The sequence below is a fragment of the Escherichia sp. WS3063 genome (assembly GCF_046486595.1).
Classification (GTDB): domain Bacteria; phylum Pseudomonadota; class Gammaproteobacteria; order Enterobacterales; family Enterobacteriaceae; genus Escherichia; species Escherichia coli.
Genome location: NZ_JBJQKY010000004.1, coordinates 1 through 56,736, shown reverse-complemented (window position 1 = coordinate 56,736; position 56,736 = coordinate 1). Strand labels below are relative to the sequence as shown.

General features: G+C 50.3%; 58 protein-coding genes, 1 pseudogene and 1 riboswitch (1 of these 60 only partly in view). Of the genes and pseudogenes, 35 read left to right on the top strand and 24 right to left on the bottom strand.

Annotation, left to right across the window (positions count from 1 at the left end):
• Positions 1-1,240, top strand: the end of a protein-coding gene (gene glnE, locus ACJHYW_RS05055; RefSeq protein ID WP_061092728.1) for a bifunctional [glutamate--ammonia ligase]-adenylyl-L-tyrosine phosphorylase/[glutamate--ammonia-ligase] adenylyltransferase. The gene continues 1,601 nt to the left of window position 1, outside the view; the window shows 1,240 of its 2,841 coding nt (coding positions 1,602-2,841); its start codon lies beyond the left edge, outside the window; its stop codon occupies positions 1,238-1,240.
• A 47-nt stretch (positions 1,241-1,287) separates the two neighbouring features.
• Positions 1,288-2,721, top strand: a complete 1,434-nt coding sequence (gene hldE, locus ACJHYW_RS05050; RefSeq protein ID WP_000869178.1) for a bifunctional D-glycero-beta-D-manno-heptose-7-phosphate kinase/D-glycero-beta-D-manno-heptose 1-phosphate adenylyltransferase HldE — start codon at positions 1,288-1,290, stop codon at positions 2,719-2,721.
• Positions 2,722-2,840: 119 nt separating this feature from the next.
• Here the strand turns inward: hldE and ibsE are convergent, their stop codons facing one another.
• The 3 genes from ibsE to ACJHYW_RS05035 form a co-directional block, all read right to left on the bottom strand.
• A complete protein-coding gene (gene ibsE / locus ACJHYW_RS05045; protein ID WP_001387082.1) occupies positions 2,841-2,900 on the bottom strand; it encodes a type I toxin-antitoxin system Ibs family toxin in 60 nt (19 codons plus the stop codon).
• A gap of 239 nt (positions 2,901-3,139) precedes the next feature.
• On the bottom strand, positions 3,140-4,801 hold the full coding sequence (locus tag ACJHYW_RS05040; protein ID WP_001361222.1) for a flotillin family protein: 1,662 nt from the start codon (positions 4,799-4,801) through the stop codon (positions 3,140-3,142).
• Between the two features lie 26 nt (positions 4,802-4,827).
• Positions 4,828-5,457 carry an OB-fold-containig protein gene (locus ACJHYW_RS05035; protein WP_000599926.1) on the bottom strand — a complete coding sequence of 210 codons (630 nt, stop codon included), beginning with the start codon at positions 5,455-5,457 and terminating at the stop codon, positions 4,828-4,830.
• 268 nt (positions 5,458-5,725) lie between these two features.
• Here ACJHYW_RS05035 and glgS point away from each other — a divergent pair, with 268 nt between their 5' ends.
• On the top strand, positions 5,726-5,926 hold the full coding sequence (glgS, locus tag ACJHYW_RS05030; protein WP_000350095.1) for a cell surface composition regulator GlgS: 201 nt from the start codon (positions 5,726-5,728) through the stop codon (positions 5,924-5,926).
• A gap of 42 nt (positions 5,927-5,968) precedes the next feature.
• Here the strand turns inward: glgS and ACJHYW_RS05025 are convergent, their stop codons facing one another.
• The 5 genes from ACJHYW_RS05025 to ubiK form a co-directional block, all read right to left on the bottom strand.
• Positions 5,969-7,033, bottom strand: a complete 1,065-nt coding sequence (locus ACJHYW_RS05025) for a fimbrial protein (RefSeq protein WP_021523275.1) — start codon at positions 7,031-7,033, stop codon at positions 5,969-5,971.
• A 1-nt stretch (position 7,034) separates the two neighbouring features.
• Positions 7,035-7,784 (bottom strand): molecular chaperone, encoded by a 750-nt coding sequence (locus ACJHYW_RS05020; protein ID WP_001269824.1) that lies wholly within the window; start codon positions 7,782-7,784, stop codon positions 7,035-7,037.
• A gap of 15 nt (positions 7,785-7,799) precedes the next feature.
• Positions 7,800-10,304, bottom strand: coding sequence for a fimbria/pilus outer membrane usher protein (locus ACJHYW_RS05015; protein ID WP_000277103.1), 2,505 nt, complete (start codon positions 10,302-10,304; stop codon positions 7,800-7,802).
• A gap of 59 nt (positions 10,305-10,363) precedes the next feature.
• Positions 10,364-10,915 (bottom strand): fimbrial-like protein, encoded by a 552-nt coding sequence (locus tag ACJHYW_RS05010; RefSeq protein WP_001272145.1) that lies wholly within the window; start codon positions 10,913-10,915, stop codon positions 10,364-10,366.
• Positions 10,916-11,198: 283 nt separating this feature from the next.
• A complete protein-coding gene (gene ubiK / locus ACJHYW_RS05005) occupies positions 11,199-11,489 on the bottom strand; it encodes a ubiquinone biosynthesis accessory factor UbiK (RefSeq protein WP_001295626.1) in 291 nt (96 codons plus the stop codon).
• 121 nt (positions 11,490-11,610) lie between these two features.
• Positions 11,611-11,759: riboswitch (FMN riboswitch) on the top strand.
• A gap of 103 nt (positions 11,760-11,862) precedes the next feature.
• Here ubiK and ribB point away from each other — a divergent pair.
• Positions 11,863-12,516, top strand: coding sequence for a 3,4-dihydroxy-2-butanone-4-phosphate synthase (gene ribB / locus ACJHYW_RS05000; protein ID WP_001076997.1), 654 nt, complete (start codon positions 11,863-11,865; stop codon positions 12,514-12,516).
• A gap of 261 nt (positions 12,517-12,777) precedes the next feature.
• On the top strand, positions 12,778-12,948 hold the full coding sequence (yqiD, locus tag ACJHYW_RS04995; RefSeq protein WP_000469266.1) for a protein YqiD: 171 nt from the start codon (positions 12,778-12,780) through the stop codon (positions 12,946-12,948).
• Between the two features lie 57 nt (positions 12,949-13,005).
• Here yqiD and zupT read toward each other — a convergent pair whose 3' ends face one another.
• A complete protein-coding gene (gene zupT / locus ACJHYW_RS04990; protein ID WP_001295627.1) occupies positions 13,006-13,779 on the bottom strand; it encodes a zinc transporter ZupT in 774 nt (257 codons plus the stop codon).
• A gap of 142 nt (positions 13,780-13,921) precedes the next feature.
• Here zupT and ygiD point away from each other — a divergent pair, with 142 nt between their 5' ends.
• Entirely contained in the window at positions 13,922-14,710 is a 789-nt protein-coding gene (gene ygiD / locus ACJHYW_RS04985) for a 4,5-DOPA dioxygenase extradiol (protein ID WP_001320780.1), read from the top strand.
• 37 nt (positions 14,711-14,747) lie between these two features.
• On the opposite strand, the gene ACJHYW_RS04980 is transcribed toward ygiD, so the two are convergent.
• The 3 genes from ACJHYW_RS04980 to tolC form a co-directional block, all read right to left on the bottom strand.
• Positions 14,748-15,908 carry a glutathionylspermidine synthase family protein gene (locus ACJHYW_RS04980; RefSeq protein ID WP_000442860.1) on the bottom strand — a complete coding sequence of 387 codons (1,161 nt, stop codon included), beginning with the start codon at positions 15,906-15,908 and terminating at the stop codon, positions 14,748-14,750.
• 5 nt (positions 15,909-15,913) lie between these two features.
• The gene (locus ACJHYW_RS04975; protein ID WP_000831543.1) at positions 15,914-16,585 is read right to left on the bottom strand and encodes a DUF1190 family protein; all 672 of its coding nucleotides are present in this window, start codon (positions 16,583-16,585) and stop codon (positions 15,914-15,916) included.
• A gap of 147 nt (positions 16,586-16,732) precedes the next feature.
• Positions 16,733-18,214 (bottom strand): outer membrane channel protein TolC, encoded by a 1,482-nt coding sequence (gene tolC / locus ACJHYW_RS04970; RefSeq protein ID WP_000735278.1) that lies wholly within the window; start codon positions 18,212-18,214, stop codon positions 16,733-16,735.
• Between the two features lie 204 nt (positions 18,215-18,418).
• Between tolC and nudF the strand changes: the two genes are divergently transcribed.
• The 5 genes from nudF to parE are packed head-to-tail and all read left to right on the top strand — an operon-like array spanning position 18,419 to position 22,825.
• Positions 18,419-19,048: an ADP-ribose diphosphatase gene (gene nudF, locus ACJHYW_RS04965; protein WP_000917117.1), complete on the top strand. Its 630-nt coding sequence runs from the start codon at positions 18,419-18,421 to the stop codon at positions 19,046-19,048.
• Positions 19,049-19,471, top strand: coding sequence for a DUF1249 family protein (locus tag ACJHYW_RS04960; RefSeq protein WP_000833393.1), 423 nt, complete (start codon positions 19,049-19,051; stop codon positions 19,469-19,471). It abuts the gene before it with no gap.
• A 24-nt stretch (positions 19,472-19,495) separates the two neighbouring features.
• Positions 19,496-20,323, top strand: coding sequence for a 3',5'-cyclic-AMP phosphodiesterase (gene cpdA, locus ACJHYW_RS04955; RefSeq protein ID WP_000444747.1), 828 nt, complete (start codon positions 19,496-19,498; stop codon positions 20,321-20,323).
• Positions 20,323-20,904, top strand: a complete 582-nt coding sequence (gene yqiA / locus ACJHYW_RS04950; RefSeq protein WP_000105733.1) for an esterase YqiA — start codon at positions 20,323-20,325, stop codon at positions 20,902-20,904. Before cpdA ends, yqiA begins: the two co-directional genes overlap by 1 nt.
• Before the next feature lie 28 nt (positions 20,905-20,932).
• The gene (parE, locus tag ACJHYW_RS04945; RefSeq protein ID WP_000195292.1) at positions 20,933-22,825 is read left to right on the top strand and encodes a DNA topoisomerase IV subunit B; all 1,893 of its coding nucleotides are present in this window, start codon (positions 20,933-20,935) and stop codon (positions 22,823-22,825) included.
• A 47-nt stretch (positions 22,826-22,872) separates the two neighbouring features.
• Here parE and ACJHYW_RS04940 read toward each other — a convergent pair whose 3' ends face one another.
• Positions 22,873-23,187 carry a putative quinol monooxygenase gene (locus ACJHYW_RS04940; RefSeq protein ID WP_000958598.1) on the bottom strand — a complete coding sequence of 105 codons (315 nt, stop codon included), beginning with the start codon at positions 23,185-23,187 and terminating at the stop codon, positions 22,873-22,875.
• Positions 23,188-23,217: 30 nt separating this feature from the next.
• Positions 23,218-23,799, bottom strand: coding sequence for an NADPH:quinone oxidoreductase MdaB (gene mdaB / locus ACJHYW_RS04935; RefSeq protein ID WP_000065430.1), 582 nt, complete (start codon positions 23,797-23,799; stop codon positions 23,218-23,220).
• Between the two features lie 318 nt (positions 23,800-24,117).
• Between mdaB and ACJHYW_RS04930 the strand changes: the two genes are divergently transcribed.
• Positions 24,118-24,450: a DUF2645 family protein gene (locus ACJHYW_RS04930; RefSeq protein ID WP_023149630.1), complete on the top strand. Its 333-nt coding sequence runs from the start codon at positions 24,118-24,120 to the stop codon at positions 24,448-24,450.
• 45 nt (positions 24,451-24,495) lie between these two features.
• On the opposite strand, the gene qseC is transcribed toward ACJHYW_RS04930, so the two are convergent.
• Together qseC and qseB are read right to left on the bottom strand one after the other, a co-directional pair.
• Complete coding sequence (gene qseC, locus ACJHYW_RS04925; protein WP_000673402.1) at positions 24,496-25,845, bottom strand: quorum sensing histidine kinase QseC; 1,350 nt, start codon at positions 25,843-25,845, stop codon at positions 24,496-24,498.
• Positions 25,842-26,501, bottom strand: a complete 660-nt coding sequence (gene qseB / locus ACJHYW_RS04920; protein WP_001221493.1) for a quorum sensing response regulator transcription factor QseB — start codon at positions 26,499-26,501, stop codon at positions 25,842-25,844. The genes qseC and qseB overlap by 4 nt, the downstream gene beginning before the upstream one ends.
• Before the next feature lie 151 nt (positions 26,502-26,652).
• Here qseB and ygiW point away from each other — a divergent pair, with 151 nt between their 5' ends.
• From ygiW to ACJHYW_RS04875, 9 genes are all read left to right on the top strand, one after another.
• Complete coding sequence (gene ygiW / locus ACJHYW_RS04915) at positions 26,653-27,045, top strand: OB fold stress tolerance protein YgiW (RefSeq protein ID WP_000712658.1); 393 nt, start codon at positions 26,653-26,655, stop codon at positions 27,043-27,045.
• A 52-nt stretch (positions 27,046-27,097) separates the two neighbouring features.
• Positions 27,098-27,580 carry a GyrI-like domain-containing protein gene (locus tag ACJHYW_RS04910; protein ID WP_000183505.1) on the top strand — a complete coding sequence of 161 codons (483 nt, stop codon included), beginning with the start codon at positions 27,098-27,100 and terminating at the stop codon, positions 27,578-27,580.
• Positions 27,581-27,784: 204 nt separating this feature from the next.
• On the top strand, positions 27,785-28,081 hold the full coding sequence (mqsR, locus tag ACJHYW_RS04905) for a type II toxin-antitoxin system toxin MqsR (RefSeq protein ID WP_000415584.1): 297 nt from the start codon (positions 27,785-27,787) through the stop codon (positions 28,079-28,081).
• Between the two features lies 1 nt (position 28,082).
• Positions 28,083-28,478: a type II toxin-antitoxin system antitoxin MqsA gene (gene mqsA / locus ACJHYW_RS04900; RefSeq protein WP_000650107.1), complete on the top strand. Its 396-nt coding sequence runs from the start codon at positions 28,083-28,085 to the stop codon at positions 28,476-28,478.
• Positions 28,479-28,610: 132 nt separating this feature from the next.
• Complete coding sequence (locus ACJHYW_RS04895; RefSeq protein ID WP_001295629.1) at positions 28,611-30,218, top strand: ABC transporter substrate-binding protein; 1,608 nt, start codon at positions 28,611-28,613, stop codon at positions 30,216-30,218.
• A gap of 137 nt (positions 30,219-30,355) precedes the next feature.
• A complete protein-coding gene (parC, locus tag ACJHYW_RS04890) occupies positions 30,356-32,614 on the top strand; it encodes a DNA topoisomerase IV subunit A (RefSeq protein WP_001281841.1) in 2,259 nt (752 codons plus the stop codon).
• A 233-nt stretch (positions 32,615-32,847) separates the two neighbouring features.
• Positions 32,848-33,585: a 1-acylglycerol-3-phosphate O-acyltransferase gene (gene plsC / locus ACJHYW_RS04885; protein ID WP_000965722.1), complete on the top strand. Its 738-nt coding sequence runs from the start codon at positions 32,848-32,850 to the stop codon at positions 33,583-33,585.
• 74 nt (positions 33,586-33,659) lie between these two features.
• Positions 33,660-35,072 carry a cell division protein FtsP gene (ftsP, locus tag ACJHYW_RS04880; RefSeq protein ID WP_000059388.1) on the top strand — a complete coding sequence of 471 codons (1,413 nt, stop codon included), beginning with the start codon at positions 33,660-33,662 and terminating at the stop codon, positions 35,070-35,072.
• Between the two features lie 110 nt (positions 35,073-35,182).
• A complete protein-coding gene (locus ACJHYW_RS04875) occupies positions 35,183-37,402 on the top strand; it encodes a YgiQ family radical SAM protein (protein ID WP_410233344.1) in 2,220 nt (739 codons plus the stop codon).
• A 42-nt stretch (positions 37,403-37,444) separates the two neighbouring features.
• On the opposite strand, the gene yqhH is transcribed toward ACJHYW_RS04875, so the two are convergent.
• The 4 genes from yqhH to yqhD all read right to left on the bottom strand — a co-directional run bounded on the left by yqhH (position 37,445) and on the right by yqhD (position 40,974).
• Positions 37,445-37,702 (bottom strand): lipoprotein YqhH, encoded by a 258-nt coding sequence (yqhH, locus tag ACJHYW_RS04870; RefSeq protein ID WP_000848528.1) that lies wholly within the window; start codon positions 37,700-37,702, stop codon positions 37,445-37,447.
• A 50-nt stretch (positions 37,703-37,752) separates the two neighbouring features.
• On the bottom strand, positions 37,753-38,679 hold the full coding sequence (locus ACJHYW_RS04865; protein ID WP_000691628.1) for a YbjP/YqhG family protein: 927 nt from the start codon (positions 38,677-38,679) through the stop codon (positions 37,753-37,755).
• Positions 38,680-38,878: 199 nt separating this feature from the next.
• On the bottom strand, positions 38,879-39,706 hold the full coding sequence (gene dkgA / locus ACJHYW_RS04860) for a 2,5-didehydrogluconate reductase DkgA (RefSeq protein WP_000013149.1): 828 nt from the start codon (positions 39,704-39,706) through the stop codon (positions 38,879-38,881).
• A gap of 104 nt (positions 39,707-39,810) precedes the next feature.
• Positions 39,811-40,974, bottom strand: a complete 1,164-nt coding sequence (gene yqhD / locus ACJHYW_RS04855; RefSeq protein WP_001058802.1) for an alcohol dehydrogenase — start codon at positions 40,972-40,974, stop codon at positions 39,811-39,813.
• Between the two features lie 193 nt (positions 40,975-41,167).
• On the opposite strand from yqhD, the gene yqhC reads away from it, so the two are divergent.
• Positions 41,168-42,067 carry a DNA-binding transcriptional regulator YqhC gene (yqhC, locus tag ACJHYW_RS04850; protein ID WP_001298382.1) on the top strand — a complete coding sequence of 300 codons (900 nt, stop codon included), beginning with the start codon at positions 41,168-41,170 and terminating at the stop codon, positions 42,065-42,067.
• Between the two features lie 39 nt (positions 42,068-42,106).
• On the opposite strand, the gene yghB is transcribed toward yqhC, so the two are convergent.
• A complete protein-coding gene (yghB, locus tag ACJHYW_RS04845) occupies positions 42,107-42,766 on the bottom strand; it encodes a DedA family general envelope maintenance protein YghB (protein ID WP_000268419.1) in 660 nt (219 codons plus the stop codon).
• 139 nt (positions 42,767-42,905) lie between these two features.
• On the bottom strand, positions 42,906-44,093 hold the full coding sequence (gene metC, locus ACJHYW_RS04840) for a cystathionine beta-lyase (protein ID WP_061092725.1): 1,188 nt from the start codon (positions 44,091-44,093) through the stop codon (positions 42,906-42,908).
• A gap of 251 nt (positions 44,094-44,344) precedes the next feature.
• Between metC and exbB the strand changes: the two genes are divergently transcribed.
• The gene (gene exbB, locus ACJHYW_RS04835; RefSeq protein ID WP_000527844.1) at positions 44,345-45,079 is read left to right on the top strand and encodes a tol-pal system-associated acyl-CoA thioesterase; all 735 of its coding nucleotides are present in this window, start codon (positions 44,345-44,347) and stop codon (positions 45,077-45,079) included.
• 6 nt (positions 45,080-45,085) lie between these two features.
• Positions 45,086-45,511: a TonB system transport protein ExbD gene (exbD, locus tag ACJHYW_RS04830; protein ID WP_001240712.1), complete on the top strand. Its 426-nt coding sequence runs from the start codon at positions 45,086-45,088 to the stop codon at positions 45,509-45,511.
• A 271-nt stretch (positions 45,512-45,782) separates the two neighbouring features.
• On the opposite strand, the gene yghA is transcribed toward exbD, so the two are convergent.
• Positions 45,783-46,667, bottom strand: a complete 885-nt coding sequence (gene yghA / locus ACJHYW_RS04825) for an NADP(+)-dependent aldehyde reductase (protein WP_000018760.1) — start codon at positions 46,665-46,667, stop codon at positions 45,783-45,785.
• 190 nt (positions 46,668-46,857) lie between these two features.
• On the opposite strand from yghA, the gene ACJHYW_RS04820 reads away from it, so the two are divergent.
• Complete coding sequence (locus tag ACJHYW_RS04820; protein WP_000439331.1) at positions 46,858-47,352, top strand: TIGR00645 family protein; 495 nt, start codon at positions 46,858-46,860, stop codon at positions 47,350-47,352.
• A gap of 39 nt (positions 47,353-47,391) precedes the next feature.
• Here the strand turns inward: ACJHYW_RS04820 and gpr are convergent, their stop codons facing one another.
• The gene (gpr, locus tag ACJHYW_RS04815; protein ID WP_000262172.1) at positions 47,392-48,432 is read right to left on the bottom strand and encodes an L-glyceraldehyde 3-phosphate reductase; all 1,041 of its coding nucleotides are present in this window, start codon (positions 48,430-48,432) and stop codon (positions 47,392-47,394) included.
• 156 nt (positions 48,433-48,588) lie between these two features.
• On the opposite strand from gpr, the pseudogene yghX reads away from it, so the two are divergent.
• From yghX to hybG, 10 genes and pseudogenes are all read left to right on the top strand, one after another.
• Positions 48,589-49,473 (top strand): annotated as a pseudogene (gene yghX, locus ACJHYW_RS04810) (YghX family hydrolase).
• 118 nt (positions 49,474-49,591) lie between these two features.
• Positions 49,592-49,879 (top strand): DUF2623 family protein YghW, encoded by a 288-nt coding sequence (gene yghW, locus ACJHYW_RS04805; RefSeq protein WP_001059136.1) that lies wholly within the window; start codon positions 49,592-49,594, stop codon positions 49,877-49,879.
• A gap of 188 nt (positions 49,880-50,067) precedes the next feature.
• Positions 50,068-51,186, top strand: coding sequence for a hydrogenase 2 small subunit (gene hybO / locus ACJHYW_RS04800; protein ID WP_000145410.1), 1,119 nt, complete (start codon positions 50,068-50,070; stop codon positions 51,184-51,186).
• Positions 51,187-51,188: 2 nt separating this feature from the next.
• A complete protein-coding gene (gene hybA / locus ACJHYW_RS04795; RefSeq protein WP_001081870.1) occupies positions 51,189-52,175 on the top strand; it encodes a hydrogenase 2 operon protein HybA in 987 nt (328 codons plus the stop codon).
• Positions 52,165-53,343 (top strand): Ni/Fe-hydrogenase cytochrome b subunit, encoded by a 1,179-nt coding sequence (gene hybB / locus ACJHYW_RS04790; protein ID WP_000017703.1) that lies wholly within the window; start codon positions 52,165-52,167, stop codon positions 53,341-53,343. The genes hybA and hybB overlap by 11 nt, the downstream gene beginning before the upstream one ends.
• Entirely contained in the window at positions 53,340-55,043 is a 1,704-nt protein-coding gene (gene hybC / locus ACJHYW_RS04785) for a hydrogenase 2 large subunit (RefSeq protein WP_000083065.1), read from the top strand. Before hybB ends, hybC begins: the two co-directional genes overlap by 4 nt.
• Positions 55,043-55,537, top strand: a complete 495-nt coding sequence (locus tag ACJHYW_RS04780) for a HyaD/HybD family hydrogenase maturation endopeptidase (RefSeq protein WP_001221939.1) — start codon at positions 55,043-55,045, stop codon at positions 55,535-55,537. The genes hybC and ACJHYW_RS04780 overlap by 1 nt, the downstream gene beginning before the upstream one ends.
• Complete coding sequence (hybE, locus tag ACJHYW_RS04775) at positions 55,530-56,018, top strand: hydrogenase-2 assembly chaperone (RefSeq protein ID WP_000134014.1); 489 nt, start codon at positions 55,530-55,532, stop codon at positions 56,016-56,018. The genes ACJHYW_RS04780 and hybE overlap by 8 nt, the downstream gene beginning before the upstream one ends.
• Complete coding sequence (gene hypA / locus ACJHYW_RS04770) at positions 56,011-56,352, top strand: hydrogenase maturation nickel metallochaperone HypA (RefSeq protein WP_000544953.1); 342 nt, start codon at positions 56,011-56,013, stop codon at positions 56,350-56,352. Before hybE ends, hypA begins: the two co-directional genes overlap by 8 nt.
• 12 nt (positions 56,353-56,364) lie before the next feature.
• A complete protein-coding gene (gene hybG, locus ACJHYW_RS04765) occupies positions 56,365-56,613 on the top strand; it encodes a hydrogenase maturation factor HybG (RefSeq protein WP_000334896.1) in 249 nt (82 codons plus the stop codon).
• Positions 56,614-56,736: the final 123 nt, after the last annotated feature.

Sequence of the window (56,736 nt, the reverse complement as noted above, 5' to 3'; positions counted from 1 at the left end):
GATTGTTACCCGCACCACCTATTTAGAATTGCTTAGTGAATTTCCTGCGGCGCTTAAGCATTTGATTTCTCTGTGTGCCGCATCGCCGATGATTGCCAGCCAGCTGGCGCGTTATCCGTTATTGCTGGATGAACTGCTCGATCCAAACACTCTCTACCAGCCGACGGCGACCGATGCTTACCGTGATGAGTTGCGCCAGTATTTGCTGCGCGTGCCGGAAGATGACGAAGAACAACAGCTTGAGGCGCTGCGTCAGTTCAAACAGGCGCAACTGTTACGCATTGCGGCAGCGGATATCGCCGGTACGCTGCCGGTAATGAAAGTGAGCGATCACTTAACCTGGCTGGCGGAAGCCATGATTGACGCCGTTGTTCAGCAGGCGTGGGTTCAAATGGTGGCCCGCTACGGTAAGCCAAATCACCTCAACGATCGCGAAGGCCGTGGTTTTGCGGTGGTCGGCTACGGCAAGCTGGGCGGCTGGGAGTTAGGCTACAGTTCCGATCTTGACCTTATCTTCCTCCATGATTGCCCAATGGATGCGATGACTGACGGCGAGCGGGAAATCGACGGGCGACAGTTTTATCTGCGTCTGGCGCAACGCATTATGCATCTGTTCAGTACGCGAACCTCTTCCGGCATTTTGTATGAAGTGGATGCTCGACTGCGTCCATCCGGGGCGGCGGGAATGCTGGTGACATCCGCAGAAGCATTTGCTGATTATCAGAAAAACGAGGCCTGGACGTGGGAGCATCAGGCGCTGGTGCGTGCGCGTGTAGTGTACGGCGATCCGCAGCTCACCGCGCACTTTGACGCAGTACGCCGGGAGATTATGACGCTGCCGCGCGAAGGCAAAACCCTGCAAACGGAAGTGCGGGAAATGCGCGAGAAAATGCGCGCTCATCTCGGCAATAAACATCGCGATCGCTTTGATATCAAAGCCGATGAAGGCGGAATTACCGATATCGAATTTATTACCCAATATCTGGTGTTGCGCTACGCTCATGAAAAACCGAAGTTAACGCGCTGGTCAGACAACGTGCGTATTCTGGAGCTGCTGGCGCAAAACGACATTATGGAAGAGCAGGAAGCGATGGTGCTGACCCGTGCTTACACGACGCTGCGCGATGAACTTCATCATCTGGCATTACAGGAATTGCCGGGCCATGTGTCGGAGGATTGCTTCACCGCAGAGCGTGATCTGGTGCGGGCAAGCTGGCAGAAGTGGCTGGTGGAAGAATGAAGTATGGTATTATCGCGCGCAAATTTTGAATCTCTCAGGAGACAGGAATGAAAGTAACGCTGCCAGAGTTTGAACGTGCAGGAGTGATGGTGGTTGGTGATGTGATGCTGGATCGTTACTGGTACGGTCCCACCAGCCGTATCTCGCCGGAAGCGCCGGTGCCCGTGGTTAAAGTGAATACCATCGAAGAACGTCCGGGCGGCGCGGCTAACGTGGCGATGAATATCGCTTCTCTCGGTGCTAATGCACGCCTGGTCGGGTTGACGGGCATTGACGATGCGGCGCGCGCGCTGAGTAAATCTCTGGCCGACGTCAACGTCAAATGCGACTTCGTTTCTGTACCGACGCATCCGACCATCACCAAATTACGGGTACTTTCCCGCAACCAACAGCTGATCCGTCTGGATTTTGAAGAAGGTTTCGAAGGGGTTGATCCGCAGCCGCTGCACGAGCGGATTAATCAGGCGCTGAGTTCGATTGGCGCGCTGGTGCTCTCTGACTACGCCAAAGGTGCGCTGGCAAGCGTGCAGCAGATGATCCAACTGGCGCGTAAAGCGGGCGTTCCGGTGCTGATTGATCCAAAAGGTACCGATTTTGAGCGCTACCGCGGCGCTACGCTGTTAACGCCGAATCTCTCGGAATTTGAAGCTGTTGTCGGTAAATGTAAGACCGAAGAAGAGATTGTTGAGCGCGGCATGAAACTGATTGCCGATTACGAACTCTCGGCTCTGTTAGTGACCCGTTCCGAACAGGGTATGTCGCTGCTGCAACCGGGTAAAGCGCCGCTGCATATGCCAACCCAGGCGCAGGAAGTGTATGACGTTACCGGTGCGGGCGACACGGTGATTGGCGTCCTGGCGGCAACGCTGGCAGCGGGTAATTCGCTGGAAGAAGCCTGTTTCTTTGCCAATGCGGCGGCTGGTGTGGTGGTCGGCAAACTGGGGACATCCACGGTTTCGCCGATCGAGCTGGAAAACGCAGTACGTGGACGTGCAGATACCGGCTTTGGCGTGATGACCGAAGAGGAACTGAAGCTTGCTGTAGCGGCAGCGCGTAAACGCGGTGAAAAAGTGGTGATGACCAATGGCGTCTTTGACATCCTGCACGCCGGACACGTCTCTTATCTGGCAAATGCCCGTAAACTGGGTGACCGTTTGATTGTCGCCGTCAACAGCGATGCCTCCACCAAACGGCTGAAAGGGGATTCCCGCCCCGTTAACCCGCTCGAACAGCGTATGATTGTGCTGGGCGCACTGGAAGCGGTCGACTGGGTGGTGTCGTTTGAAGAAGACACGCCGCAGCGCTTGATCGCCGGGATCCTGCCAGACCTGCTGGTGAAAGGCGGCGATTATAAACCAGAAGAGATTGCCGGGAGTAAAGAAGTCTGGGCCAATGGTGGCGAAGTGCTGGTGCTCAACTTTGAAGACGGTTGCTCGACCACTAACATTATCAAGAAGATCCAACAGGATAAAAAAGGCTAACCGGAAAGCGCTTCACAGTTCTCGCGTTGTGCCGGATAGACCTATTGACGCTGTTGTTTTTTCAACCTAAAGTAAAGGAACAAGGGTAAGGGAGGATTTCTCCCCCCTCTGATGAGTTGTTAGTAAGTCGGGAAACTTAACAGTAACAACACAACCAGTATGATGACGAACTTCATCATAACCCTTTCCTTCTATAAGGCCCCTTCCTCGGGAGGGGCTTTCCCGTTTCAGCCCCTTGCTGACTCCCCGATTGTTGATGAGCGCCGGACTCCGCGCAACGCTTTCCCAGAGGCAGTTTTGCCTTCCCCGAGCAGTCACGCAAAACGCTGCAACAGCCTGATCATTTGCACCTTTTTGCGGAACGCAGATATAAAAAATCCCCGGCTTTTTGGGCCAGGGATTATTCATAGAAGAGGGTTTACTCTGTTTTTTCTTCGACGGGAGTTGTTGAGGTTAAGGGGGAAGTCAATGCCGCCAGTGAGCCGCCTGAAACGCCAATTTCATTGAGCAAGGAGTCAATCAGTGGTGCCTGTGTGCGGTAAGAGAGTGCGGCTGATAATGCTTGTTCCGCCAGGTTTCCGCCCCCCACATTACCCGTGTTTGCATCCCCCGCAATACCACCACGATTCAGACCATCGACCTGAATAATCTTGATACCGTCAATGGACTTCATTGGTTCCACGGATTTCTCAATTACCGCAGGTAGCGCCTGCAACAAGGCCAGTTTGAATTTAAGGCTGGTTTGTTCGTCAGAAAGTACGTTGATAGCATCGTTCAGCGCACGTTGTGCTTCTGCTTCCGCCAGGCCTTTTTTACGCGTAGCTTCGGCTAACTCAACGATCGCCGCCGCCTGCATCTCTGCGGCTTCTTTTTCTGCTTTCGCCCGCACGGTCAGTTCAACCGCTTTGGTTTCTGCATCCTGTGCTGCGGCAATCAGCGCCACCTGCTTGGCACGATCGGCTTCTGCGGTCTGGCGAGTGGTTTCAACGTTTTGTTGGGCGCTTACTGCTTCTGCGAGTGCAAGGTTAGCACGCGCTTCTGCCTGGGACTGTTGTTCCGATTTGGCGGCAATAGCGATCGATTTCGTCTGGTTAGCGATTTCGGTGACCTGCTGCTGTTCGATTTCTTTAATGCGAACTTCACGTTCAGCTTCAACTTTTCTGGAACGGACGGCCTGTTCGCGGTCGATTTCTGTTTCCTGAATCTGTCGTTCAGCCAGAATTCGCGTCTGCTCTGCTTCACGACGACGTTCAGCTTCAAAAGCCGCAATTTTCGCATTCTGCTCAGCGGTACGGGTTTTAACCTGCTGCTCCTGCTCAAGCGTCATAAACGCTTCTTGCTGTTCAATCTCCAGCTTGCGCGAAAGCGCATCACGGTTTTTCTCACGCACCGCAACTTCTACATCCTGTTCAACTTCGTTACGTTCGCGACGACGGCGCTCCGTCTCCTGCGTCAGCTTGGTTAAACCTTCGGCGTCAAAGGCGTTGTTAGGATTGAAATGTTCTTTCGACGTCTGGTTAAAGTTGGTAAGTGAAACGCTTTCCAGTTCCAGGCCGTTTTTTGACAGATCTTCAGCAACGGTATTTTGTACGCCCTGCACGAAGTTCTCGCGGGTATCCTGTAACTCATGCATGGTCATTTGCGCAGCTGTTGCACGGAGGGCATCGACAAATTTATCTTCAACCAGCATACGTAAGTCTTCAGGCGACAGGGTGCGTTGCCCCAGCGTCTGGGCGGCGGTGGCAATACCTTCCACTGACGGTTTTACCCGCACAAAGAAAGCGACAACGACATCGACGCGCATACGATCTTTCGTAATCAGGCTATCAATGGTTGAGCGGCTGACTTCCAGCTTCAGAGTATTCATATTGATGGGGATTATTTCATGAAAGATCGGCATCACGATTGCGCCACCGCTCATTACCACTTTTTGCCCACCTAAACCAGTACGAACAAAAGCTTGCTCTGCCGAAGCGCGACGATAGAGCCTGGCGAAAATAATTCCAATAATAAACAGAATGCATACGGCAATAATCGCGGTAAACATCCAGGAGGGCACAGAATTAACAATATCATCCATTATTAAATTTCCTTTTGATTAATAAATTACAATATTTGGGGCCAGGGATTGTTTTCCGCCAAATATCGAGTTGCAGAAAGTCGGCAAATAATTAACACTTTGTCTCCTTTAGTGAAAATTTTTCCTTCTTCAGGCTCCAGTAGTAAATAATGTATTTGGCCAAATTGATCGGTGAGTTTTCCTTCGCAGGGATTACCTGAAGTGGCTTGATGACCGGTAATTAACGCCATGCTACCAATATATTCTTCTTCTGTAATAGCTGAACTATGGTCGCGTGGAATCCAGGGCGCAACTATTTTACCGGTATAATGCACCGCAATAATCGTAAACAGTAAACTGACAGGAACCACGAACAGGTTCGACAGTGGTGATTGCCAGACCATGATGCAGGCATGCTGCAACAGGATGCCAATAAGACCAAAAAAACCAGCCAGTAAGCAGAGAACGACGAGAGCTGGCAATCTTCCAATATTGAGATAATGAAGTGCCTGGCTAATATGACCTGTGGTTATAGAATCATAATGGTCAAGATGTGCATCAAGAGCACCGGAGAGCATGTGACCGCAGATAAGCGCAAAAATTTCTAACAGGCCGATCAACAGTACAAAGGAAATAGCGAAAAGATAAGGGGTGTTATAGTCGGCGAATAAAATCATATATCACTCCAATGTCCATTTAGTGACGCAATATTTACTTTGTAATAGTTTCCTTGCTTACATTTATCTGTGTTAATAATAACACAGGTTAGAGAAGTTCTGGAAGAGAAAGTCTTTTAATATGGTTTTTTATTTTTCACTAAAAAGTGTGATCGGGGACAATATATTTACGCACGTTATGTTTAAAGGCACTACACTGATTGGGGAATACTGAAATCAGAAAAAGCATATGGCCTTAAAAGGTATGCGATAACCGGAGGATGTGCTTATGGATCATAGTCTTAATTCTTTAAATAATTTCGATTTCCTGGCGCGTAGTTTTGCCAGAATGCACGCAGAAGGTCGCCCGGTCGATATTCTGGCCGTTACTGGTAACATGGATGAAGAACATAGAACCTGGTTTTGCGCACGTTATGCCTGGTATTGTCAACAGATGATGCAGGCAAGAGAGCTGGAGTTAGAGCACTGATATAACGGGCCTGATGGCCCGTTTTAGTGTTTGTATTAGATACTAGTTATAGGTGATTTTCAGGATTACGTCTTTACTAAACGGTCCCTCAACAACCGTTTCTGCCGGGTTCGCACTCAGTTCTGCCCTGAATGGTGCGGTGACCGAAGGCGCACTAGACGATGAAAAAGAAGCAAATTGTGAGAAGCGGTTAAATTCCGTTGCTGTTCCATCGTTATGAAATATCTTCAATAGCAGACCATTACCTATATCCAGATGGCTATAATCACTCAAAATATCCGTAGTGAAAAAACTCCCTAAAATATTAAACTGCTCAGTACAGGCCGCACCCGGATCTTTGGTCATGACTACGCTAAACGTCTCACTCACGCTGGTATTTTTAATTGTTCGGGAATTTATTTTACCAAAGTCGACAACGCCATCAGCTGGTTCCAGATCAACATTAACAAAGCAGTCAAGGACATGAATGTTATTTAATCCGCGAATCCTGAAGGTCAGATTTTTATCTACTTCTATAGCACCTGCTCCGCTCATACCTTTAAATTCAAGTGTTATATATTCGTCAGGTAATACAAGTTTTTTATTTACTTTATTGGCATTTTTAGCTAGCTTAATATATAGCTGCACTCGTACTGGAAAAGTTACTGATAATTGCGGTTCAGGACCGCCACTACAGACTGCGGGCTTTTTGTAGCCATTCCCGAAGGTTCCGGCTCCTTTTATATCAATACATACAGGTGCTGCAATAGGTAGTGGAGATGTAGAATCATAATCAACCCCATTATAAGTTACACCGAAAGTATAAGAGTTTTGATTATAAAAGTCTTGACCTGATGCTAACAACATCATTATATTTGCCCATGCAGATGGGGATTCTTCTCCTGGAGATGGGCCTGGTAGTGCATTATTACAGAAAACATTCATAAAATATTCACTGCTTTGCCAGATTTTATCACCTTTTTTACCATCGCTGGGGATAGAGATTCTTGGTACGTAACCAATGACAACGGTATTTCCACCTTCATGTTCAGCATAGCAGTCCATTGCCCATGCAGGTAATGAACTAAAACCCATAAAAAAAGTAATAACAATTAACAAGTAGCGCATATTATTGATCTCGGTTGGCTACAGAAATATTACAAATGTTATTTACTACAGGGCAGTTTATTTCATAAAAACTTAATCCACCAAAGTCATTGATATAACCCACCTGAAAAGTTGACGGAACATTTTTAAACTGCGTATTTGCATAGCTAAAAGGGGTTACCATTAAGCTTTGCGTTTGTGGTAACATCGTTACCCCATTTGTTCCGATATAACCCAGCGTAACGTGATAAGGCATCTTATTGTTAAAGCGGATCGAACCGTCATTTCTACGAATGATTTCAACTTTTTCGTAAGTCATTACCCCATCGTCTTCTAATTCAATGGCTTTTGGCCGCCAGAATAGTTTCAATGCGTGCTGCATAGTGACTTGCATCACATTTTTTTTATCTGTTTTGGGCGGTATTTCTCGCACGTTAAAATAGAAGAGCGTTTCTCTGTCTTTAGGAAGTTGAGCAATTTTTTCCTGAGTTATCATTCTTATTTGAATTTGCTCACTGGGATTTAAACGCACCATTGGAGGAACAGTGACAATAAAGTCACGCGATTTATTGCCTTTCGTATCTTCTATCCATGTTTGGGCCAGATAGGGCAGGTTTTTACTTTGATTAGTAAGTTTTAATGCTTCGCCTTTATCTGACTCATTCATTATGATACGGGTACGATCCGGGATGATGGCACCCCAGGCAATGCTGCTCATACAGGAGAGTAATACTCCTGCTGCAATGATATTCTTTGTATTTAAGTAGCGCATTAGTTTCATCCTGAATTAATTTTGGCTAATACACGGTAAAATAGCCGTTCCGGTGGTTAAGTTGCTGCTATTGGGTGGTTGAATAAAACAAGATTTGTCACCCCAGCGTAAAGCAAGTTTGTTATCATCCTGAATGCCGTTGAGGTATACAAAGCCGCCATCAGCAACCAGTCCTAATTCTTTGTGGCTGGTTTCATCTTTTACGCTAATCCCCAGTGGTGGATGACTACCATCTGCCAGGCGAATAACCCCTATGATTTGGTAGCCCTTGCGGGTATCAAGTTTGGCGTAGCCAATAGCACCCTCGGTTAAGGTGGTGGTGATAACCGAGTTTTCGATATCCACATTTTCTGGCAGATTTCGGGTATCAACACTTAATGATGTTGTTATGTAACTGCTGACTGATGGAATAACTCCGATGCCATACCGATTAGTTACCGCGCGTTTATTGTTCAACGGAATATCTTCAGTGCCGTCTGCGTCGATCATAAAACGCGAGTCAGCACTACCGCTATAGTCGTGGAAAGCGGCACCGTGGCGAGTCGCAGTGAATGAACCATTCCAACTGGCATTCAGAGAATAATAACTGTCTCGCTGTGATGTACCGGAGAGGTAGAGTCGACCGTTCTCGGTATTATGCTGATAACTGGCGCGTAGTGACGCTTTCATATCTTTGAATTCATCATTGTCGCCTGAAGCAGAAACGCTCCAGGAATTATTTCGATCGGAAGAGTCATACCACGAAGCAGTATGCGAAATCTCATTATCCTGATTTCGTTGCATACCATAGCTCAATGTTCTACTAGTTCCCCAGGGAATCGAAATATTTAGGTACAGTTGATCCTGGTTGTCTTCTTCCCAGTTTATTCGGCTAAATGTTAGAGAAGTGGAGACGTTTTTTAATGGCCCGATATCAAAATCGCGGCTAAGTGATAATGAATAATTCACATTACTGCTGGCGTCCCAGTAAGTATTACGAGCCAAACTTACGTATGTATTTAACCTTAATGATTCAAGATACTGGTTAAACGTGACAATATAACTCTCTTTTTCATTCTGATAATTCGTGTAATGGTTAGTGTCATTGATATATTCATTCATTGTCACAAAGTTTTTATCAGAGAAACGGTAACCAGCGAAAGTGAGCTGGCTACCGGTAGATTCAAAACGTTTTGAATAGTTAGCGCGGTAGCTATAACCCGTTTCTTTATCCTGATTATGCAACTGAGCATCAGATCGTGTGACATCAAAAGATAATGAACCTAATGAGTTAAGGTTAAAACCAACGCCGGCAGCCAGAGATTGATAATCACGGTTTGTTAAAACTGAACCACCATACAGGGATACATTGTTCAGCCACCCCCATGAGAATTCACCAGTCCAGAAGAAGGGTTGTTGTAAGGAATCACCACCAACGCTGGTCGGTTTACCCATAGCAGTGGTGTAGCGAATCTGCCCTTTACGCGTCAGATAAGGAATACTATTAGATGCAACTTGCCATTGCGTAACGCGTCCGTCCTCTTCTTCAACCTTGACGTCAAGTTGCCCCTGTAATGTATTGAATAAATTGGTAATAGCAAATGGGCCTGGAGGAACATTTTCTTGATAAATAATACGGTTGTTCTGTGAGACAGTGACCTTTGCATTCGTTTGTGCGACACCCGTGATTTGCGGTGCGTAACCACGTAGGTCTGGCGGTAACATATTCTCATCGCTTTTCAACGAAATGCCAGAAAAATGGAAAGAGTCGAAAATAGAGGATTCAGTATCGTATTGACCTATAGTTAGTTTTGCATTCATTGCTGGGATTGGGCGAAACAAATAAATACGCGGAAAATCCAGGTTGGTCGCCTGGCTTTTGCCATTGTTAAATGACTGATCGTACTGGTAATCAGTACGCAGGCGCCAGGCCCCAAGATTAACCCCAGCCTGCCCATAGGAACTTATATTTTGCGAATTATCGCCCTGATGTGGTGCATAATGAGAGGCATATAAATTGTAGTCAAGAAATGCCCCAGCAATACCATGATTCCAAAGTTCAGGAGGCGTCCAGTTTGCATCTTTGTATTTTAACCATGCCTGAGGTGCAGATATGGATAATTGCATTTTCCCTTTATCGAGATAAGTTGTAATTTGTTTTTCTTTTTCGATAGGGTAACAACCATCGATCAGGTTTTGCTGAGTTTTTTCAATAAATTCATCAGTAAATCCTAATAATGTTAATTGCTCTGGTGTCACGCAAACTGCAGTTTGGTTATCAATTAATACCCATTGGAGGTCAAGGTGGATTGGCGTCCTCTTATTATTAATCAGAGTGCTTAGTGAATATTTGCCGACGGGTAATTGGCCATCAGTTTCAAATTGGGAAAGGTTAACGTTTTCACGATCTTCGGCTTCGATTAAATCTTTGTTGAATTCAACGGCATAAGCTGACGCACAACCAATGATGATAACGGATAATGAACAATAAATATTTTTAATCAATTCGCTTATTGTGGTTAATTTTAATTTTTTATACATCTGATCCACTTATCATTAATCCGTTAATGATGTGGCCGGGCGAACCCGGCCAAATGCGATTACTCGTAAGCAATCTTGTAGTCAGCCTGAGCGTAAACGTTGCCCGGGGTGGCATCTTTGCTTGGGGATTCCATACGAGCTTTGAAATTCAGTTCCTGATAGCTGTTGGTATTGTTGAACGTAATTACTACCGGAGTACCTAAAGTTACTTCGCCGCTCTGGCTGTCCAGAATACGTACGCCAACGCCAGTGGCGCCGCCGATTTCAGTTTCTTTGGTATTTTTCAGAAGATCAGACTGACCCGTCATGGTATTTGCTGTAGTGAAAGTAACCTTCGCTTTTGAATAAGTAGTTCCACCCTGACTCAGCATGCAGTCCTGCAGGTGAATAGTGAAAGGTTCAGCCAAAGATTTCTGATCGCTTTTCAGTACGGTATCTGCTACTTCACCCAGATTTACAGTTAAATCTTCGTCACCTGGTTTAATAGAACATGGAGCAGAGATAACTTCACCTTTAAATTTAACAATACCGTGACCTTCATCAGCAAACACGTTATTGGAAAGAATCATTGCTACGCCAGCAACAAGAAGTGACTTTTTAAAAGCGGACATAATATTCCTTTATATAAAGATAAGTAGAAAAGAGAATGATTAGTAACTGTTATTTAAGGACTGCTAATCATTGAAATATGATATTTTATTTTGTGTTTTTTATAAAATTAGTTTATCTAAATATCGATTAAGTAAAACTTAAAAAATACATTGCAATTATACTTTCAATTGTACTCATTCATTTTTGTGATGGTTTTCTGAATGGGATTACGCGATAAGGTAATAGAAAGCACTATAAATTAGAGGATTAATTCATAATTTACAGTGCATTAAAGACGAATGTTTACAGCGTTGGGGGGAGAGTCTCTGGATCTGGCTGCTTTTTGATCTCAGTACTGCGATTTTCCAGTTCGCTGATTCTTTGTTCAAGCAGCGCCAGTTTTTCACGAGTCCGTAACAGGACTTGCGTTTGGACGTCGAACTCTTCACGGCTTACAAGGTCGAGGCGCGTCAGCTGCGCTTGTAGGGTTTGGCGGATTTTTTTCTCCACATCTTCCCCGAACTCCCTGATTCCTTTAGGCATTGATTCGTGAACCTGGCGAGCGATTTGCTCAATTTTTTTCGGGTCAATCATTGTAGTTTCCCTGTACTGATAGGTGTTGAGTGCCATTGTAGTGCGATAAGGGTAAGTCATAAACCAGAATTATGTGAAGCTATGCGTTGCTGCCGCTAATCATTAGCGTTATAGTGAATCCGCTTATTCTCAGGGCGGGGCGAAATTCCCCACCGGCGGTAAATCAACTCAGTTGAAAGCCCGCGAGCGCTTTGGGTGCGAACTCAAAGGACAGCAGATCCGGTGTAATTCCGGGGCCGACGGTTAGAGTCCGGATGGGAGAGAGTAACGATTCTGTCGGGCATGGACCCGCTCACGTTATTTTGGCTATATGCCGCCACTCCTAAGACTGCCCTGATTCTGGTAACCATAATTTTAGTGAGGTTTTTTTACCATGAATCAGACGCTACTTTCCTCTTTTGGTACGCCTTTCGAACGTGTTGAAAATGCACTGGCTGCGCTGCGTGAAGGACGCGGTGTAATGGTGCTTGATGATGAAGACCGTGAAAACGAAGGTGATATGATCTTCCCGGCAGAAACCATGACTGTTGAGCAGATGGCGCTGACCATTCGCCACGGTAGCGGTATTGTTTGCCTGTGCATTACTGAAGATCGCCGTAAACAACTCGATCTGCCAATGATGGTAGAAAATAACACCAGCGCCTATGGCACCGGTTTTACCGTGACCATTGAAGCAGCTGAAGGTGTGACTACCGGTGTTTCTGCCGCTGACCGTATTACGACCGTTCGCGCAGCGATTGCCGATGGCGCAAAACCGTCAGATCTGAATCGTCCTGGCCACGTTTTCCCACTTCGCGCTCAGGCAGGTGGTGTACTGACGCGTGGCGGTCATACTGAAGCAACTATTGATCTGATGACGCTGGCAGGCTTTAAACCGGCTGGTGTACTGTGTGAGCTGACTAATGACGATGGCACGATGGCGCGTGCACCAGAGTGTATTGAGTTTGCCAATAAACACAATATGGCGCTCGTGACTATTGAAGACCTGGTGGCATACCGTCAGGCACATGAGCGTAAAGCCAGCTGAAAACCGCTGCTTAATTTACTGCCTTAATCAAGAAACCGAAGTTGTAGCAGGCTTCGGTTTTTATTTTTCCCTGCTATGCAAGATGTTAATTCCGCTTCTCTTTCTATGAGAAAATTTCATTAATATCAGGCATTCTTTTTCATTATGATCAAAATCATATAATTGTTCCGTTATTATGCGACCATATGAATATATCCGAAAAAGGATATGTGAAATTTATACGCTAAATGTTTAGTATTGTTAAATATTAAGGGTAAAAGGATGTTTATCGCCTGGTACTGGATTGTATTGATTGCTCTGGTTGTGGTGGGTTATTTCCTGCATTTGAAACGTTATTGTCGGGCGTTTCGCCAGGACAGAGACGCACTGCTTGAAGCGCGGAACAAATACTTAAACAGTACGAGAGAAGAGACAGCCGAAAAGGTAGAATAAGGCTTTCGTGAAGCTGGCAGAAGTTGTCCATGCGCTGGACAACTTCTGATGTTGTTTTTAACCAATTCCCGCCGTTTGTAGCAGCACTAAACTGAATCCCATCACTGACATTCCACATAGTACGCCATAGCTGGGGTTATTATTAGGGTCAATCTCTTTGGCGAGCGGCATTAATTCATCAACCGAGAGCGCCACCATAATTCCTGCAACCGCCGCCATGATTGCCGCCATGACCACCGGGGAAATCATGCTACCGAGGATTAACCACGCCAGCACACCACCAAGAATTTCTGCTAGTCCAGAAATTCCCGCCCACAGAATCGCGGTGCGTTTAGACCCCGTTGCCGCATAAACCGGGCCTGCCACTGCCAGACCTTCAGGGATATTGTGCAACGCGACGGCCAGTGCGATGCCAAATCCCAGCTCCAGGTTGCTGCTCGCCGTGACAAAGGTGGCAATCCCTTCCGGGAAGTTATGCAGACTGATGCCGAGAGTGAGCAGAATGGCTGTGCGCTTGATCGATTTTGGCAACGGCTGCACCGATTTTTGCATTAAATCCTGCGGATGAGCATGTGGCAACATGCGGTCCAGGCCAAAATAGCCAAGCAGACCGAAGATAAACATTCCATAACCCAACACAGGCGACATTCCTTCAGCTGCTAGTGCGGCAGGAAGCATTTCCATTAATGAGATGAGCAACATGATCCCCGCCGCAAAACCTAGCGAAAACGCCAGTAAGCGGTTCGAGGGTTTTTGCCCGAGAACGCCGAGAAACGCGCCAATAAACGTGGCTGCCCCCGCCAGTATGGTCAGAATGAGAGGTACTGACATCGACAACTCCTTATAAATCTTCACCTTCAGGCAGATCGTCAAAATAACTGATGATCATCATCATTGTTATCCGGGTTCTTACTCCGCCGAACAAGCGTATTGTGAGGATATCAAAATGACACCTTTAGTTAAGGATATCATCATGTCTTCAACACGTATGCCAGCATTGTTTTTAGGTCACGGTAGTCCGATGAACGTGCTGGAAGATAATTTGTATACCCGCAGCTGGCAGAAGTTGGGGATGACATTGCCACGCCCGCAAGCGATTGTGGTGGTTTCGGCTCACTGGTTTACCCGTGGAACAGGAGTGACCGCGATGGAGACGCCGCCCACGATTCATGACTTTGGTGGCTTCCCGCAGGCGCTGTACGATACGCATTATCCTGCTCCGGGTTCGCCTGCGCTGGCACAGCGTCTGGTTGAGCTGTTAGCGCCGATCCCGGTGACGCTGGATAAAGAAGCCTGGGGCTTTGACCACGGCTCGTGGGGCGTGCTGATTAAGATGTATCCTGACGCTGATATCCCGATGGTGCAGTTGAGTATCGACAGTAGCAAACCTGCCGCCTGGCATTTCGAAATGGGGCGCAAACTGGCAGCGCTGCGAGATGAAGGAATAATGTTGGTCGCCAGCGGTAACGTGGTGCATAACCTGCGCACAGTGAAGTGGCACGGTGATAGTTCACCGTATCCGTGGGCGACGTCGTTTAATGAGTATGTGAAAGCGAATCTGACGTGGCAAGGGCCAGTGGAACAACATCCTCTGGTGAATTACCTCGACCATGAAGGTGGCACGTTATCGAACCCAACGCCAGAGCATTATTTGCCGTTGTTGTATGTGTTAGGTGCGTGGGATGGGCAGGAGCCAATTACCATTCCGGTTGAGGGTATAGAAATGGGCAGCCTGAGTATGCTGTCGGTGCAGATAGGCTAACAATTACCGGATGGCGAGTGCCATCCGGTATCGTGGCTTATTCAACAAAAATATGTGGATAAAACCGAGACATATCCTGGGTGATCAATGCACGGTCTTCACGAATGCCAATTCCGGCGGGTTGATCGTTCACCAGCCAGCTACCAATCAGCATATAGCTGTCGCCGAATTTCGGTAACGGGTGGAATTGCTGAACAATCATCCCTTCTTCGCCATACGGACCTTCCGCTGCTTCAATGGTTTTGCCGTTCTCAATGATCGACACGTTTGCGCCTTCACGGGAGAAGATCGGTTTAACCACATATTTTTCCATTTGCGGATGATCATCTTCCGCAAAATAAGCGGGCAGCAGGTTCGGGTGATTCGGGAACATCTCCCACAGTAGCGGTAGAAGTGCCTTGTTGGAGATAATGCTCTTCCACGCCGGTTCCAGCCAGCGTACGCCTGCATCCTCCAGCTTGGTTGAGAACATCTCACGCAACATAAATTCCCACGGATACAGTTTGAACAGGTTGGAAATTACCTGATCCTGTAAATCCGTGAACTGACCTTTTTCACCTAACCCGATATCATCGATGTAGAGGAACTCAGTAGCAATTTCAGCTTCCGTTGCGCAGTCCTGCAAATACTGAATGGTTCCGCGATCTTCCACCGTGTCGCGACAGCAGGTGAGATGCAGCAACTGGAAGCCATACTGTTCACGCAGCTCAACGAAGCGATCGATCAGTTTTTCTTGCAGACTGTTAAACTGGTCGCTGCCCTCCGGCAAGTTACCGGCGTTAAGCTGATCTTCCAGCCAGATCCACTGAAAGAACGCCGCCTCGTATAGTGACGTTGGCGTATCGGCGTTATTTTCCAGAAGTTTAGGTTCACCAGTGCCATCCCACGCCAGATCAAGACGCGAATAAAGCGATGGCTGGTGCGTCAGCCATGACTGGCGCACAAAACTCCAGGTGTGTTTTGGAATGCGGAATTTGGTCATCAGCTCATCGCTGGCGATCACTTTTTCCACCACTTTCAGGCACATCTGGTGCAGTTCGGCGGTGACTTCTTCCAGCTTTTCAACCTGGGCGAGGGTCAACTTGTAGTAAGCATCTTCACACCAGTACGGCTCGCCGTACATGGTGTGAAAATTGAAACCGTATTCGTGGGCTTTCTCACGCCAGTCCGGGCGCTCGGTAATACTGACTCTTTCCATCGGTATCAGCCACCCATTGAACGAGAAGAGGTACCGGTTGCACTACGCTGCATAGTGCTTTGTTTGGCAACAGATTCACCAAAACCGCCACGGGTAACGGTAGTGGTGGTCGCCGGTTTTGGTGCCATTGCCGTCTTCGGTACGGTCATGGTGCGGCCTGGCTGGGCTGCGCCATAGTTTTTACCCGTCGCGTCGGTATATTTACCGTAAGCCGGACTGGCTGGGTTTTTCGAGGAGAACAGCGGCTGCTGTGCAAATCCCGCGCCGCCGCCCATCAGACGCCCCATCATGTAACCGGCCATCAGCGGCATCCAGAAACTCCCGCTGGATTGCTGGGCCTGCGCCTGGTTTTCTGGTGCCATGCCAGCCTGGGCTGGTGCCTGCTGGCACTGACCTTCACCAAATTCAGCAACACAGTCTTCACGGGTGGCGTATTTCGGCGCAGTACGTTCGGCTTCTTTCAGCGCATTGTTGTACGCGGTGGTACATTCGGCGCTTTTGCCTGGGTTTGCAGCTGAACAGTCGTCAGCATTTTGATAGAGAGACACTGTTTCATCACTCTTTTCACAGCCAGCCAGCATAAAAACAGTGGCAACCGCGAGAGCGACTGGTGTCAGATGGCGTGCGCTCCAGTTTTTGCGGAACGATGCGTGGCGTATGGATTTTGTCCGTTTCATTTTTGTCTTCCGGGACCAGTGGTAAATACCCATCAGAATAGAGGATGGCTGGTCGAAATTGAAGCGAGAAGGGGGAAGAATGCGGCAGATAACCCGTATCTTTACGTTGCCTTACGTTCAGACGGGGCCGAAGCCCCGTCGTCGTCATCAGTTACGGAAAGGGTTATGACCGTTACTGGTGGTAGTGCGTGCGGATGTTTGCTGAACGACTGGTGCCGGGCTATCAGGCGCATAACCATCAGCAATAGCATTCTGTTCCGGCGTTTGCGGTGCAACGTTTTCCGGATTAGTGGAAACCGGTTTGCTCAGCGCATTGTTCAGTGCCAGCAGATCCTGCTCGTTCAACGTACCCAGAGCTGACTTAATATTCAGCTGATTAATCAGGTAGTTATAACGCGCATTCGCCAGCTCTTGCTTGGCGTTGTACAACGTGGTGGTCGCATCCAACACATCAACAATGGTACGCGTACCGACCGAGTAGCCCGCTTCCATCGCGTCTAATGAGCTTTGAGCGGAAACTACGGCTTGTTTGTAGGCGTTAATGCTACTGATAGATGCATTAATGTTGTTGAAGGAGGAACGCACGGTCTGCACGACGCTACGATGGGCACTTTCCAGTTGCTCGCTGGCACCGACAAAGTTGTACTGTGCCTGTTTCACCTGCGAGTTAACCATTCCGCCCTGATAAATCGGCAGCGAGAAGCTCAGGCCAACTTTGTTCTGGCCCATATTGCTATCGTCATACTGGGTACCAGCGGCACCACGGGTTTTCGAACCGCTATAAGAGGTGTCAGAAATCCCGGTAGAAGCCGTTAAATCCAGAGTCGGTAAGTGACCATCCTGCGCCTGGCGAATTTGCTCGCGCGCCAGGTCCTGGCTCAAGCGTGCCTGTAACAGCGACAGGTTGCGTTTTTCGGCTTCTTTCAGCAGCGCGTTAACCGGCTGTGGTTTGTCGGTTTTAAAGTTTTCGACATTCAGCGCAGCCAGTTCCGGATAGTAGTTACCGGTGATCTGGCGCAGCTGCTCTACCGCGTTATCAAGGTTATTACGTGCGGTCACTTCGTTCGCCAGCACGGTATCGTACTGTGCGCGGGCGTTCTGCACGTCGGTGATCGCTACCAGGCCCACGTTAAAACGTTGGGTGGTTTGATCTAATTGACGGTAGATCGCTTCTTTTTGTGCCTGTGTATAGGAAAGAACGTCAATAGCATTCAACACGTTGAAATAAGCGGTCGCGGTGTTGAGGATCAAGGTTTGCTGATCGGTCTGATACGTGACGTCCTGAATCCCTGCTGCTTTTTCCTGCAGCGTTAACGCACGCCATTTCGACATATCAAAAATGGATTGAGTTAACTGCAAGGACGCACTGGTCGCGTTAGAGTTGATGCCGTTCGCGTCGCGGTAGCCGTTGCTATAGGTGTAATCTGCACCTAAACCTAGCTGTGGCAGTAATGGACTGCGCGCTTCATTAATTTTTTCAAAGGCAGCATCACGATCGGCGGCAGACTTACGCAATTCCGGGTTACTAAGGCGTGCTTGCTGATAAACTTGCATCAGGTTCTCGGCCTGGCTCAACGAACTGAACCCAGAAAGGCTCAGGCCGATAAGAATGGGGAGCAATTTCTTCATTTGCATTCCTTGTGGTGAAGCAGTATTTAGCGCGATCAAACTGTAAAATTATTGCGGATTCTAGCAGAAGCCGCTACCGCAAAAGGTTGGCGTTACGTGCCATAGGGCGTTAATGTGCCTCAATTTAACACATGACTGCTCAAACGGCAGTCAAACGTCGCTGAAATTCACATTTAATTCACTATTAGTGCCAGGACATTAACAATGCTTAAGCCAGACAACCTGCCCGTTACATTTGGCAAAAACGATGTAGAAATTATTGCACGAGAAACACTTTATCGCGGCTTTTTTTCATTAGATCTTTATAGATTTCGTCATCGTCTATTCAACGGGCAAATGAGTCATGAGGTGCGGCGGGAAATTTTTGAGCGCGGTCACGCCGCAGTCTTGCTACCCTTTGACCCAGTGCGTGATGAAGTTGTGCTGATTGAGCAGATTCGGATTGCCGCGTACGACACCAGCGAAACCCCTTGGCTACTGGAGATGGTTGCCGGGATGATTGAAGAGGGTGAAAGTGTGGAAGATGTTGCCCGTCGCGAAGCGATTGAAGAGGCGGGACTGATAGTCAAACGGACCAAACCGGTGTTAAGTTTCCTGGCAAGCCCGGGGGGCACCAGTGAGCGTTCGTCAATTATGGTGGGCGAAGTGGACGCCACGACCGCAAGCGGTATTCACGGTCTGGCTGATGAAAACGAAGATATTCGCGTTCATGTGGTAAGCCGGGAACAGGCATACCAGTGGGTAGAAGAGGGGAAAATCGACAACGCAGCGTCGGTCATCGCTTTGCAATGGCTGCAGCTGCATCATCAAGCGTTAAAAAATGAGTGGGCATAAATGAAGCGTTACACACCTGACTTTCCTGAAATGATGCGCCTGTGCGAGATGAACTTTTCACAATTGCGCCGTTTGTTACCGCGCAATGACGCACCCGGCGAAACTGTAAGCTATCAGGTGGCAAACGCACAATATCGGCTGACGATTGTGGAATCGACCCGATACACTACCCTGGTGACAATAGAACAGACTGCGCCCGCGATCAGTTACTGGAGCCTTCCGTCAATGACGGTGCGTCTGTATCATGACGCGATGGTGGCTGAAGTGTGTTCAAGCCAGCAGATTTTTCGCTTCAAAGCGCGGTATGATTATCCTAATAAAAAGTTGCATCAACGCGACGAAAAGCATCAAATTAATCAGTTTTTAGCGGACTGGTTGCGATACTGTTTAGCACATGGAGCGATGGCGATTCCGGTTTATTAGCGTCGTGAAACCTAAGGACACCATTTGGAAAGCCTGTTAACCCTTCCTCTGGCTGGTGAGGCCAGAGTCAGGATTTTACAAATTACCGACACTCACCTGTTTGCACAAAAGCACGAAGCCCTGTTAGGGGTAAACACCTGGGAGAGTTACCAGGCGGTGCTGGAGGCGATTCGGCCACACCAGCACGAATTCGACCTGATTGTCGCGACAGGTGATTTAGCGCAGGATCAATCCTCTGCGGCCTATCAGCATTTCGCTGAAGGCATCGCAAGTTTTCGTGCGCCCTGCGTCTGGCTGCCGGGCAACCACGATTTCCAGCCCGCGATGTACAGCGCGTTACAGGATGCGGGTATCTCCCCGGCGAAGCGCGTGTTTATTGGTGAGCAATGGCAAATCCTGTTGCTGGATAGCCAGGTGTTTGGCGTGCCGCACGGTGAGCTGAGCGAGTTTCAGCTTGAGTGGCTGGAACGTAAACTGGCCGATGCGCCAGAACGCCATACGTTGCTGCTGCTGCATCATCATCCGCTACCTGCGGGTTGTAGTTGGCTCGATCAACACAGTCTGCGTAACGCGGGCGAACTGGATACCGTGCTGGCGAAGTTTCCGCACGTCAAATACTTGCTGTGCGGTCATATTCATCAGGAGCTGGATCTCGACTGGAATGGTCGCCGCCTGCTGGCAACGCCGTCGACCTGTGTGCAGTTTAAGCCGCACTGTTCCAACTTTACGCTGGATACCATCGCGCCCGGCTGGCGTACTCTCGAGTTACATGCTGATGGCACGCTGACCACCGAGGTGCATCGCCTGGCGGACACACGTTTCCAACCTGATACCGCTTCAGAAGGCTACTGATGTCTACGCTTCTTTATTTACACGGTTTCAACAGCTCGCCGCGCTCTGCAAAAGCGAGCTTGTTAAAAAACTGGCTGGCGGAACATCACCCTGACGTTGAGATGATCATTCCGCAGTTGCCGCCGTATCCTTCCGACGCGGCAGAGCTGCTGGAATCCATTGTCCTGGAACATGGCGGTGATTCGCTGGGTATTGTCGGTTCGTCACTGGGGGGATATTACGCCACCTGGTTGTCACAATGTTTTATGCTGCCCGCAGTGGTGGTAAACCCGGCGGTGCGCCCGTTTGAACTGCTGACGGACTATCTCGGTCAGAACGAGAACCCCTACACCGGGCAGCAATATGTGCTAGAGTCACGCCATATTTACGATCTTAAAGTCATGCAGATTGACCCGCTGGAAGCGCCGGATTTGATCTGGCTGCTGCAACAGACGGGAGATGAAGTGCTGGATTACCGCCAGGCGGTGGCGTACTACGCTTCCTGCCGCCAGACTGTCATAGAAGGCGGCAACCACGCATTCACGGGCTTCGAAGATTATTTCAACCCGATCGTCGATTTTCTTGGTCTGCACCATCTCTGACGATCAACTCGAATTACTAACTTAAACCATGACGCAAACTTATAACGCTGATGCCATTGAGGTACTCACCGGGCTTGAGCCGGTTCGCCGCCGTCCGGGGATGTATACCGATACCACTCGCCCTAACCATTTGGGGCAAGAAGTCATTGATAACAGTGTGGATGAAGCACTGGCGGGTCACGCAAAACGCGTGGACGTTATTTTACATGCTGACCAGTCGTTAGAAGTTATTGACGATGGGCGCGGGATGCCGGTGGATATTCACCCGGAAGAGGGTGTACCGGCGGTTGAACTGATTCTTTGCCGTCTGCATGCAGGCGGTAAATTCTCTAACAAAAATTACCAGTTCTCTGGCGGCCTGCATGGCGTGGGGATTTCGGTGGTTAACGCCCTGTCGAAGCGCGTAGAAGTTAACGTGCGCCGCGATGGTCAGGTTTATAACATCGCCTTTGAAAATGGCGAAAAGGTGCAGGATTTACAGGTTGTCGGCACTTGCGGTAAACGCAATACTGGTACCAGTGTGCACTTCTGGCCGGATGAAACCTTCTTTGACAGCCCGCGATTTTCTGTTTCACGCCTGACGCATGTGCTGAAAGCCAAAGCGGTATTGTGCCCTGGCGTTGAGATCACTTTTAAAGATGAGATCAACAATACCGAACAACGCTGGTGCTATCAGGACGGTCTGAATGATTACCTGGCGGAAGCGGTAAATGGTCTGCCGACGCTGCCGGAAAAACCGTTTATCGGTAATTTCGCTGGTGATACTGAAGCTGTGGACTGGGCGCTACTGTGGCTGCCGGAAGGCGGTGAACTGCTGACCGAAAGCTACGTCAACCTTATCCCAACGATGCAGGGCGGTACCCATGTTAATGGTCTGCGTCAGGGCCTGTTGGACGCGATGCGTGAGTTCTGTGAATACCGCAATATTCTGCCGCGCGGTGTAAAGCTGTCGGCGGAAGATATCTGGGATCGCTGCGCCTATGTGCTGTCAGTAAAAATGCAGGATCCGCAGTTTGCCGGGCAGACGAAAGAGCGTCTCTCTTCGCGTCAATGCGCGGCATTCGTTTCTGGCGTGGTGAAAGATGCCTTTATCCTGTGGCTGAACCAGAACGTTCAGGCGGCTGAACTGCTGGCGGAGATGGCGATTTCCAGCGCCCAGCGCCGTATGCGTGCGGCCAAAAAAGTGGTGCGTAAAAAGCTGACCAGCGGCCCGGCGTTGCCTGGCAAACTGGCTGATTGTACCGCGCAGGACCTTAACCGTACCGAGCTGTTCCTTGTGGAAGGTGACTCCGCAGGCGGATCTGCCAAGCAGGCGCGCGATCGCGAATATCAGGCGATCATGCCACTGAAAGGTAAGATCCTTAACACCTGGGAAGTCTCTTCCGACGAAGTGCTGGCTGCGCAGGAAGTGCACGATATTTCGGTAGCGATCGGTATCGATCCTGACAGCGACGATCTGAGCCAGCTTCGTTATGGCAAAATCTGTATCCTCGCGGATGCGGACTCTGATGGTCTGCACATTGCCACGCTGCTCTGCGCTTTGTTCGTAAAACATTTCCGCGCGTTGGTGAAACACGGTCACGTTTACGTCGCACTGCCACCGCTCTACCGTATTGATCTCGGGAAAGAGGTTTATTACGCGCTGACGGAAGAAGAGAAAGAGGGCGTACTTGAGCAATTAAAACGCAAGAAAGGCAAGCCGAACGTCCAGCGTTTTAAAGGTCTGGGGGAAATGAACCCGATGCAATTGCGCGAAACCACGCTTGATCCGAACACTCGCCGTCTGGTGCAGTTGACTATCGATGATGAAGACGATCAGCGTACTGACGCGATGATGGATATGCTGCTGGCGAAGAAACGCTCGGAAGATCGCCGCAACTGGTTGCAAGAGAAAGGCGACATGGCGGAGATTGAGGTTTAAAGGAAAGAACATTGCCCGGTCAGGATGGCCGGGCAAACAAGGCAGGATTAAATCCCTGGCTGCAGAATACGGATATTCATCTCCAGCACGTCACCTTTTACGGCTTCGCTATACGCCTTCATGTGCGGGGTTTGCAGATGCGCTTCAAGATGCGCGATGCTTTCCCACTGCTCAATCATCACGATAGAATCCGGTGCCATAGACTGGAAACTCACGCCAGCTGCGCAATCCACCATTGGCGCATAGCCGTGGCAACCTTCTTCTTTCAGTACGGTTGGAACGATTTTAGCAAACTGATCCAATACCGCCTGACGGTGATGTTGACCAGGACGAGTACGGATTTCTGCGATTACGGTAAGCATGGTTAACTCCTTCTAAAGCCTGAGCTCTAGTTAACCAAAAATTTCCACAAGATGCTTGCGATATTCTTCAGTATAGCGGGGAACATCAGGCATTTTTATCACGTCATTAGCGATAAATGTCGGCAGCGGTTCCATACCGAGGAATTGGTTTGCTTTATGGAACGGCAGATACACACCGTCAACGCCAACGCCGTGGAAGAACTGATCTTTTTCGGTGAAGGCTTCCATTGGTGCGTTCCAGGTCAGAGAAAGCATATATTTTTTGCCCTGTACCAGGCCGCCGGAACCGTATTTTTTCGACGGATCTTTGCGGGTACGACCATCGCTGGCATACAGCGTCCCGTGACCTTCGGTGAATACATCATCAATGTATTTTTTCACTGTCCACGGCGCGCCCATCCACCAGCCTGGCATCTGCCAGATCACCACATCAGCCCAGAGAAAGTTTTGTACTTCCGCTTTGACATCGTAGTCGCTGTCGGCGCGAACGATGCGGACATCATGCCCAAGGTCGCGCAGTGTGCCATCCGCGACTTCGGTCAGGGTGTCGTTCAGTTGACCATTGGAGTGGGCGAATTTTTTCGCGCCGTTGATAATCAGGATGTTGCTCATTTTTTAACCTCAAGGTGAGACGTTTGCCGACTATAGTACGTCACAGAGCGGTACGGTGAAATTAGCAAAATGTGCAAAGTCTTTTGCGAATTTAGCAAAAGTCTGATCTTACTCTGACTCACCGATGCAGGATAAATATTTTCTGAAAATGACAATACTGATAGCCATTCCTCATAATTCTTACTCGCACCGGAATAATTTACACGTTTGGTTCGGTTTTTTTGGGGATTGAAAATATGGCTTTGAATAAGTAAAAGATGAAAGTATCAACGTGTCATGTTGATAATTATAAATGGATTTTTATGAGCGTACTGATATATGTTAAAGCAGAAAATTAAAACAATATTTGAAGCATTGCTATATATAATGCTTACTTATTGGTTAATAGATTCTTTTTTTGCTTTCAATAAGTATGACTGGATGCTTGAGTCGGGAGGAAATATTTGCAGTATACCTTCCGTTTCAGGCGAAGATCGTATATTGCAAGCAATGATTGCAGCATTTTTTCTTCTTACGCCACTTATTGTTCTTATCTTAAGAAAACTCTTTATGCGGGAAATGTTCGAGTTTTGGGTATATGTATTCTCGCTCGGTATTTGTCTGGTTTGTGGTTGGTGGCTTTTTTGGGGACGGTTTATATTTTGCTATTAGTAAAATCTATGAGAGTCGTTTTAACGGCTCTCATAGACAGAGAAGTTACCAGCTTACCTTCGCCTCAAATCCACCTTGTTCCGCATTCCCAAATTCAACATTCATGCCATGCAATTTGGCGATTCGCTGGACAATCGATAGCCCAAGCCCGCTGCCGGTAGCGGTTTGTCCGGGTGGGCGATAGAAGCGTTCGCCAATTCGCGCCAGTGCCTCTGGTGTCACACCGGGGCCGTTATCCCTCACGATGAAATTATCAGCATTCAGCGTGACGTCTACCACGCTGCCCTGTGGACTGTAGCGCACGGCGTTATCCAGCAAATTTCGCACCAACAAACTTAGCAATAGCGGTTGCCCGGTGCGTTTGATGCTGTGGGCATTGAGTGTCAGTCGCACGTCAATTTTCGCCTGCTGCGCCGTGTGGTAAATATCCATCACCGACGATTGCAGGAGATCTTCAAGCGGGATCTCCGCGACGTCCTGAAGGTTATCCAGTGAGTCCAGCCGCGATAGCGTGAGCAGTTGATCAACCAGACGAGTAGCGCGATCGATCCCGGAATGTAATTGGAGCAGTGCTTTTTTCCGCGCCTGCGGATCATCGTCAGAGAGCTGCGCAACTTCGGTTTGCACTTTCAGCGCCGTTAACGGGCTACGAAGTTCGTGAGCTGCGTCGGAGGTAAAGCGTCGTTCACGAACCATCATCGCATGTGTGCGGGCGAACAGTTGATTTAGCGACTCAACCAGTGGCCGCACTTCGCTGGGTACGCCAGTCGCGTTTAGTGGTTTTTCCGAGTCAGGGTCACGCATACGTAGTGCCAGCGCCAGTTTGTTCAGCGGCGCGAGTTCACGACCCAGTAGTACCATCATGATGATTAACATAATCGGCAGTGCGACCAGCCACGGGATCAATTGCCCGGCAACAATCGCCAGCGCCATGTCTTCACGGTATTCCCATTCCTGGCCAACAACGATGCGATATTTGCCATCAGGTGAGGTCATCCAGACAAAACGCCAAGGATCGTCTTCACCGACCAGTTGCCCGTCAGCAAAACCTTCCCGTTGATAGCTATAGGGAATATCTTCTCCGTTATCGCCATCATTAAGGACCATTCTGCCGTCGTGGGTAAAGATGGCAAAGGTCAGCGCATCGTCATCAACATGACCGTGTTTTAATCTATTTGGCGTCTGTGCCATGCGATCCGCCGCGTTGATTTCGTTGAGATCGAGCGTACTTAACCGCTTGGCAAACAGCATCAGTTGGGTGTCGAACAATTCATCGACGTTATCCGTTGTTTGTTTCCAGGCGACAAAGCTGGAAAGCAGCCAGGTCACCGAGGCCAGAATTAAAAAGATTAGCGTCAGCCTGACGCGCAGACTAAGACGTTGGGTAAATTTCATTTCTCACCTAATGTGTAACCAATACCATGCACGGTACGAATAAAATCACTACCGAGTTTGCGTCGCAGATGATGCACATGCACTTCAACGGCATTACTGGTGACCTCTTCGTCCCAGGTATACAGTTTCTCTTCAATCAGTTTGCGCGGCAGTACCCGACCAGCGTTACGCATCAGTAATTCCAGCAGGGCAAATTCTTTTGGTTTCAGTGTTAAGGGTTCGCCAGCCAGCGTGGCGATACGTTTGCCGGGGTCGAGCATGACGTTACCGTGGCGCAGCTCGTTGCTGGCCTGGCCGTTGGTTCGGCGCATCAGAGCTTCCAGCCTGGCGGCGACTTCTATCAACGCAAAAGGTTTACACAGATAATCGTCAGCTCCCAGACGCAGCCCTTCTACACGTTCCGCCAGCGCATCGCGCGCGGTCAGGATCAGTACCGGCTCACGCTGACCTTTTTCTCGCCATTCGCGCAAAATATCGCGACCATCCATGCCTGGTAAGGTTAAATCCAGGATCACCGCATCATAAGGTGCGCTATAAAGCGCCTCTTTTCCCTGACGACCTTGTGTAAACCAGTCGACGCTAAAACCCATTTTACTAAGGCCCGTTTTGATGCCGTCGCCAATCAGCATGTCATCTTCTATCAGTAAAATTCGCATTTTTTCATCCCTGCGATAACCGTATTTGCTGCCAGTAAACCGTGTTGTAACGCGCTCTGTACAGCACTAAATTTTATTTTTTTCCCTTAAGAAGTTGTTAAGGACTATCTTGTTAAATGCTCGGAAACAGACATTAAAGGGAGTAATAAACATGAAAAAATTCGCAGCAGTAATCGCAGTAATGGCCCTGTGCAGCGCACCGGTGATGGCAGCAGAGCAGGGCGGTTTTTCTGGCCCATCGGCAACGCAAAGTCAGGCCGGAGGATTCCAGGGGCCGAACGGCAGCGTAACGACTGTAGAAAGCGCAAAATCCCTGCGTGACGACACCTGGGTAACCCTGCGCGGCAATATCGTTGAACGCATCTCTGACGATCTCTACGTGTTCAAAGATGCCAGCGGTACTATCAATGTTGATATCGACCACAAACGCTGGAACGGCGTGACGGTGACGCCGAAAGATACGGTTGAGATTCAGGGTGAAGTCGATAAAGACTGGAATTCTGTTGAAATTGACGTCAAACAGATCCGCAAAGTAAATCCGTAATTGTTACCGCTCCCGGGACGCGTTCCCGGGAATAATTTCGCAGGGAGGCAAAATGACAAACCTGACACTGGATGTAAACATTATCGATTTCCCATCAATACCTGTGGCGATGTTGCCGCACCGCTGTAGCCCTGAATTGCTCAACTACAGCGTGGCGAAATTTATCATGTGGCGTAAAGAGACGGGGCTTTCTCCTGTTAACCAAAGCCAGACTTTTGGCGTCGCCTGGGACGACCCTGCCACCACCGCACCGGAAGCGTTTCGCTTTGATATCTGCGGCAGCGTTAGCGAACCGATTCCCGATAATCGTTATGGTGTGAGCAATGGTGAACTTACCGGTGGACGTTATGCCGTGGCCCGCCACGTTGGCGAGCTGGACGATATTTCACACACGGTATGGGGCATCATTCGCCACTGGCTGCCTGCAAGCGGCGAGAAAATGCGTAAAGCACCGATTCTGTTTCACTACACCAATCTTGCCGAAGGGGTGACAGAGCAGCGACTGGAAACGGATGTTTATGTGCCGTTGGCGTGATGCCTGACTCCAGCTTCCCTTATAAATTCCTGCTTCAAACTGGCGCTACTAATGCGCCACTTTCTTATATGGTCAATCACTTTCCTTAAAGAATACGTTTTGTGTGGTCACTATCTCCGTACATCTAACTAACCTTTTAGGTGCTTTTTCATTGCTGTAATTAACCTTTTAGGTTATAACTAAAGTAACAGGGAGGCGGGGGTTATGGAAAAACGCACACCACATACACGTTTGAGTCAGGTTAAAAAACTTGTCAATGCCGGGCAAGTTCGTACAACACGTAGTGCCCTGTTAAATGCAGATGAGTTAGGTTTGGATTTTGATGGTATGTGTAATGTTATCATTGGATTATCAGAGAGCGACTTTTATAAAAGCATGACCACCTACTCTGATCATACTATCTGGCAGGATGTTTACAGACCCAGGCTTGTTACAGGCCAGGTTTATCTTAAAATTACGGTAATTCATGACGTACTGATCGTCTCGTTTAAGGAGAAGTAATATGAAATGTCCGGTTTGCCACCAGGGAGAAATGGTTTCTGGCATTAAAGATATTCCATACACCTTCCGTGGACGAAAAACAGTATTGAAAGGTATCCACGGTTTATATTGTGTCCATTGCGAAGAGAGCATCATGAATAAAGAAGAGTCAGATGCTTTCATGGCGCAAGTAAAGGCATTTCGGGCTTCGGTGAATGCCGAAACAGTGGCACCTGAATTTATAGTGAAGGTTCGAAAAAAGCTCTCTCTTACCCAAAAAGAGGCAAGCGAAATTTTTGGGGGAGGTGTAAATGCGTTTTCGCGTTACGAAAAAGGCAATGCCCAACCTCATCCTTCCACAATCAAACTTTTACGTGTTCTGGATAAGCATCCAGAACTATTGAATGAAATCCGTTAATTAATGGAAAAGCGGGGGCAACTCGCTTTTTTCTTTACCGGAGTGTGAGCCAAATCACTCGCGATAAGTTTGAGCGAACAATGCCACAGGCGTATTGTTGTTGGGCTTATAATTTCTCCGGTAAGGAATACCATGTATACGCGAAATTTATTATGGCTGGTCAGCCTGGTAAGTGCGGCTCCTCTCTACGCTGCTGACGTTCCCGCCAACACACCGCTCGCCCCGCAACAAGTCTTTCGTTACAACAATCATAGCGACCCAGGTACGCTCGACCCGCAAAAGGTGGAGGAGAATACTGCCGCGCAGATTGTGCTGGATCTGTTTGAAGGTCTGGTATGGATGGACGGTGAAGGCCAGGTGCAGCCCGCTCAGGCTGAACGCTGGGAGATACTGGACGGCGGCAAGCGCTATATTTTCCATCTGCGTAGCGGTTTGCAGTGGTCCGACGGTCAGCCTCTGACGGCAGAGGATTTTGTCCTCGGCTGGCAGCGCGCGGTTGACCCGAAAACGGCAAGCCCTTTTGCTGGCTATCTGGCACAGGCGCACATTAACAATGCCGCAGCTATTGTTGCGGGTAAAGCAGATGTTACATCGCTGGGTGTCAAAGCGACGGATGATCGTACTCTTGAAGTTACGCTTGAGCAGCCGGTTCCTTGGTTCACGACGATGCTCGCCTGGCCGACGCTGTTCCCGGTTCCTCATCATGTCATCGCTAAACATGGCGATAGCTGGAGTAAGCCAGAGAACATGGTTTACAACGGTGCCTTTGTGCTTGATCAGTGGGTAGTTAACGAAAAGATTACTGCACGCAAAAATCCAAAGTACCGCGATGCGCAACATACAGTATTGCAACAGGTTGAGTATCTGGCGCTAGATAATTCGGTCACCGGCTATAACCGCTATCGCGCGGGAGAGGTCGATCTCACCTGGGTTCCGGCGCAGCAAATTCCCGCCATTGAAAAATCACTGCCTGGCGAGCTACGAATTATTCCGCGTCTGAACAGCGAATATTACAACTTCAACCTTGAGAAACCGCCATTTAACGATGTGCGAGTGCGTCGGGCGCTATATCTTACGGTTGATCGACAGCTTATTGCGCAAAAGGTACTGGGGTTGAGAACGCCCGCAACCACGCTGACGCCGCCAGAGGTAAAAGGCTTTAGCGCGACGACGTTCGATGAACTGCAAAAGCCAATGAGTGAGCGCGTCGCGATGGCAAAAGCCTTGCTGAAACAGGCGGGATACGACGCCTCTCATCCGCTACGCTTTGAGCTGTTCTACAACAAGTACGATCTGCATGAAAAGACCGCGATAGCGTTGTCTTCCGAATGGAAAAAATGGCTGGGTGCACAGGTGACGCTGCGCACAATGGAGTGGAAAACCTATCTTGATGCCCGACGAGCCGGTGATTTCATGCTGTCTCGGCAGTCGTGGGATGCGACGTACAATGATGCTTCCAGCTTCCTGAACACGCTCAAAAGCGATAGTGAAGAAAACGTCGGTCACTGGAAAAATGCGCAGTATGACGCCTTACTAAACCAGGCCACGCAGATCACTGATGCGACAAAGCGTAATGCGTTGTATCAGCAGGCAGAAGTGATCATCAACCAACAGGCACCGCTGATTCCTATCTACTATCAGCCGTTAATCAAACTGCTTAAACCCTACGTTGGCGGTTTTCCGCTGCATAATCCCCAGGATTATGTCTACAGCAAAGAGTTGTATATCAAGGCACATTGATGCCTTTATCGCCGTCGGAGCACGTCCGGCGGCGCTATTCACGCTGATCTCCTGTGACTCGACGCGGCAGATAATGTAGTATCTCCGGCAATATTGCCCCTTTGAAGGCTGGCGAATAAGTTGAGGAATCAGAATTAATGAGCGATATGGCAGAGCGCCTTGCGCTACATGAATTTACGGAAAACGCCTACTTAAACTACTCCATGTACGTGATCATGGACCGTGCGTTGCCGTTTATTGGTGATGGTCTGAAACCTGTTCAGCGCCGCATTGTGTATGCGATGTCTGAACTGGGCCTGAATGCCAGCGCCAAATTTAAAAAATCGGCCCGTACCGTCGGTGACGTACTGGGTAAATACCATCCGCACGGCGATATCGCCTGTTATGAAGCGATGGTCCTGATGGCGCAACCGTTCTCTTACCGTTATCCGCTGGTTGATGGTCAGGGGAACTGGGGCGCGCCGGACGATCCGAAATCGTTCGCGGCAATGCGTTACACCGAATCCCGGTTGTCGAAATATTCCGAGCTGCTATTGAGCGAGCTGGGGCAGGGGACGGCTGACTGGGTGCCAAACTTCGACGGCACTTTGCAGGAGCCGAAAATGCTACCTGCCCGTCTGCCAAACATTTTGCTTAACGGCACCACCGGTATTGCCGTCGGCATGGCGACCGATATTCCACCGCATAACCTGCGTGAAGTGGCTCAGGCGGCAATCGCATTAATCGACCAGCCGAAAACCACGCTCGATCAGCTGCTGGATATCGTGCAGGGGCCGGATTATCCGACTGAAGCGGAAATTATCACTTCGCGCGCCGAGATCCGTAAAATCTACGAGAACGGACGTGGTTCAGTGCGTATGCGCGCGGTGTGGAAGAAAGAAGATGGCGCGGTGGTTATCAGCGCATTGCCGCATCAGGTTTCAGGTGCGCGCGTACTGGAGCAAATTGCTGCGCAAATGCGCAACAAAAAGCTGCCGATGGTTGACGATCTGCGCGATGAATCTGACCACGAGAACCCGACCCGCCTGGTGATTGTGCCGCGTTCCAACCGCGTGGATATGGATCAGGTGATGAACCACCTCTTCGCTACCACCGATCTGGAAAAGAGCTATCGTATTAACCTTAATATGATCGGTCTGGATGGTCGTCCGGCGGTGAAAAACCTGCTGGAAATCCTCTCCGAATGGCTGGTGTTCCGCCGCGATACCGTGCGCCGCCGACTGAACTATCGTCTGGAGAAAGTCCTCAAGCGCCTGCATATCCTCGAAGGTTTGCTGGTGGCGTTTCTCAATATCGACGAAGTGATTGAGATCATTCGTAATGAAGATGAACCGAAACCGGCGCTGATGTCGCGGTTTGGCCTTACGGAAACCCAGGCGGAAGCGATCCTCGAACTGAAACTGCGTCATCTTGCCAAACTGGAAGAGATGAAGATTCGCGGTGAGCAGAGTGAACTGGAAAAAGAGCGCGACCAGTTGCAGGGCATTTTGGCTTCCGAGCGTAAAATGAATAACCTGCTGAAGAAAGAACTGCAGGCAGACGCGCAAGCCTACGGTGACGATCGTCGTTCGCCGTTGCAGGAACGCGAAGAAGCGAAAGCGATGAGCGAGCACGACATGCTGCCGTCTGAACCTGTCACCATTGTGCTGTCGCAGATGGGCTGGGTACGCAGCGCTAAAGGCCATGATATCGACGCGCCGGGCCTGAATTATAAAGCGGGTGATAGCTTCAAAGCGGCGGTGAAAGGTAAGAGCAACCAACCGGTAGTGTTTGTTGATTCCACCGGTCGTAGCTATGCCATTGACCCGATTACGCTGCCGTCGGCGCGTGGTCAGGGCGAGCCGCTCACCGGCAAATTAACGTTGCCGCCTGGGGCGACCGTTGACCATATGCTGATGGAAAGCGACGATCAGAAACTGCTGATGGCTTCCGATGCGGGTTACGGTTTCGTCTGCACCTTTAACGATCTGGTGGCGCGTAACCGTGCAGGTAAGGCTTTGATCACCTTACCGGAAAATGCCCATGTTATGCCGCCGGTGGTGATTGAAGATGCTTCCGATATGCTGCTGGCAATCACTCAGGCAGGCCGTATGTTGATGTTCCCGGTAAGTGATCTGCCGCAGCTGTCGAAGGGCAAAGGCAACAAGATTATCAACATTCCATCGGCAGAAGCCGCGCGTGGAGAAGATGGTCTGGCGCAATTGTACGTTCTGCCGCCGCAAAGCACGCTGACCATTCATGTTGGGAAACGCAAAATTAAACTGCGCCCGGAAGAGTTACAGAAAGTCACTGGCGAACGTGGACGCCGCGGTACGTTGATGCGCGGTTTGCAGCGTATCGATCGTGTTGAGATCGACTCTCCTCGCCGTGCCAGCAGCGGTGATAGCGAAGAGTAATATGCCGGGGAGGGCGCTGTTTCCTCCCGCTTGCAAGGAACGCCGGATGAAACGTTAAGTCGTCATCCGGCAGCGTATTCAACCCCCGGAAACGATAAAAATTCCCTTGAAACCGTTGTTTATTCATGCGTTGCGATTAACAATACGCTTTTCCAGAGAGCGGCTTTTAACAATGCCCTAACCTGATTTCAGGTGACGTACAATGCCAGTCTCTCAGACCTTCAGAGGGTGTTATGCTATATATCTTTCGTCTTATTATTACCGTGATTTACAGCATCTTAGTCTGTGTATTCGGCTCCATTTACTGCCTTTTCAGCCCGCGTAACCCGAAACATGTGGCCACCTTTGGGCATATGTTTGGCCGTCTTGCGCCGCTGTTTGGCCTGAAAGTTGAGTGCCGTAAACCTACAGACGCTGAAAGCTACGGCAATGCTATCTATATCGCTAACCACCAGAACAACTATGACATGGTGACAGCATCGAACATCGTGCAACCGCCGACGGTGACGGTAGGTAAAAAGAGCTTGCTGTGGATCCCCTTCTTCGGGCAGTTGTACTGGTTAACCGGCAACTTATTGATCGACAGAAACAATCGCACTAAAGCTCACGGCACCATTGCGGAAGTAGTGAATCACTTCAAAAAACGCCGTATTTCCATCTGGATGTTCCCGGAAGGAACCCGCAGCCGTGGTCGCGGCCTGCTACCGTTCAAGACTGGAGCATTTCACGCGGCAATTGCGGCGGGCGTCCCGATTATTCCCGTGTGCGTCTCTACAACTTCGAATAAGATTAATCTTAATCGACTGCACAACGGTCTGGTGATTGTCGAAATGCTGCCGCCAATTGACGTCAGTCAGTATGGCAAAGATCAGGTTCGTGAGCTGGCTGCCCATTGTCGTTCGATAATGGAACAAAAAATCGCCGAGCTCGATAAAGAAGTCGCAGAACGCGAAGCCGCCGGAAAAGTTTAAGTCGGCAATCTGTATTTTTGCGGGGAACACTTTCCTGCACGGTATTACTTTAGCCAGTTTTACATGGAGCAAATATGTCACTCAGTCGGCGTCAGTTCATTCAGGCATCGGGGATTGCACTTTGTGCAGGCGCTGTTCCCCTGAAGGCCAGCGCAGCCGGGCAACAGCAACCGCTACCCGTTCCGCCGCTACTTGAATCTCGCCGTGGGCAACCGCTGTTTATGACTGTACAACGTGCGCACTGGTCATTTACGCCAGGGACACGCGCGTCGGTCTGGGGAATCAATGGTCGTTACCTGGGGCCGACTATCCGCGTCTGGAAGGGCGACGATGTTAAGCTTATTTACAGCAACCGCCTGACAGAAAATGTCTCAATGACGGTGGCCGGGCTACAGGTACCAGGCCCGCTGATGGGCGGTCCGGCACGGATGATGTCGCCAAACGCTGACTGGGCACCCGTACTGCCCATTCGCCAGAACGCAGCTACTCTGTGGTATCACGCCAATACTCCCAACCGCACGGCTCAGCAGGTCTATAACGGCCTTGCCGGAATGTGGCTGGTGGAAGATGAAGTCAGCAAGTCGCTGCCTATCCCCAACCATTATGGTGTGGATGATTTTCCGGTCATTATCCAGGATAAACGGCTGGATAACTTTGGTACGCCAGAATACAACGAACCGGGAAGCGGCGGCTTTGTTGGTGATACGCTGCTGGTTAACGGTGTACAAAGCCCGTACGTTGAAGTCTCGCGTGGCTGGGTGCGCTTGCGACTGCTGAACGCGTCGAACTCTCGTCGCTATCAACTACAGATGAACGATGGTCGCCCGTTACATGTGATTTCTGGCGATCAGGGATTCCTGCCTGCTCCTGTATCGGTGAAGCAACTTTCGCTGGCACCGGGCGAGCGCCGCGAGATTCTGGTGGATATGAGCAACGGCGATGAAGTGTCGATCACCTGTGGCGAAGCGGCGAGCATTGTTGATCGTATTCGTGGCTTCTTTGAGCCATCCAGTATTCTGGTTTCTACCCTGGTGCTAACGCTGCGCCCAACCGGCCTTCTGCCGCTGGTCACAGACAGTCTTCCGATGCGCTTGCTGCCAACTGAAATCATGGCTGGTTCGCCAATTCGCAGTCGCGATATCAGTCTGGGTGATGACCCGGGTATTAATGGACAGCTGTGGGACGTCAACCGTATTGATGTCACCGCGCAGCAAGGAACGTGGGAACGCTGGACGGTACGCGCGGACGAGCCGCAAGCGTTCCATATTGAAGGCGTAATGTTCCAGATCCGTAACGTGAATGGCGCGATGCCGTTCCCGGAAGACAGAGGCTGGAAAGATACCGTTTGGGTTGACGGACAAGTGGAGCTGCTTGTTTATTTCGGTCAGCCTTCCTGGGCGCACTTCCCGTTCTACTTCAACAGTCAGACGCTGGAAATGGCGGACCGTGGCTCGATTGGGCAACTGTTGGTCAATCCGGTACCGTAATCTTCATACTCGCCCGAGGAGGGCGAGTATGGAATACCTTTCGATTTCTCTTTCGTTCCGGCTTATAATCCCCGGCCTTTGATTATTTTTTTATCATTTCTGGAAGCAAAATGAGCTCTATCTCCCTGATCCAACCGGATCGCGACCTGTTCTCCTGGCCGCAGTACTGGGCCGCCTGTTTTGGACCGGCACCGTTTTTGCCGATGTCTCGTGAAGAGATGGATCAACTTGGCTGGGATAGCTGCGACATCATTTTGGTTACTGGCGACGCGTATGTCGATCACCCAAGCTTCGGGATGGCGATTTGCGGTCGTATGCTGGAAGCGCAGGGCTTTCGCGTCGGGATCATCGCCCAGCCGGACTGGAGCAGCAAAGACGACTTTATGCGTCTGGGTAAACCGAATCTGTTTTTCGGTGTTACTGCTGGCAACATGGATTCGATGATCAACCGTTATACCGCCGATCGCCGTTTACGTCATGACGATGCCTACACGCCGGATAACGTCGCGGGTAAGCGCCCGGATCGCGCCACACTGGTTTATACCCAGCGTTGTAAAGAGGCGTGGAAAGATGTACCGGTGATCCTCGGCGGTATTGAGGCTAGTCTGCGCCGTACCGCGCATTATGATTACTGGTCCGATACCGTGCGCCGTTCCGTGCTGGTGGATTCGAAAGCCGACATGCTGATGTTTGGTAACGGTGAGCGTCCGCTGGTGGAAGTGGCGCATCGTCTGGCGATGGGCGAGCCAATTAGTGAAATCCGCGATGTGCGTAATACCGCGATTATCGTGAAAGAGGCGCTGCCTGGCTGGAGCGGCGTGGATTCCACCCGTCTTGATACCCCTGGAAAAATCGACCCAATCCCGCATCCGTATGGTGAAGATTTGCCGTGCGCGGATAACAAACCGGTGGCACCGAAAAAGCAGGAAGCCAAAGCCGTAACCGTGCAGCCACCGCGCCCGAAACCGTGGGAAAAAACCTACGTGTTGCTGCCTTCTTTCGAGAAAGTGAAGGGCGATAAAGTGCTGTACGCCCATGCTTCGCGTATTCTGCACCACGAAACCAACCCAGGCTGTGCCCGCGCATTGATGCAAAAACACGGCGACCGCTATGTGTGGATCAACCCGCCTGCTATTCCGCTTTCTACCGAAGAGATGGACGGCGTTTTTGCGCTGCCATACAAGCGCGTGCCACATCCGGCCTATGGCAATGCCCGTATTCCGGCTTACGAAATGATCCGTTTTTCGGTCAACATTATGCGTGGCTGCTTTGGCGGCTGCTCTTTCTGTTCTATCACCGAGCACGAAGGGCGCATTATTCAGAGCCGTTCCGAAGATTCGATCATTAATGAGATCGAAGCGATCCGCGACACCGTTCCAGGTTTTACGGGCGTGATTTCCGATCTTGGTGGGCCAACTGCCAACATGTATATGTTGCGCTGCAAATCGCCACGCGCTGAACAAACTTGTCGCCGTTTGTCGTGCGTTTATCCGGATATTTGTCCGCACATGGACACGAACCACGAACCAACGATCAACCTCTATCGCCGTGCGCGTGATCTGAAAGGCATTAAAAAGATCCTGATTGCCTCTGGTGTGCGTTATGACATAGCCGTAGAAGATCCGCGCTATATCAAAGAACTGGCGACCCATCACGTCGGCGGTTATCTGAAGATTGCCCCGGAACATACCGAAGAAGGGCCGTTATCGAAGATGATGAAGCCGGGCATGGGCAGCTATGACCGCTTTAAAGAGCTGTTCGATACTTACTCAAAACAGGCAGGTAAAGAGCAGTATCTGATCCCCTATTTCATCTCCGCGCACCCCGGTACGCGTGATGAAGATATGGTGAATCTGGCGCTGTGGCTGAAAAAGCACCGCTTCCGCCTCGACCAGGTGCAGAACTTCTATCCGTCGCCGCTGGCGAACTCAACCACCATGTATTACACCGGGAAAAACCCGCTGGCGAAGATTGGTTATAAGAGCGAAGACGTCTTCGTACCGAAGGGCGACAAACAGCGTCGTTTGCATAAAGCGTTGTTGCGTTACCACGATCCGGCAAACTGGCCGTTAATCCGCCAGGCGCTGGAAGCGATGGGCAAAAAGCATCTGATTGGCAGCCGTCGCGATTGCTTAGTGCCTGCGCCAACCATTGAAGAGATGCGTGAAGCTCGTCGCCAGAACCGCAATACCCGTCCGGCGTTGACGAAACATACGCCGATGGCGACCCAGCGTCAGACGCCTGCTACGGCAAAAAAAGCGTCGTCTACGCAATCTCGTCCGGTGAATGCTGGTGCGAAGAAACGGCCTAAAGCGGCGGTTGGACGTTAAAAAATATCCCCGGCAACTGACACGCTACCGGGGATTTTTTTATCATTCTGCGTACATACGCAAGCAGCGCAGGCAATCAAAATAGTCCTGAGCATCAAGACGCGTATTGGCTCTGTTAGCTTCGGATTTGGCAGCATAGATTTGTGGGCGTAGTGCTTTCATATCCTGCTCAAGCCGGGCGATTTTGGCATTTAATGTTTGCACATTGCTCGCCAGCTGATTGACCTTTTGCTCATTGACGCAGCCACTGAGCAAGCAGGTTGCCAGAACAACAGCTCCCACGGTGAAAATCGTTTTCATATAGTGTTCCCTTTTATTTATTGTTCCGGCTAATTGTTATTTAATTCAGCTCATTGCTTTAATCTGGCGGCAGTTTTTGCCTCAATCTGCTTAAGTAGGCTGCCGCTGTTCGGGCGGATAAAATCAGCGATTTCCCACTTGCCTTCGCGCCGCTGTAAAACCAGTTCTTGCTCTTCGTTGTTGCCATTGGTCAGCGTAAAACGAACATGAATGCGGGCGGAATCGGCGGTTTTCTCCAGGACTCGAATTTCATCAACGCGTGAAAATAGCGACTCTTCGCCAAAACAGATCGGATTGTCGTAAATAAATTGCCGTTCTATTTGCATATCTTCATCGGGATTATTGGCCGTCTTGAAGGTGGTTTTATAGAAGGCATTAACCGCCTGGCGGTAAGAGTCGGAAACCACCCACGTCCACGGCCAGCTATAATCAGCAATATGTTCAAAGAGTTCGGCAACAAAGGCTTCCGGCTGTTCTTTTTGCAACGAAGCTAAAGCGGCCAGCGTTTTTTCATTCTCGCTATTAACTGCTTGTAAGACGCTGCCATGATTGCTGACAATATCGTCAATGACCCAACGACCATTTTCCGCCACCATTTTCAGTGTCTGCGTGGTCTTTTCTTTATCATCTTTAAAGATACGAAAGCGCACAACGGCATCGGCATGATCGGCGTCAGTTTGGGTTATCGCGACGCTTTCTAGCACCAGATCGCCAAAATCCTGACAATCACAAACCGGATCATAATCCAGCCAGCCAATATTGCCCGGCAGCGTAAGATTGTCGTTCAGGGTAAGCGCCTGTTGAATACGCGCAGAAGTTATCGCCCGCTCTCCGGTTTCACCAAAATAAGAGGCAGTGGCATCTGATTTATAGTTCTGATAAATATGCCGGACTGTTTGTTCTACGGTCTGTGAGGGGGGCTGTGCGTGTACGGTAAAACTTGCCAGGGCTGCTAAAAACAGAAGTATTATTTTCATCTGTTTTTCACCTCTCCGTTGCGTTTATCCCGGATATAGATGAGTTGTTCTTTTAAGAGCTTCCGGCTCTGCATGATGATGTCCTTATATTTGGCATTCCTGAACAAGGAAGAGTAACAACGGGCGGGACGCGAGGGGAATAAATGATTTCTGAAAAGTCCGGTAGCGGAACATTACCGCCACCGGGAGAATTTGCATGTTAGCCGCCGAACTGGTCAGGATCGGGACCGAGACGCTTGCCCTGATCGAGTTTTGCAATTTCGCCGAGTTCGTCTTTGTCGAGACGGAAATCCCAGACATCAAAGTTTTCGGCAATACGTGAAGGTGTGACCGATTTCGGGATCACCACCAGGCCGCTATCCAGATGCCAGCGGATAACAATCTGCGCCGGGGTTTTGCCGTATTTATCTGCCAGATCGCGAATGACTTTCTGATCGAAAACGCCTTTCCCTCCTTGCGCTAATGGGCTCCAGGATTCGGTCTGGATTTTGTGTGTCGCGTTCCAGGCGTGTAGCTGGCGTTGTTGCATCAGCGGATGAAGTTCGATCTGGTTTATCACAGGCGTCACGCCAGTTTCATCAATCAGGCGTTGCAGGTGATGGATCTGGAAGTTGCACACGCCGATGCTTTTGATTAATCCCTCTTTTTGCAATTCGATCATGCCTTTCCATGCTTCGACATAATGGTCGATAGCGGGAACGGGCCAGTGCATTAAGTAGAGGTCGATATAATCAAGCTGGAGTTTTTTCAGGCTGTCGAGCAGGGCTTCGCGGGGGCGCTTGTGGTCGTCGTTCCACAGCTTAGTGGTGATGAACAGTTCTTCTCTGTTGACTGAGGCATTTTTCAGGGCTTTGCCGACACCTTCTTCGTTCTTGTAGGCCGCGGCGGTATCAATCGAGCGATAACCCACTTCTAACGCTTTTTGAATGGCGGTGATTACTTCCTCATTACTTGCTTGCCAGACGCCCAGTCCCAGCTGGGGCATGACATTGCCATCCTGTAGCTTAATAACGGTTGGATTAGCCATACGTTCCTCCTTTATATGAACTCACCGGAGCAGGCTCCGGTGAGGTGTTGTGAACTTAAGTCTGGACGAAATGCCCGAAAACGAAAGTTTGAGGCGTAAAAAGCTTAGCGGGCGGCTTCGTATATACGGCGGCTGACATCCAACGTAATGTCATGATTTTCGCCCAGTTGGGTCATGCCGTGCTCTTCCAGTTTTTTCAGCAAAGCCGGGATGGAGCTGCCGTCCAGACCGTAGTCGGAGAGGTGGGTCGGCACGCCTAATTGCTCAAAGAAATTGCGGGTTGCGGCAATCGCGGCGTCAATACGCTCATCATCGGAACCTTCAGTGATGTTCCAGACGCGTTCAGCATATTGCAGCAGCTTAGCGCGCTTGGTATCGCGTTTTTCATTCCACAGTGCAGGCAGGACGATAGCCAGTGTTTGCGCGTGATCCAGACCGTGCATCGCAGTCAGTTCGTGGCCCAGCATATGCGTTGCCCAGTCCTGCGGTACGCCAGCGCCAATCAAACCGTTCAGCGCCTGAGTCGCCGCCCACATGACGTTGGCGCGCACATCGTAGTTTTCTGGCTCTTTCAGGGCTTTCGGACCATCTTCGATTAGCGTCAGCAAAATGCCTTCTGCGAAACGGTCCTGAATTTTGGCATCAACCGGTTTGGTAACATACTGTTCCACGGTGTGTACAAAGGCGTCCACTACGCCGTTAGCCACCTGACGCGGCGGCAGGGTGTAGGTATAAACCGGATCGAGCACGGCAAATACCGGCTGAACATGGGCAGAATGGAACGCCTGCTTGTCGCCTGTGGTTTTACGGGAGATCACCGCGCCTGCGTTGGATTCTGAACCGGTTGCTGGCAGCGTCAGCACACAGCCCATCGGGATGGCGCTTTTAATCTCTTTACCGCCCGTTTGCAGAATGTGCCACGGATCGATATTTTCCGGATAGTTAGCCGCTGCGGCGATAAATTTGGTGCCGTCCAGTACAGAACCGCCGCCAACCGCCAGCAGGAAAGTCACTTTCTGTTCGCGAACCAGTTTCACGGCGTTCATCAGCGTTTCATAAGCCGGGTTTGGCTCAATACCGCCAAATTCCAGCACGTCCATGCCTTTCAGGGCATCCAGAACTTGATCGAGAACGCCGGTTTTTTTCACGCTGCCGCCGCCGTAGGTAATCAATACGCGAGCATCGTGAGGAATTTGTTCGCGTAAACCAGCGATTGCGCCTTTACCAAACAGAATGCGGGTTGGGGTGTGCAGATTAAAGTTGTTCATTACTTGCTCCCTTTGCTGGGCCAATATGAGGGCAGAGAACGATCTGCCTGATGTTTTTCATTGTGATCGCCAGCGCCCTGGCTCTCAATGCTCATTTCTGCCAATGTCTTGCCTATTTCTCCAGAGTGCTGGAGAAATGCTACAAAATTGCGCACAATCAAATTGCCGCATTATTCCTAAGAAATTACGCGATATGAAACGTGAAGAGATTTGCCGCTTGCTGGCGGATAAAGTTAATAAACTGAAAAATAAAGAAAATAGTTTGTCAGAACTGTTGCCCGATGTGCGTTTGTTGTATGGCGAGACGCCTTTCGCACGTACACCGGTGATGTACGAGCCTGGCATCATAATTCTCTTTTCCGGGCATAAAATCGGTTATATCAATGAACGCGTGTTTCGTTATGATGCCAATGAATACCTGCTGCTGACGGTGCCGTTGCCGTTTGAGTGCGAAACCTATGCCACGTCAGAGGTGCCGTTGGCAGGGTTGCGTCTCAATGTCGATATTTTGCAGTTACAGGAACTGTTGATGGACATTGGCGAAGATGAGCATTTCCAGCCGTCGATGGCAGCCAGCGGGATTAACTCCGCCACGTTATCAGAAGAGATTTTATGCGCGGCGGAGCGGTTACTCGACGTGATGGAGCGACCACTGGATGCGCGTATTCTCGGCAAACAGATCATCCGCGAAATTCTGTACTACGTGCTGACCGGACCTTGCGGCGGCGCGTTACTGGCGCTGGTCAGTCGCCAGACTCACTTCAGTCTGATTAGCCGCGTGCTGAAACGGATTGAGAATAAATACACCGAAAACCTGAGCGTCGAGCAACTGGCGGCAGAAGCCAACATGAGCGTATCGGCGTTCCACCATAATTTTAAGTCTGTCACCAGTACCTCGCCGTTGCAGTATTTGAAGAATTACCGTCTGCATAAGGCGCGGATGATGATCATCCATGACGGCATGAAGGCCAGCGCAGCAGCGATGCGCGTCGGCTATGAAAGCGCATCGCAATTTAGCCGTGAGTTTAAACGTTACTTCGGTGTGACGCCGGGGGAAGATGCGGCAAGAATGCGGGCGATGCAGGGGAATTAAATACGTTCCCGGTACAGCAACCGGGAACGGGGAAAATCGTCAGGCGTTACAGTATTTTTTTTTAATCACCACAAACAGCGTGCCTAACAAGCCAGCGGTTAACAAGGCAATTGGCAGGATCATCAGGAACGTCATTACCTGATCTTCATGGCGTTTAACGAACGGAATCATACTTAAGGCATAGCCAAAACTGGTTACCACGCTGACCCACAGCAATCCACTTAACCAGTTGAAAAACTGGAAGCGGCGGTTTGGCAGACCGGAAATTCCCGCCATGGTTGGCAGCAGCGTACGGACAAATGCAAGAAAACGTCCAGCCAGCAGCGCCAGCAGACCGTGGCGGTCAAACATGCAGGTGGCGCGCTGGTGATATTTAGCAGGAAGCTGTGCCAGCCAGCCTTTCACCGTTTTGGTATTCCCTAACCAGCGCCCCTGAATATAACTTAGCCAGCAGCCCAGACTTGCTGCAGCGGTCAGAATCGCAATCGTAGGCAGAAAATCCATAACCCCCTGGGCAATCAATGCGCCTGCCAGTATCAACAAGCTGTCGCCTGGCAAAAATGAGGCGGGCAGCAGGCCGTTTTCTAAAAACAGCGTGGCAAACATGACAAAGTAAACAACGCTAACAATATGAGGATCCGCCAGCGCGGCAAAGTCGTGTTGCCAGAGCGCAGCGATGATATCTTGAATAACAGCCATGGACTTTCCTGTGGAACAGCGTTTAAGCCTTTATCTGCCTATTGTACTCCTGAATCGTCCGGGACGCCTTGATCCCGGACGCAACAATTTAAGACTTTTCACAATAAAATGTCTGCAAAATTGTCCAAAAGTGGCAATGTTATACAATTCGCGCAAAACCGGCGTCCAGATCGGCAATCAGATCGTCGACATCTTCCAGACCAATATGCAGGCGAATCAAGGTCCCGCTAAAATCGATCTCGCCTTGTGGGCGAATGGCGGCGATATGTTCTGGTTGATTTGCCAGGATCAACGATTCATACCCGCCCCACGAGTAGGCCATGCTGAATAAACTGAAGTTATCCAGATAGTTCGCCAGCTCTTCATTATTGAGTTTTTTCTTAAGCACAAAGGAAAATAGCCCGCTGCTGCCTGTAAAGTCTTGTTTCCAGAATTCGTGACCTTTACTGCCAGGCAGAGCAGGGTGGTTAACTCGCGCAACTTGCGGATGTTCTGCCAGCCATTCAGCCACTTTCAGACTGCTTTCATGATGTTGACGCAAACGCACACCTAATGTGCGCAGGCCACGGCTGGTTATATAGGCGGTATCGGCATCGACCATCTGGCCCATCAGATAGGCATTTTCCCGTAGCTGCTCCCAGCAACGGGCATTGCACACGGCAGTGCCAATCATCGCATCTGAATGCCCAACCAGATATTTGGTGGCGGCTTGAATAGAAACATCGATGCCAAAATCCAGCGCCTTAAACAGCACACCGGCTGCCCAGGTGTTGTCGATCATAATGATGGCATCCGGCACCACACTGCGTACGGCGGCAACAATCGCCGGAACGTCGTGGACTTCCATGGTGATGGAGCCTGGCGATTCCAGAAACACGATTTTAGTGTTTGGCTGCAGATGCTTAACGATATCGGCACCAATCAGCGGATCAAACCATGATGTCGTTACGCCCAGTTTGCTGAGGATTTTGCTACAGAAATCCTGACTCGGTTCATAGGCGGTGTTGGTCATCAACACATGATCGCCCTGTTCGATAAAAGCAAGAATGGAATTAGCAACCGCTGCCGCCCCGCAGGGAAATAGCACGCAGCCTGCGCCACCTTCCAGTTCACACATCGCTTGTTGTAAGGAGAAATGGGTTAACGTTCCGCGCCGTCCATAGAACAACTCTCCATTGGCGCGATTACGTGTCGCGTGTTTTTTGGCTTCTACACTGTCAAAGACCAGCGAAGAAGCGCGCTGAATCACGCTATTTACCGCGCCGAGAGTGTATTTTTTGCTGCGTCCTGCATTCACCAGTTGAGTATCAAGCTTTTTGTCCGCCATGTCGGGATTCCTGTTTTTATACGTCTGGATGTCTAAACTAGCATGAATATTCGCGGGCGCATCCTGAAGAATTGGCATAAAGCAGAAAATTTTCGCAAATGGCGTGCTGGTGACTTTTTTACTGCGTAAACGCAAGGAAAAGAAAGCAAAGGTACGGCAGTATGCAAATAGTAATGAGAACGACTATCAATTCGACGTCGTTTTGATATTATTATGCGCAGATTTTGTGACTTGCGTCCTGGAGATACACAGTGGGTAATAATTTAATGCAGACGGACCTTTCCGTCTGGGGTATGTATCAGCACGCCGATATTGTCGTTAAGTGCGTGATGATTGGGCTTATTTTGGCCTCCGTAGTCACCTGGGCAATCTTCTTCAGTAAGAGCGTAGAGTTCTTCAATCAGAAGCGTCGCCTTAAGCGCGAGCAGCAACTGCTGGCTGAAGCGCGTTCCTTAAACCAGGCCAACGATATCGCCGCTGATTTTGGTAGCAAAAGCTTAAGCCTGCATTTGCTCAATGAAGCGCAGAATGAGCTGGAACTGTCAGAAGGCAGCGACGATAACGAAGGTATTAAAGAACGTACCAGCTTCCGTCTGGAGCGTCGGGTCGCCGCAGTGGGTCGTCAAATGGGCCGCGGTAACGGCTATCTGGCAACCATCGGCGCGATTTCTCCGTTCGTTGGTCTGTTTGGTACGGTCTGGGGCATCATGAACAGCTTTATTGGTATCGCGCAAACGCAGACCACTAACCTGGCAGTCGTTGCGCCGGGTATCGCAGAAGCTCTGTTAGCAACGGCAATCGGCCTCGTGGCAGCGATTCCTGCGGTCGTTATCTATAACGTATTTGCACGCCAGATTGGCGGCTTTAAAGCGATGCTGGGTGATGTTGCAGCGCAGGTATTGTTGCTGCAAAGCCGTGACCTGGATCTGGAAGCCAGCGCCGCTGCGCATCCGGTTCGTGTCGCACAAAAATTACGCGCAGGATAATATCCGATGGCAATGCATCTTAACGAAAACCTCGACGATAACGGCGAAATGCATGATATCAACGTGACGCCGTTTATCGACGTGATGTTGGTTCTGCTGATTATCTTTATGGTGGCGGCACCGTTAGCGACGGTAGATGTGAAGGTGAACTTGCCTGCTTCTACCAGCACGCCGCAGCCGCGCCCGGAAAAACCGGTTTATCTGTCGGTGAAGGCAGACAACTCGATGTTTATCGGTAACGATCCGGTCACCGATGAAACAATGATTACGGCGTTGAATGCGTTAACCGAAGGCAAGAAAGACACCACCATCTTCTTCCGAGCGGACAAAACCGTCGATTACGAGACGTTGATGAAGGTAATGGATACGCTGCATCAGGCGGGTTACCTGAAGATAGGTCTGGTCGGCGAAGAAACCGCCAAAGCGAAGTAAAGTAGAATTGCCTGATGCGCTACGCTCATCAGGCCTACAAAATCTATTGCAACATGTTGAATCTTCGTGCGTTTGTAGGCCGGATAAGGCGTTCACGACGCATCCGGCATTAGGTGCTCAATGCCTGATGCGCTACGCTTATCAGGCCTACAAAATCTATTGCAACATGTTGAATCTTCATGCGTTTGTAGGCGGATAAGGCGTTTTCGCCACATCAGGTAAGAGTGAATTCACAATGATGCCCGGTTGCTTTTCACAACCGGGCATTTTTTTAACCTAAATGCTCGCCGCCGCACACGCCGTGCACTTCTGCGGTGACGTAGCTCGACTCCTGACTTGCCAGATAAACATATACAGGGGCCAGTTCCGCCGGTTGCCCCGCACGTTTCATCGGCGTTTGCTGACCAAACTGCGGGATCTTATCCTGCGTTTGTCCGCCGGAAATTTGCAGTGCTGTCCAGATCGGGCCTGGCGCGACAATATTCACCCGAATACCTTTCTCCGCGACCTGTTTTGCCAAGCCACGGCTGTAGTTCAGAATCGCCGCCTTCGTAGCCGCATAGTCCAGTAAATGCGGACTTGGCTGGTATGCCTGGATTGACGAAGTGGTGATGATACTTGCACCTTTCGGTAGCAGGGGGATCGCTTCCTGGGTTAGCCAGAACAGCGCGAAAACGTTAATGGCAAAGGTCTTTTGAAACTGTTCGCTGGTGAGGTCTGCAATATCCGGAATGGCAACCTGTTTCCCGGCGACCAGCGCCATAATATCCAGCCCGCCTAACGCCTTGTGCGCTTCGTGAACCAGCGAACGGGCAAATTTCTCATCGCTTAAATCGCCTGGCAGCAGAACGGCTTTGCGTCCGCATTCTTCAATGATCTTTTTCACATCCTGAGCGTCTTCTTCTTCCACGGGAAGATAACTGATCGCCACGTCAGCCCCTTCACGCGCGTAAGCGATGGCGGCAGCGCGACCTATTCCGGAATCGCCCCCTGTCACCAGTGCTTTACGATCTTTCAGGCGACCGCTACCAACATAGGTTTTCTCGCCGCAATCCGGTACCGGTGTCATCTTCGCCTGGATGCCTGGCGTCGGTTGTTTCTGTTTGGGATATTCACCAGTGTAATACTGCGTGGTCGGGTCTTTTAAATGAGACATCGTTTTTCTCCCTTCAGGTTCAACGTCCTTTAAGGGTAGACGTTCTCGATGCGTTGATAAGGGAACCAGGAAGATCCCTAAACCTCAGAATTATGCGACAAAGGTTTAACGTATATGTTGATTTGCTGTTGCGTGCTGTTTACTCAATTGCGATATACTGTTGCCCGTTTTAACTACACGACAGGAATGTATGGAACGTTTTCTTGAAAATGCAATGTATGCTTCTCGCTGGCTGCTTGCCCCCGTGTACTTTGGCCTTTCGCTGGCGTTAGTTGCCCTGGCGCTGAAGTTCTTCCAGGAGATTATTCACGTACTGCCGAATATCTTCTCGATGGCGGAATCAGATTTGATCCTCGTGTTGCTGTCGCTGGTGGATATGACGCTGGTTGGCGGTTTGCTGGTGATGGTGATGTTTTCCGGTTATGAGAATTTCGTCTCACAGCTGGATATCTCCGAGAACAAAGAGAAGCTGAACTGGCTGGGGAAAATGGACGCAACGTCGCTGAAAAACAAAGTAGCAGCGTCGATTGTGGCAATTTCTTCCATTCACTTACTGCGCGTCTTTATGGATGCGAAAAATGTCCCGGATAACAAACTGATGTGGTACGTCATTATCCATCTGACGTTTGTGCTTTCTGCATTTGTGATGGGCTATCTTGACCGACTGACTCGTCATAATCACTGATCTGATTCGGGCGCGGTTCGCGCGCCCGTTATTAACAGGTCATTTATCGGAAGACGCCTGCCACAGATTCAGCTCGCCATCGGCGATATGCTGATCAATCTGCGCCAGCTCCTTGGTGCTAAATGTCAGATTATTCAGCGCCTGCACGTTCTCCTCTAGTTGCTCCGCGCGGCTGGCACCAATCAATACCGACGTCACGCGATCATCTTTCAGCAACCAGCTTAACGCCATTTGCGCCATTGATTGTCCACGCTGCTGTGCCATTTCATTCAATAAGCGCAGGCTGTTGAGGTTGGCTTCGGTAAGCATTTTCGGTGTCAGACCACGAACTTTATTCCCTTCACGATGCATCCGTGAATCTTGCGGAATGCCGTTGAGATATTTTCCGGTCAGCAATCCCTGAGCCAGAGGAGTAAAGGCAATACAGCCCACGCCGTTATTTTGCAGGGTATCCAGCAGGCCGCTTTTATCCACCCAGCGGTTCAGTAAATTGTACGAAGGTTGATGAATTAACAGCGGAATTTTCCACTCGCGCAGCAACTCGACCATTTTTTGCGTCCGCTCTGGCGAGTAAGAGGAGATCCCGACATACAGCGCCTTACCGCTTTGTACCGCATGAGCCAGCGCAGAGGCGGTTTCTTCCATCGGCGTATTTTCATCGACGCGATGAGAGTAAAAGATATCGACATACTCAAGCCCCATACGCTTCAGGCTTTGGTCGAGGCTGGCGAGCAGGTATTTACGTGAACCGCCAGAGCCGTAAGGGCCGGGCCACATATCGTAGCCAGCCTTGGTAGAGATAATCAGTTCATCGCGATAAGCGGCAAAATCCTCCCGCAGCAGGCGACCAAAGTTCTCTTCTGCGCTTCCTGGAGGCGGCCCGTAATTGTTGGCTAAATCAAAGTGCGTAATGCCCAAATCAAACGCTTTACGCAGGATCGCACGCTGTGATTCCAGCGCGTTAACGTGACCGAAATTGTGCCATAAACCGAGCGATAACGCGGGCAGGCGTAAACCACTTTTTCCGCAATAGCGGTATTGCATCTGCCCGTAACGTTCGGGATTCGCTAACCAGACCATGACCTCTCCTTTCCACCGTTCAATTTCGAAACAATGTTTCTAGTTTAGCGATTCGCCAGCGCGTATCCCGTAGTCTGGCTCACAGAGTGACGAAAAACTGGGCAAAAACACGTGCTTATGCTTTGCTTAAAAAAACACCAACTGAGGAGTGCAACGATGCCGCGTTTAACCGCCAAAGATTTCCCACAAGAGTTGCTGGATTACTATGACTATTACGCTCACGGGAAAATCTCGAAACGTGAGTTCCTCAACCTTGCGGCGAAGTGCAGTAGGCGGGATGACGGCATTAGCGTTGTTTGATTTGCTCAAGCCAAATTATGCGCTGGCGACACAGGTAGAGTTTACCGACCCGGAAATTGTTGCTGAGTACATCACGTATCCTTCGCCAAATGGTCACGGCGAGGTGCGGGGTTATCTGGTGAAGCCCGCAAAGATGAGCGGCAAAACGCCAGCCGTAGTGGTGGTGCATGAGAATCGTGGACTGAATCCGTATATCGAAGATGTGGCACGGCGAGTGGCGAAGGCGGGGTATATCGCCCTGGCACCTGACGGCTTAAGTTCCGTTGGAGGTTATCCGGGAAATGATGATAAAGGTCGTGAGCTGCAACAGCAGGTTGATCCAACAAACTGATGAATGATTTCTTTGCCGCAATTGAGTTTATGCAACGCTATCCGCAAGCGACAGGCAAAGTGGGTATTACCGGATTTTGCTATGGCGGTGGCGTATCGAACGCGGCGGCTGTCGCGTATCCGGAACTGGCCTGCGCGGTGCCGTTTTATGGTCGTCAGGCACCCACTGCCGATGTGGCGAAGATTGAAGCGCCTTTACTACTCCACTTCGCGGAACTGGACACCCGAATCAACGAGGGCTGGCCTGCTTACGAGGCGGCGTTGAAAGCCAATAATAAGGTTTATGAGGCGTATATCTATCCGGGGGTTAATCACGGATTCCATAATGATTCCACGCCCCGTTATGACAAATCTGCCGCCGATCTTGCCTGGCAAAGGACACTGAAATGGTTCGATAAATATCTCTCCTGATAGGTTTATCTCTTACGGGATTACGTCTTAAACAAGCATGAAAAAATAGCGTGCGCAAAAGTCGTTCTTTGCCTAAAATATCGCTATATATGACAATATATAGCGAATGAGGTGAACGATGAATAACCATTTTGGTAAAGGCTTAATGGCGGGATTAAAAGCAACGCATGCCGACAGTGCGGTTAATGTGACAAAATTCTGTGCCGATTATAAACGCGGTTTTGTATTAGGCTACTCACACCGGATGTACGAAAAGACCGGAGATCGCCAGCTTAGCGCCTGGGAAGCGGGTATTCTGACGCGCCGCTATGGACTGGATAAAGAGATGGTAATGGATTTCTTTCGTGAGAATAATTCCTGTTCTACGTTGCGCTTTTTTATGGCCGGTTATCGCCTCGAAAATTGATCAAACATACGTATTATCTTGCTTTAATTAATTACACTAATGCTTCTTCCCTTCGTTTTAGCGCCCCGCCGCAGTATCATGATATCGATAACCATAATAAATGTGTGGTAAATGGCGCATCGATCGCATTATTGATTTTGCGATTGAGGCAAAATATATGCCAGGTCTTCGCAACGGAATAACTATAAATGACTGGAGATAACACCCTCATCCATTCTCACGGCATTAACCGTCGTGATTTCATGAAGCTTTGTGCAGCATTAGCCGCCACCATGGGGTTAAGTAGCAAAGCCGCTGCAGAGATGGCCGAATCGGTTACTAACCCGCAGCGTCCGCCAGTTATCTGGATTGGCGCGCAGGAGTGCACCGGTTGTACGGAATCTCTGCTTCGTGCAACGCATCCAACGGTAGAAAACCTCGTACTGGAGACTATCTCTCTGGAGTATCACGAAGTGCTTTCCGCCGCCTTCGGTCATCAGGTCGAAGAGAACAAACATAACGCTCTCGAGAAGTACAAAGGGCAGTATGTGTTAGTGGTGGATGGTTCCATCCCATTAAAAGATAACGGTATTTATTGCATGGTTGCCGGTGAGCCGATTGTGGATCACATCCGCAAAGCGGCGGAAGGCGCAGCAGCCATTATCGCTATCGGTTCCTGCTCTGCGTGGGGCGGTGTTGCCGCAGCTGGAGTTAACCCAACTGGCGCAGTCAGCCTGCAAGAAGTTCTGCCAGGCAAAACCGTTATCAATATTCCGGGCTGCCCGCCGAACCCGCACAACTTCCTCGCGACCGTTGCGCACATCATCACTTACGGCAAACCGCCGAAACTGGATGACAAAAACCGTCCGACCTTCGCCTATGGCCGTCTGATTCACGAACACTGCGAACGTCGCCCGCACTTCGATGCTGGTCGTTTTGCCAAAGAGTTCGGTGATGAAGGCCACCGCGAAGGCTGGTGCCTGTACCACCTCGGCTGTAAAGGGCCAGAAACTTACGGCAACTGCTCAACGCTGCAATTCTGCGATGTTGGCGGTGTGTGGCCGGTGGCGATTGGTCACCCGTGCTATGGCTGTAACGAAGAAGGTATCGGCTTCCATAAAGGCATCCATCAGCTTGCCAACGTCGAAAATCAAACTCCGCGTTCACAGAAACCGGATGTTAACGCTAAAGAGGGCGGCAACGTCTCTGCAGGCGCTATTGGTTTGCTCGGCGGTGTGGTTGGGTTGGTTGCCGGTGTCAGCGTGATGGCGGTGCGTGAACTGGGTCGTCAGCAAAAGAAAGATAACGCTGACTCACGGGGAGAATAACCGTGAACAGACGTAATTTTATTAAAGCAGCCTCCTGCGGGGCATTGCTGACGGGCGCGCTGCCGTCTGTCAGTCATGCGGCTGCTGAAAACCGCCCGCCAATTCCGGGATCGCTGGGGATGTTGTACGACTCGACCTTGTGCGTAGGCTGCCAGGCTTGCGTCACCAAGTGTCAGGATATCAATTTCCCTGAACGTAACCCGCAAGGGGAACAGACCTGGTCGAACAACGACAAACTGTCGCCGTATACCAATAACATCATTCAGGTGTGGACCAGCGGCACAGGGGTCAACAAAGACCAGGAGGAGAACGGCTACGCGTACATTAAGAAACAGTGTATGCACTGCGTCGATCCGAACTGTGTCTCTGTGTGCCCGGTCTCTGCACTGAAAAAAGATCCGAAAACCGGCATTGTCCATTACGACAAAGATGTGTGCACCGGCTGCCGTTACTGCATGGTCGCCTGTCCGTACAACGTGCCGAAGTACGACTACAACAACCCGTTTGGTGCGCTGCATAAGTGCGAGCTGTGCAACCAGAAAGGTGTGGAACGTCTCGATAAAGGCGGTCTACCTGGCTGCGTAGAAGTGTGCCCGGCGGGCGCGGTGATTTTCGGTACGCGTGAAGAGCTGATGGCGGAGGCGAAAAAACGTCTGGCGCTGAAGCCTGGCAGCGAATACCACTATCCGCGTCAGACGCTGAAATCTGGCGACACTTACCTGCATACGGTGCCGAAATATTATCCGCATCTGTACGGCGAGAAAGAGGGCGGCGGTACTCAGGTTCTGGTACTGACGGGTGTGCCTTATGAAAATCTCGACCTGCCGAAACTGGACGATCTTTCTACCGGTGCGCGTTCCGAAAATATTCAACACACCCTGTATAAAGGCATGATGCTACCACTGGCTGTGCTGGCGGGCTTAACCGTGCTGGTTCGTCGCAACACCAAAAACGACCATCACGACGGAGGAGACGATCATGAGTCATGATCCACAACCGCTGGGCGGCAAAATCATCAGTAAACCGGTCATGATTTTTGGACCGTTAATCGTCATCTGTATGCTCCTGATTGTGAAGCGTCTGGTGTTCGGTCTGGGCTCTGTCTCTGACCTGAACGGCGGCTTCCCGTGGGGCGTGTGGATCGCGTTTGACCTGCTGATTGGCACCGGCTTTGCCTGTGGCGGCTGGGCGCTGGCGTGGGCGGTATACGTCTTTAACCGTGGGCAATACCATCCGCTGGTGCGTCCGGCGCTGTTGGCGAGTCTGTTTGGTTACTCACTGGGTGGCTTGTCGATCACTATCGACGTGGGTCGCTACTGGAACCTGCCGTACTTCTACATTCCGGGTCACTTCAACGTGAACTCGGTACTGTTCGAGACGGCGGTCTGTATGACCATCTATATCGGCGTGATGGCACTGGAGTTTGCTCCGGCACTGTTTGAACGTCTGGGGTGGAAGGTGTCGCTACAGCGACTAAATAAGGTGATGTTCTTCATCATCGCGCTCGGTGCGCTGCTGCCGACCATGCACCAGTCTTCAATGGGGTCGCTGATGATCTCGGCGGGCTACAAGGTGCATCCGTTGTGGCAGAGCTATGAAATGTTGCCGCTGTTCTCGCTGCTGACGGCGTTCATCATGGGCTTCTCGATTGTCATCTTTGAAGGTTCGCTGGTGCAGGCGGGTCTGCGTGGCAACGGTCCGGATGAAAAGAGTCTGTTTGTTAAGCTGACCAACACCATCAGTGTGTTGCTGGCGATTTTCATCGTGCTGCGCTTTGGCGAGCTTATCTATCGCGACAAGCTGTCGTTAGCGTTTGCCGGTGACTTCTACTCCGTGATGTTCTGGATTGAAGTCCTGCTGATGCTCTTCCCGCTGGTCGTTCTGCGTGTGGCGAAGCTGCGTAATGATTCCCGCATGCTGTTCCTGTCAGCACTGAGCGCACTGTTAGGTTGTGCAACCTGGCGTCTGACCTATTCGCTGGTGGCATTCAACCCGGGCGGCGGTTACGCCTACTTCCCGACCTGGGAAGAACTGTTGATTTCTATTGGTTTTGTGGCTATTGAGATTTGCGCTTACATCGTACTCATTCGTCTACTGCCGATACTTCCTCCTTTAAAACAAAACGATCATAATCGTCATGAGGCGAGCAAAGCATGAGCCAGAGAATTACTATTGATCCGGTAACCCGTATTGAGGGGCATTTACGCATCGATTGCGAAATCGAAAATGGCGTCGTTTCGAAAGCATGGGCTTCCGGTACCATGTGGCGCGGCATGGAAGAGATCGTGAAAAACCGCGATCCGCGCGATGCATGGATGATTGTGCAACGTATCTGTGGCGTATGTACTACCACTCACGCGCTGTCTTCCGTTCGTGCGGCAGAAAGTGCGCTGAATATCGACGTTCCGGTTAACGCGCAATACATCCGTAACATCATTCTGGCTGCGCACACCACGCATGACCATATTGTTCATTTCTATCAGCTTTCGGCGCTGGACTGGGTGGACATCACTTCTGCACTGCAAGCTGACCCAACCAAAGCCTCCGAAATGCTGAAAGGCGTTTCGACCTGGCACCTGAACAGTCCGGAAGAGTTCACCAAAGTTCAGAACAAGATCAAAGATCTGGTTGCCAGCGGTCAGTTGGGTATTTTCGCTAATGGCTACTGGGGTCATCCGGCGATGAAACTGCCGCCGGAAGTGAACCTGATTGCGGTAGCGCACTACCTGCAAGCGTTGGAGTGCCAGCGTGACGCTAACCGCGTCGTGGCGCTGCTGGGCGGTAAAACGCCGCACATTCAGAACCTGGCGGTAGGTGGTGTCGCGAACCCGATCAACCTCGACGGTTTGGGCGTGCTGAACCTTGAGCGCCTGATGTACATCAAGTCTTTCATCGACAAACTGAGCGACTTTGTTGAGCAGGTTTATAAGGTTGATACCGCAGTTATTGCCGCGTTCTACCCGGAATGGCTGACACGCGGTAAAGGTGCGGTGAACTACCTGAGCGTGCCGGAATTCCCGACCGACAGTAAAAACGGCAGCTTCCTGTTCCCGGGCGGCTACATTGAGAATGCGGATCTGTCCTCGTATCGTCCGATCACTTCTCATTCCGATGAATACCTGATCAAAGGCATTCAGGAAAGCGCGAAGCACTCCTGGTATAAAGACGAAGCGCCGCAGGCACCGTGGGAAGGCACCACCATTCCGGCTTATGATGGTTGGTCTGACGACGGGAAATATTCCTGGGTGAAATCACCGACTTTCTACGGCAAAACGGTAGAAGTGGGGCCACTGGCTAATATGCTGGTGAAACTGGCGGCAGGTCGCGAATCTACCCAGAACAAACTGAATGAAATCGTTGCGATTTATCAGAAACTGACTGGCAACACGCTGGAAGTGGCACAGCTGCACTCCACGCTGGGCCGTATTATTGGTCGTACCGTTCACTGCTGTGAATTGCAGGATATCCTGCAAAACCAATACAGTGCACTGATCACCAATATCGGCAAAGGCGATCACACCACCTTTGTGAAGCCGAACATTCCGGCAACGGGTGAATTCAAAGGTGTTGGCTTCCTCGAAGCGCCGCGCGGTATGCTCTCTCACTGGATGGTTATTAAAGACGGTATCATCAGCAACTACCAGGCGGTTGTTCCATCAACCTGGAACTCTGGTCCGCGTAACTTCAATGATGACGTCGGTCCTTACGAGCAGTCGCTGGTGGGTACACCGGTTGCCGATCCGAATAAACCGCTGGAAGTGGTGCGTACCATTCACTCCTTTGACCCGTGCATGGCCTGTGCGGTACACGTAGTGGATGCTGACGGCAACGAAGTGGTTTCAGTGAAGGTTCTGTAATGCGTATTTTAGTCTTAGGGGTCGGCAATATTTTGCTGACCGATGAAGCCATCGGTGTGCGGATTGTCGAAGCGTTAGAGCAACGATACATTCTGCCGGATTATGTTGAGATCCTCGATGGCGGCACGGCGGGAATGGAGCTGCTTGGCGACATGGCAAATCGCGATCATTTGATTATTGCGGATGCCATTGTCTCGAAAAAGAACGCGCCGGGAACGATGATGATCCTGCGGGATGAAGAAGTTCCGGCGTTGTTTACCAACAAAATCTCTCCGCATCAGCTTGGCCTGGCCGACGTCTTGTCGGCCCTGCGCTTCACCGGCGAGTTTCCGAAAAAGCTGACCCTGGTCGGCGTGATCCCGGAATCGCTGGAGCCACACATCGGCTTAACGCCGACGGTTGAAGCAATGATTGAACCTGCGCTTGAGCAGGTTCTGGCTGCGCTGCGTGAATCTGGCGTGGAAGCCATCCCACGGGAGGCGATTCATGACTGAAGAGATAGCAGGTTTCCAGACCTCCCCGAAGGCGCAAGTACAGGCAGCGTTTGAAGAAATTGCCCGGCGTTCGATGCACGATCTCTCTTTTCTGCATCCTTCAATGCCGGTGTATGTTTCTGATTTTACGCTGTTCGAAGGTCAGTGGACGGGGTGTGTGATCACCCCGTGGATGCTGAGTGCAGTTATCTTCCCCGGCCCGGATCAACTCTGGCCGCTGCGCAAAGTGAGTGAAAAAATTGGTCTGCAACTGCCGTATGGCACTATGACCTTTACCGTTGGCGAACTGGACGGTGTTTCGCAATATCTCTCCTGTTCGCTGATGTCGCCGCTTTCGCACAGCATGTCGATTGAAGAGGGCCAACGCCTGACGGATGACTGCGCACGAATGATCCTTTCGCTGCCAGTCACGAATCCGGATGTACCACACGCAGGGCGTCGCGCCCTGCTGTTTGGTCGCAGGAGTGGCGAAAATGCATGAGTTGTCTCTTTGCCAGAGCGCCGTTGAAATTATCCAACGGCAGGCGGAGCAGCACGATGTTAAGCGCGTCACCGCCGTGTGGCTGGAAATTGGCGCGCTCTCCTGCGTTGAGGAGAGCGCCGTCCGTTTTAGTTTTGAAATTGTCTGCCACGGAACGGTGGCGCAAGGGTGCGATTTACATATCGTCTATAAACCCGCCCAGGCTTGGTGCTGGGATTGCAGCCAGGTGGTGGAGATTCATCAGCACGATGCGCAGTGTCCGCTCTGTCACGGCGAGCGGTTGCGTGTCGATACCGGCGATTCGCTGATCGTCAAAAGTATTGAAGTTGAATAACCGGAGTTAATAATGTGTATTGGCGTTCCAGGCCAGGTGCTGGCTGTCGGTGAAGATATTCACCAGCTTGCGCAGGTTGAAGTATGTGGTATCAAGCGCGATGTGAATATCGCCCTGATTTGTGAAGGTAACCCTGCCGATCTACTGGGCCAGTGGGTGCTGGTACACGTCGGATTTGCCATGAGCATCATCGACGAAGATGAAGCCAAAGCCACATTAGACGCACTGCGCCAAATGGATTACGACATTACCAGCGCGTGATGATTAGCTTTCGTAGATACTGTTATGGCCTGCAAGTTTTTTCCTGGTCCGGTTTCCCGGATTGCAGGCATGCCAGACACAGCGCCGTCAGGCGCTGTTGTTTCATCCCTTCCGCGATTTTTA

Bases quoted from the DNA above. Each gene is read 5' to 3' on its own strand.
- hldE (WP_000869178.1), top strand. From the start codon at position 1,288: ATGAAAGTAACGCTGCCAGAGTTTGAACGTGCAGGAGTGATGGTGGTT.
- ACJHYW_RS05040 (WP_001361222.1), bottom strand. From the start codon at position 4,801: ATGGATGATATTGTTAATTCTGTGCCCTCCTGGATGTTTACCGCGATT.
- ACJHYW_RS05035 (WP_000599926.1), bottom strand. From the start codon at position 5,457: ATGATTTTATTCGCCGACTATAACACCCCTTATCTTTTCGCTATTTCC.
- glgS (WP_000350095.1), top strand. From the start codon at position 5,726: ATGGATCATAGTCTTAATTCTTTAAATAATTTCGATTTCCTGGCGCGT.
- ACJHYW_RS05025 (WP_021523275.1), bottom strand. From the start codon at position 7,033: ATGCGCTACTTGTTAATTGTTATTACTTTTTTTATGGGTTTTAGTTCA.
- ACJHYW_RS05020 (WP_001269824.1), bottom strand. From the start codon at position 7,784: ATGCGCTACTTAAATACAAAGAATATCATTGCAGCAGGAGTATTACTC.
- ACJHYW_RS05015 (WP_000277103.1), bottom strand. From the start codon at position 10,304: ATGTATAAAAAATTAAAATTAACCACAATAAGCGAATTGATTAAAAAT.
- ACJHYW_RS05010 (WP_001272145.1), bottom strand. From the start codon at position 10,915: ATGTCCGCTTTTAAAAAGTCACTTCTTGTTGCTGGCGTAGCAATGATT.
- ubiK (WP_001295626.1), bottom strand. From the start codon at position 11,489: ATGATTGACCCGAAAAAAATTGAGCAAATCGCTCGCCAGGTTCACGAA.
- ribB (WP_001076997.1), top strand. From the start codon at position 11,863: ATGAATCAGACGCTACTTTCCTCTTTTGGTACGCCTTTCGAACGTGTT.
- yqiD (WP_000469266.1), top strand. From the start codon at position 12,778: ATGTTTATCGCCTGGTACTGGATTGTATTGATTGCTCTGGTTGTGGTG.
- zupT (WP_001295627.1), bottom strand. From the start codon at position 13,779: ATGTCAGTACCTCTCATTCTGACCATACTGGCGGGGGCAGCCACGTTT.
- ygiD (WP_001320780.1), top strand. From the start codon at position 13,922: ATGTCTTCAACACGTATGCCAGCATTGTTTTTAGGTCACGGTAGTCCG.
- ACJHYW_RS04980 (WP_000442860.1), bottom strand. From the start codon at position 15,908: ATGGAAAGAGTCAGTATTACCGAGCGCCCGGACTGGCGTGAGAAAGCC.
- ACJHYW_RS04975 (WP_000831543.1), bottom strand. From the start codon at position 16,585: ATGAAACGGACAAAATCCATACGCCACGCATCGTTCCGCAAAAACTGG.
- tolC (WP_000735278.1), bottom strand. From the start codon at position 18,214: ATGAAGAAATTGCTCCCCATTCTTATCGGCCTGAGCCTTTCTGGGTTC.
- nudF (WP_000917117.1), top strand. From the start codon at position 18,419: ATGCTTAAGCCAGACAACCTGCCCGTTACATTTGGCAAAAACGATGTA.
- ACJHYW_RS04960 (WP_000833393.1), top strand. From the start codon at position 19,049: ATGAAGCGTTACACACCTGACTTTCCTGAAATGATGCGCCTGTGCGAG.
- yqiA (WP_000105733.1), top strand. From the start codon at position 20,323: ATGTCTACGCTTCTTTATTTACACGGTTTCAACAGCTCGCCGCGCTCT.
- parE (WP_000195292.1), top strand. From the start codon at position 20,933: ATGACGCAAACTTATAACGCTGATGCCATTGAGGTACTCACCGGGCTT.
- ACJHYW_RS04940 (WP_000958598.1), bottom strand. From the start codon at position 23,187: ATGCTTACCGTAATCGCAGAAATCCGTACTCGTCCTGGTCAACATCAC.
- mdaB (WP_000065430.1), bottom strand. From the start codon at position 23,799: ATGAGCAACATCCTGATTATCAACGGCGCGAAAAAATTCGCCCACTCC.
- ACJHYW_RS04930 (WP_023149630.1), top strand. From the start codon at position 24,118: ATGTTAAAGCAGAAAATTAAAACAATATTTGAAGCATTGCTATATATA.
- qseC (WP_000673402.1), bottom strand. From the start codon at position 25,845: ATGAAATTTACCCAACGTCTTAGTCTGCGCGTCAGGCTGACGCTAATC.
- qseB (WP_001221493.1), bottom strand. From the start codon at position 26,501: ATGCGAATTTTACTGATAGAAGATGACATGCTGATTGGCGACGGCATC.
- ygiW (WP_000712658.1), top strand. From the start codon at position 26,653: ATGAAAAAATTCGCAGCAGTAATCGCAGTAATGGCCCTGTGCAGCGCA.
- ACJHYW_RS04910 (WP_000183505.1), top strand. From the start codon at position 27,098: ATGACAAACCTGACACTGGATGTAAACATTATCGATTTCCCATCAATA.
- mqsR (WP_000415584.1), top strand. From the start codon at position 27,785: ATGGAAAAACGCACACCACATACACGTTTGAGTCAGGTTAAAAAACTT.
- mqsA (WP_000650107.1), top strand. From the start codon at position 28,083: ATGAAATGTCCGGTTTGCCACCAGGGAGAAATGGTTTCTGGCATTAAA.
- ACJHYW_RS04895 (WP_001295629.1), top strand. From the start codon at position 28,611: ATGTATACGCGAAATTTATTATGGCTGGTCAGCCTGGTAAGTGCGGCT.
- parC (WP_001281841.1), top strand. From the start codon at position 30,356: ATGAGCGATATGGCAGAGCGCCTTGCGCTACATGAATTTACGGAAAAC.
- plsC (WP_000965722.1), top strand. From the start codon at position 32,848: ATGCTATATATCTTTCGTCTTATTATTACCGTGATTTACAGCATCTTA.
- ftsP (WP_000059388.1), top strand. From the start codon at position 33,660: ATGTCACTCAGTCGGCGTCAGTTCATTCAGGCATCGGGGATTGCACTT.
- ACJHYW_RS04875 (WP_410233344.1), top strand. From the start codon at position 35,183: ATGAGCTCTATCTCCCTGATCCAACCGGATCGCGACCTGTTCTCCTGG.
- yqhH (WP_000848528.1), bottom strand. From the start codon at position 37,702: ATGAAAACGATTTTCACCGTGGGAGCTGTTGTTCTGGCAACCTGCTTG.
- ACJHYW_RS04865 (WP_000691628.1), bottom strand. From the start codon at position 38,679: ATGAAAATAATACTTCTGTTTTTAGCAGCCCTGGCAAGTTTTACCGTA.
- dkgA (WP_000013149.1), bottom strand. From the start codon at position 39,706: ATGGCTAATCCAACCGTTATTAAGCTACAGGATGGCAATGTCATGCCC.
- yqhD (WP_001058802.1), bottom strand. From the start codon at position 40,974: ATGAACAACTTTAATCTGCACACCCCAACCCGCATTCTGTTTGGTAAA.
- yqhC (WP_001298382.1), top strand. From the start codon at position 41,168: ATGAAACGTGAAGAGATTTGCCGCTTGCTGGCGGATAAAGTTAATAAA.
- yghB (WP_000268419.1), bottom strand. From the start codon at position 42,766: ATGGCTGTTATTCAAGATATCATCGCTGCGCTCTGGCAACACGACTTT.
- metC (WP_061092725.1), bottom strand. From the start codon at position 44,093: ATGGCGGACAAAAAGCTTGATACTCAACTGGTGAATGCAGGACGCAGC.
- exbD (WP_001240712.1), top strand. From the start codon at position 45,086: ATGGCAATGCATCTTAACGAAAACCTCGACGATAACGGCGAAATGCAT.
- yghA (WP_000018760.1), bottom strand. From the start codon at position 46,667: ATGTCTCATTTAAAAGACCCGACCACGCAGTATTACACTGGTGAATAT.
- ACJHYW_RS04820 (WP_000439331.1), top strand. From the start codon at position 46,858: ATGGAACGTTTTCTTGAAAATGCAATGTATGCTTCTCGCTGGCTGCTT.
- gpr (WP_000262172.1), bottom strand. From the start codon at position 48,432: ATGGTCTGGTTAGCGAATCCCGAACGTTACGGGCAGATGCAATACCGC.
- yghW (WP_001059136.1), top strand. From the start codon at position 49,592: ATGAATAACCATTTTGGTAAAGGCTTAATGGCGGGATTAAAAGCAACG.
- hybO (WP_000145410.1), top strand. From the start codon at position 50,068: ATGACTGGAGATAACACCCTCATCCATTCTCACGGCATTAACCGTCGT.
- hybB (WP_000017703.1), top strand. From the start codon at position 52,165: ATGAGTCATGATCCACAACCGCTGGGCGGCAAAATCATCAGTAAACCG.
- hybC (WP_000083065.1), top strand. From the start codon at position 53,340: ATGAGCCAGAGAATTACTATTGATCCGGTAACCCGTATTGAGGGGCAT.
- ACJHYW_RS04780 (WP_001221939.1), top strand. From the start codon at position 55,043: ATGCGTATTTTAGTCTTAGGGGTCGGCAATATTTTGCTGACCGATGAA.
- hybE (WP_000134014.1), top strand. From the start codon at position 55,530: ATGACTGAAGAGATAGCAGGTTTCCAGACCTCCCCGAAGGCGCAAGTA.
- hypA (WP_000544953.1), top strand. From the start codon at position 56,011: ATGCATGAGTTGTCTCTTTGCCAGAGCGCCGTTGAAATTATCCAACGG.
- hybG (WP_000334896.1), top strand. From the start codon at position 56,365: ATGTGTATTGGCGTTCCAGGCCAGGTGCTGGCTGTCGGTGAAGATATT.